This window comes from Streptomyces sp. bgisy130 (assembly GCF_057708345.1).
Genome location: NZ_JBYISA010000001.1, coordinates 452,603 through 507,925, shown reverse-complemented (window position 1 = coordinate 507,925; position 55,323 = coordinate 452,603). Strand labels below are relative to the sequence as shown.

The 55,323-nt window shown below is 71.6% G+C and carries 55 protein-coding genes, 1 tRNA gene and 1 pseudogene (2 of these 57 only partly in view); 16 read left to right on the top strand and 41 right to left on the bottom strand.

From position 1 onward, the window contains the following. A protein-coding gene (locus AC3EUV_RS02410) for a L,D-transpeptidase family protein (RefSeq protein ID WP_435602006.1) crosses the window boundary here: on the top strand, positions 1-200 show its end. 496 nt of this gene lie to the left of the window's left edge; the window shows 200 of its 696 coding nt (coding positions 497-696); its start codon lies off the left edge, out of view; the stop codon is at positions 198-200. Positions 201-270: 70 nt separating this feature from the next. Here AC3EUV_RS02410 and AC3EUV_RS02405 read toward each other — a convergent pair whose 3' ends face one another. The 3 genes from AC3EUV_RS02405 to AC3EUV_RS02395 all read right to left on the bottom strand — a co-directional run bounded on the left by AC3EUV_RS02405 (position 271) and on the right by AC3EUV_RS02395 (position 5,206). Next, entirely contained in the window at positions 271-1,560 is a 1,290-nt protein-coding gene (locus AC3EUV_RS02405) for an MFS transporter (RefSeq protein WP_435602004.1), read from the bottom strand. Positions 1,561-1,645: 85 nt separating this feature from the next. Continuing rightward, a complete protein-coding gene (locus AC3EUV_RS02400; RefSeq protein WP_435602003.1) occupies positions 1,646-3,046 on the bottom strand; it encodes a glutamine synthetase family protein in 1,401 nt (466 codons plus the stop codon). 96 nt (positions 3,047-3,142) lie between these two features. Next, positions 3,143-5,206, bottom strand: a complete 2,064-nt coding sequence (locus AC3EUV_RS02395) for a SpoIIE family protein phosphatase (RefSeq protein ID WP_432140666.1) — start codon at positions 5,204-5,206, stop codon at positions 3,143-3,145. A 205-nt stretch (positions 5,207-5,411) separates the two neighbouring features. Here AC3EUV_RS02395 and AC3EUV_RS02390 point away from each other — a divergent pair, with 205 nt between their 5' ends. From AC3EUV_RS02390 to AC3EUV_RS02365, 6 genes and pseudogenes are all read left to right on the top strand, one after another. Next, complete coding sequence (locus AC3EUV_RS02390) at positions 5,412-6,281, top strand: TetR/AcrR family transcriptional regulator (protein ID WP_432140665.1); 870 nt, start codon at positions 5,412-5,414, stop codon at positions 6,279-6,281. Positions 6,282-6,350: 69 nt separating this feature from the next. After that, the gene (locus AC3EUV_RS02385) at positions 6,351-7,238 is read left to right on the top strand and encodes a beta-keto acid cleavage family enzyme (protein ID WP_042160919.1); all 888 of its coding nucleotides are present in this window, start codon (positions 6,351-6,353) and stop codon (positions 7,236-7,238) included. Between the two features lie 58 nt (positions 7,239-7,296). Then, positions 7,297-8,268, top strand: coding sequence for a 3-hydroxyacyl-CoA dehydrogenase NAD-binding domain-containing protein (locus tag AC3EUV_RS02380; RefSeq protein ID WP_432140663.1), 972 nt, complete (start codon positions 7,297-7,299; stop codon positions 8,266-8,268). Then, complete coding sequence (locus AC3EUV_RS02375; RefSeq protein WP_435602002.1) at positions 8,265-8,735, top strand: thioesterase family protein; 471 nt, start codon at positions 8,265-8,267, stop codon at positions 8,733-8,735. The genes AC3EUV_RS02380 and AC3EUV_RS02375 overlap by 4 nt, the downstream gene beginning before the upstream one ends. Before the next feature lie 168 nt (positions 8,736-8,903). Then, positions 8,904-9,236, top strand: a complete 333-nt coding sequence (locus AC3EUV_RS02370; protein WP_432140661.1) for a DUF427 domain-containing protein — start codon at positions 8,904-8,906, stop codon at positions 9,234-9,236. A gap of 421 nt (positions 9,237-9,657) precedes the next feature. Further along, positions 9,658-10,134: pseudogene (locus AC3EUV_RS02365) on the top strand (DUF309 domain-containing protein); the annotation flags it as partial. A gap of 60 nt (positions 10,135-10,194) precedes the next feature. Here AC3EUV_RS02365 and AC3EUV_RS02360 read toward each other — a convergent pair. The 5 genes from AC3EUV_RS02360 to AC3EUV_RS02340 all read right to left on the bottom strand — a co-directional run bounded on the left by AC3EUV_RS02360 (position 10,195) and on the right by AC3EUV_RS02340 (position 15,332). Continuing rightward, positions 10,195-11,355, bottom strand: coding sequence for a D-alanyl-D-alanine carboxypeptidase family protein (locus tag AC3EUV_RS02360; RefSeq protein ID WP_432140660.1), 1,161 nt, complete (start codon positions 11,353-11,355; stop codon positions 10,195-10,197). A 209-nt stretch (positions 11,356-11,564) separates the two neighbouring features. After that, entirely contained in the window at positions 11,565-12,788 is a 1,224-nt protein-coding gene (locus AC3EUV_RS02355) for a cytochrome P450 family protein (protein WP_435602001.1), read from the bottom strand. Positions 12,789-12,942: 154 nt separating this feature from the next. Next, the gene (locus AC3EUV_RS02350) at positions 12,943-14,163 is read right to left on the bottom strand and encodes an MAB_1171c family putative transporter (protein WP_432140658.1); all 1,221 of its coding nucleotides are present in this window, start codon (positions 14,161-14,163) and stop codon (positions 12,943-12,945) included. Then, positions 14,156-14,764 (bottom strand): hypothetical protein, encoded by a 609-nt coding sequence (locus AC3EUV_RS02345; protein ID WP_435602055.1) that lies wholly within the window; start codon positions 14,762-14,764, stop codon positions 14,156-14,158. Before AC3EUV_RS02345 ends, AC3EUV_RS02350 begins: the two co-directional genes overlap by 8 nt. Before the next feature lie 79 nt (positions 14,765-14,843). Next, positions 14,844-15,332 (bottom strand): helix-turn-helix domain-containing protein, encoded by a 489-nt coding sequence (locus AC3EUV_RS02340; RefSeq protein ID WP_432140657.1) that lies wholly within the window; start codon positions 15,330-15,332, stop codon positions 14,844-14,846. A 208-nt stretch (positions 15,333-15,540) separates the two neighbouring features. Between AC3EUV_RS02340 and AC3EUV_RS02335 the strand changes: the two genes are divergently transcribed. Next, positions 15,541-15,774: a hypothetical protein gene (locus tag AC3EUV_RS02335; protein ID WP_432140656.1), complete on the top strand. Its 234-nt coding sequence runs from the start codon at positions 15,541-15,543 to the stop codon at positions 15,772-15,774. Positions 15,775-15,813: 39 nt separating this feature from the next. On the opposite strand, the gene AC3EUV_RS02330 is transcribed toward AC3EUV_RS02335, so the two are convergent. After that, a complete protein-coding gene (locus tag AC3EUV_RS02330) occupies positions 15,814-16,458 on the bottom strand; it encodes a LysE family translocator (protein WP_432140655.1) in 645 nt (214 codons plus the stop codon). 302 nt (positions 16,459-16,760) lie between these two features. After that, positions 16,761-16,834 (bottom strand) — tRNA-Pro (locus AC3EUV_RS02325). A gap of 161 nt (positions 16,835-16,995) precedes the next feature. On the opposite strand from AC3EUV_RS02325, the gene AC3EUV_RS02320 reads away from it, so the two are divergent. The 3 genes from AC3EUV_RS02320 to AC3EUV_RS02310 all read left to right on the top strand — a co-directional run bounded on the left by AC3EUV_RS02320 (position 16,996) and on the right by AC3EUV_RS02310 (position 19,072). Further along, positions 16,996-17,289, top strand: a complete 294-nt coding sequence (locus tag AC3EUV_RS02320; protein WP_085922519.1) for a YiaA/YiaB family inner membrane protein — start codon at positions 16,996-16,998, stop codon at positions 17,287-17,289. 84 nt (positions 17,290-17,373) lie between these two features. Next, a complete protein-coding gene (locus tag AC3EUV_RS02315) occupies positions 17,374-18,117 on the top strand; it encodes a thiamine pyrophosphate-dependent enzyme (protein ID WP_435602000.1) in 744 nt (247 codons plus the stop codon). A 52-nt stretch (positions 18,118-18,169) separates the two neighbouring features. Continuing rightward, on the top strand, positions 18,170-19,072 hold the full coding sequence (locus tag AC3EUV_RS02310) for a transketolase family protein (protein ID WP_435601999.1): 903 nt from the start codon (positions 18,170-18,172) through the stop codon (positions 19,070-19,072). Between the two features lie 37 nt (positions 19,073-19,109). Here AC3EUV_RS02310 and AC3EUV_RS02305 read toward each other — a convergent pair whose 3' ends face one another. After that, entirely contained in the window at positions 19,110-20,033 is a 924-nt protein-coding gene (locus AC3EUV_RS02305; protein ID WP_435601998.1) for an alpha/beta fold hydrolase, read from the bottom strand. 218 nt (positions 20,034-20,251) lie between these two features. Continuing rightward, positions 20,252-20,479 (bottom strand): hypothetical protein, encoded by a 228-nt coding sequence (locus AC3EUV_RS02300; RefSeq protein ID WP_432140651.1) that lies wholly within the window; start codon positions 20,477-20,479, stop codon positions 20,252-20,254. A 383-nt stretch (positions 20,480-20,862) separates the two neighbouring features. On the opposite strand from AC3EUV_RS02300, the gene AC3EUV_RS02295 reads away from it, so the two are divergent. Continuing rightward, positions 20,863-22,197, top strand: coding sequence for an acyl-CoA dehydrogenase family protein (locus tag AC3EUV_RS02295; RefSeq protein ID WP_432140650.1), 1,335 nt, complete (start codon positions 20,863-20,865; stop codon positions 22,195-22,197). A 181-nt stretch (positions 22,198-22,378) separates the two neighbouring features. Here the strand turns inward: AC3EUV_RS02295 and AC3EUV_RS02290 are convergent, their stop codons facing one another. From AC3EUV_RS02290 to AC3EUV_RS02265, 6 genes are all read right to left on the bottom strand, one after another. Further along, a complete protein-coding gene (locus AC3EUV_RS02290) occupies positions 22,379-22,984 on the bottom strand; it encodes a GAF domain-containing protein (RefSeq protein WP_432140649.1) in 606 nt (201 codons plus the stop codon). Further along, complete coding sequence (locus tag AC3EUV_RS02285; RefSeq protein WP_432140648.1) at positions 22,981-23,601, bottom strand: GTP-binding protein; 621 nt, start codon at positions 23,599-23,601, stop codon at positions 22,981-22,983. The genes AC3EUV_RS02290 and AC3EUV_RS02285 overlap by 4 nt, the downstream gene beginning before the upstream one ends. Then, positions 23,579-23,977: a DUF742 domain-containing protein gene (locus AC3EUV_RS02280; RefSeq protein WP_042160962.1), complete on the bottom strand. Its 399-nt coding sequence runs from the start codon at positions 23,975-23,977 to the stop codon at positions 23,579-23,581. The genes AC3EUV_RS02285 and AC3EUV_RS02280 overlap by 23 nt, the downstream gene beginning before the upstream one ends. A 2-nt stretch (positions 23,978-23,979) precedes the next feature. Continuing rightward, entirely contained in the window at positions 23,980-24,429 is a 450-nt protein-coding gene (locus AC3EUV_RS02275; protein WP_018088399.1) for a roadblock/LC7 domain-containing protein, read from the bottom strand. Continuing rightward, entirely contained in the window at positions 24,419-26,524 is a 2,106-nt protein-coding gene (locus tag AC3EUV_RS02270) for a sensor histidine kinase (RefSeq protein ID WP_435601997.1), read from the bottom strand. Before AC3EUV_RS02270 ends, AC3EUV_RS02275 begins: the two co-directional genes overlap by 11 nt. Before the next feature lie 421 nt (positions 26,525-26,945). After that, positions 26,946-27,236, bottom strand: a complete 291-nt coding sequence (locus AC3EUV_RS02265; protein WP_435602054.1) for an FAD-dependent oxidoreductase — start codon at positions 27,234-27,236, stop codon at positions 26,946-26,948. A 50-nt stretch (positions 27,237-27,286) separates the two neighbouring features. On the opposite strand from AC3EUV_RS02265, the gene AC3EUV_RS02260 reads away from it, so the two are divergent. Continuing rightward, the gene (locus AC3EUV_RS02260; RefSeq protein WP_435601996.1) at positions 27,287-27,556 is read left to right on the top strand and encodes a hypothetical protein; all 270 of its coding nucleotides are present in this window, start codon (positions 27,287-27,289) and stop codon (positions 27,554-27,556) included. Between the two features lie 3 nt (positions 27,557-27,559). On the opposite strand, the gene AC3EUV_RS02255 is transcribed toward AC3EUV_RS02260, so the two are convergent. The 3 genes from AC3EUV_RS02255 to AC3EUV_RS02245 form a co-directional block, all read right to left on the bottom strand. Then, on the bottom strand, positions 27,560-28,423 hold the full coding sequence (locus AC3EUV_RS02255; RefSeq protein ID WP_432140646.1) for an alpha/beta fold hydrolase: 864 nt from the start codon (positions 28,421-28,423) through the stop codon (positions 27,560-27,562). Positions 28,424-28,541: 118 nt separating this feature from the next. Then, entirely contained in the window at positions 28,542-29,717 is a 1,176-nt protein-coding gene (locus AC3EUV_RS02250) for an MBL fold metallo-hydrolase (protein ID WP_435601995.1), read from the bottom strand. 374 nt (positions 29,718-30,091) lie between these two features. Further along, on the bottom strand, positions 30,092-31,492 hold the full coding sequence (locus AC3EUV_RS02245; RefSeq protein WP_435601994.1) for an NAD(P)/FAD-dependent oxidoreductase: 1,401 nt from the start codon (positions 31,490-31,492) through the stop codon (positions 30,092-30,094). 200 nt (positions 31,493-31,692) lie between these two features. On the opposite strand from AC3EUV_RS02245, the gene AC3EUV_RS02240 reads away from it, so the two are divergent. After that, positions 31,693-32,709: a carbohydrate kinase family protein gene (locus tag AC3EUV_RS02240; RefSeq protein WP_432140643.1), complete on the top strand. Its 1,017-nt coding sequence runs from the start codon at positions 31,693-31,695 to the stop codon at positions 32,707-32,709. A 41-nt stretch (positions 32,710-32,750) separates the two neighbouring features. Here the strand turns inward: AC3EUV_RS02240 and AC3EUV_RS02235 are convergent, their stop codons facing one another. Genes AC3EUV_RS02235 through AC3EUV_RS02225 form a run of 3 tightly spaced genes read right to left on the bottom strand, consistent with a single transcriptional unit; the run spans position 32,751 to position 34,801 of the window. Next, complete coding sequence (locus tag AC3EUV_RS02235) at positions 32,751-33,656, bottom strand: SAM-dependent methyltransferase (protein ID WP_435601993.1); 906 nt, start codon at positions 33,654-33,656, stop codon at positions 32,751-32,753. Continuing rightward, a complete protein-coding gene (locus tag AC3EUV_RS02230; RefSeq protein ID WP_432140641.1) occupies positions 33,653-33,931 on the bottom strand; it encodes a DUF397 domain-containing protein in 279 nt (92 codons plus the stop codon). The genes AC3EUV_RS02235 and AC3EUV_RS02230 overlap by 4 nt, the downstream gene beginning before the upstream one ends. Positions 33,932-33,934: 3 nt before the next feature. Beyond that, positions 33,935-34,801: a helix-turn-helix domain-containing protein gene (locus tag AC3EUV_RS02225; protein WP_435601992.1), complete on the bottom strand. Its 867-nt coding sequence runs from the start codon at positions 34,799-34,801 to the stop codon at positions 33,935-33,937. Positions 34,802-34,938: 137 nt separating this feature from the next. Here AC3EUV_RS02225 and AC3EUV_RS02220 point away from each other — a divergent pair, with 137 nt between their 5' ends. Then, positions 34,939-35,400 carry an ATP-binding protein gene (locus AC3EUV_RS02220; RefSeq protein WP_432140639.1) on the top strand — a complete coding sequence of 154 codons (462 nt, stop codon included), beginning with the start codon at positions 34,939-34,941 and terminating at the stop codon, positions 35,398-35,400. A 69-nt stretch (positions 35,401-35,469) separates the two neighbouring features. Here AC3EUV_RS02220 and AC3EUV_RS02215 read toward each other — a convergent pair whose 3' ends face one another. After that, positions 35,470-36,270, bottom strand: a complete 801-nt coding sequence (locus tag AC3EUV_RS02215) for an SGNH/GDSL hydrolase family protein (protein ID WP_085922538.1) — start codon at positions 36,268-36,270, stop codon at positions 35,470-35,472. Positions 36,271-36,525: 255 nt separating this feature from the next. Between AC3EUV_RS02215 and AC3EUV_RS02210 the strand changes: the two genes are divergently transcribed. After that, positions 36,526-37,335, top strand: a complete 810-nt coding sequence (locus AC3EUV_RS02210) for a tyrosine-protein phosphatase (protein WP_435601991.1) — start codon at positions 36,526-36,528, stop codon at positions 37,333-37,335. A gap of 15 nt (positions 37,336-37,350) precedes the next feature. Here the strand turns inward: AC3EUV_RS02210 and AC3EUV_RS02205 are convergent, their stop codons facing one another. The 16 genes from AC3EUV_RS02205 to AC3EUV_RS02130 all read right to left on the bottom strand — a co-directional run. Continuing rightward, a complete protein-coding gene (locus AC3EUV_RS02205; protein WP_435601989.1) occupies positions 37,351-38,517 on the bottom strand; it encodes a serpin family protein in 1,167 nt (388 codons plus the stop codon). A gap of 22 nt (positions 38,518-38,539) precedes the next feature. Beyond that, positions 38,540-39,922 (bottom strand): aspartate aminotransferase family protein, encoded by a 1,383-nt coding sequence (locus AC3EUV_RS02200; RefSeq protein WP_435601988.1) that lies wholly within the window; start codon positions 39,920-39,922, stop codon positions 38,540-38,542. A gap of 115 nt (positions 39,923-40,037) precedes the next feature. Next, positions 40,038-41,063, bottom strand: coding sequence for an adenosyl-hopene transferase HpnH (gene hpnH, locus AC3EUV_RS02195; protein ID WP_432140635.1), 1,026 nt, complete (start codon positions 41,061-41,063; stop codon positions 40,038-40,040). A gap of 5 nt (positions 41,064-41,068) precedes the next feature. Further along, positions 41,069-41,737, bottom strand: a complete 669-nt coding sequence (locus AC3EUV_RS02190; protein ID WP_435601987.1) for a phosphorylase family protein — start codon at positions 41,735-41,737, stop codon at positions 41,069-41,071. Beyond that, positions 41,737-43,788, bottom strand: coding sequence for a squalene--hopene cyclase (shc, locus tag AC3EUV_RS02185; protein ID WP_435601986.1), 2,052 nt, complete (start codon positions 43,786-43,788; stop codon positions 41,737-41,739). The genes AC3EUV_RS02190 and shc overlap by 1 nt, the downstream gene beginning before the upstream one ends. A 139-nt stretch (positions 43,789-43,927) precedes the next feature. Further along, complete coding sequence (locus AC3EUV_RS02180; RefSeq protein WP_432140632.1) at positions 43,928-44,992, bottom strand: polyprenyl synthetase family protein; 1,065 nt, start codon at positions 44,990-44,992, stop codon at positions 43,928-43,930. 53 nt (positions 44,993-45,045) lie between these two features. Next, positions 45,046-46,503 carry a hydroxysqualene dehydroxylase HpnE gene (gene hpnE, locus AC3EUV_RS02175; RefSeq protein WP_435601985.1) on the bottom strand — a complete coding sequence of 486 codons (1,458 nt, stop codon included), beginning with the start codon at positions 46,501-46,503 and terminating at the stop codon, positions 45,046-45,048. A gap of 100 nt (positions 46,504-46,603) precedes the next feature. After that, the gene (hpnD, locus tag AC3EUV_RS02170) at positions 46,604-47,557 is read right to left on the bottom strand and encodes a presqualene diphosphate synthase HpnD (RefSeq protein ID WP_435601984.1); all 954 of its coding nucleotides are present in this window, start codon (positions 47,555-47,557) and stop codon (positions 46,604-46,606) included. Continuing rightward, on the bottom strand, positions 47,554-48,423 hold the full coding sequence (gene hpnC / locus AC3EUV_RS02165; protein ID WP_435602053.1) for a squalene synthase HpnC: 870 nt from the start codon (positions 48,421-48,423) through the stop codon (positions 47,554-47,556). Before hpnC ends, hpnD begins: the two co-directional genes overlap by 4 nt. Positions 48,424-48,872: 449 nt before the next feature. Then, positions 48,873-49,676, bottom strand: coding sequence for an ABC transporter ATP-binding protein (locus AC3EUV_RS02160; protein ID WP_432140629.1), 804 nt, complete (start codon positions 49,674-49,676; stop codon positions 48,873-48,875). Next, positions 49,669-50,598 (bottom strand): ABC transporter permease, encoded by a 930-nt coding sequence (locus AC3EUV_RS02155; RefSeq protein ID WP_432140628.1) that lies wholly within the window; start codon positions 50,596-50,598, stop codon positions 49,669-49,671. Before AC3EUV_RS02155 ends, AC3EUV_RS02160 begins: the two co-directional genes overlap by 8 nt. 78 nt (positions 50,599-50,676) lie before the next feature. Next, positions 50,677-51,549, bottom strand: a complete 873-nt coding sequence (locus tag AC3EUV_RS02150; protein WP_432140627.1) for a glycosyltransferase family 2 protein — start codon at positions 51,547-51,549, stop codon at positions 50,677-50,679. Between the two features lie 14 nt (positions 51,550-51,563). Beyond that, positions 51,564-52,343, bottom strand: a complete 780-nt coding sequence (locus AC3EUV_RS02145) for a CDP-alcohol phosphatidyltransferase family protein (protein ID WP_435601983.1) — start codon at positions 52,341-52,343, stop codon at positions 51,564-51,566. Beyond that, positions 52,321-53,382: an iron-containing alcohol dehydrogenase family protein gene (locus AC3EUV_RS02140; RefSeq protein ID WP_432140625.1), complete on the bottom strand. Its 1,062-nt coding sequence runs from the start codon at positions 53,380-53,382 to the stop codon at positions 52,321-52,323. Before AC3EUV_RS02140 ends, AC3EUV_RS02145 begins: the two co-directional genes overlap by 23 nt. After that, positions 53,370-54,107, bottom strand: a complete 738-nt coding sequence (locus tag AC3EUV_RS02135; RefSeq protein WP_085922553.1) for a phosphocholine cytidylyltransferase family protein — start codon at positions 54,105-54,107, stop codon at positions 53,370-53,372. The genes AC3EUV_RS02140 and AC3EUV_RS02135 overlap by 13 nt, the downstream gene beginning before the upstream one ends. Next, positions 54,104-55,323, bottom strand: the 3' portion of a protein-coding gene (locus AC3EUV_RS02130) for a DUF5941 domain-containing protein (RefSeq protein WP_435602052.1). It continues 592 nt past the right edge of the window; only the last 1,220 of its 1,812 coding nucleotides appear in the window; its start codon lies beyond the right edge, outside the window — the gene reads right to left on this strand; the stop codon is at positions 54,104-54,106. Before AC3EUV_RS02130 ends, AC3EUV_RS02135 begins: the two co-directional genes overlap by 4 nt.

Sequence of the window (55,323 nt, the reverse complement as noted above, 5' to 3'; positions counted from 1 at the left end):
TCAGCTTCAACTACCACCACTCGGTGCGCGGCCGCGGAGCCGGAATCTTCCTCCATGTCCACGGGAAGGGCGCCACGGCCGGCTGTGTGTCCGTACCGGCCGGGGCGATGGCGCGCATCCTGTCCTGGGTCCGGCCGTCCGCGCATCCGCATATGGCCATCGGGACGGCGTCCGGGGCGACGGCACTGACTCGCTACTGACCGGGGCGGCGGGGCGAAGGGCGCGGCGTACGGCGGGGAATTTGGCGTCCTGTCCCGCCGGCGGCCCCCCTCACGGTTGTGGGTCGTGGGCGTCGTAGCGGGCGAAGGCGCGGCGGCCCAGGCCGAGGGCCGTGACGGTCAGGATGCAGGCCAGGCCGCCGCCGATGATCGCGGTGGCCGGGGAGGTCAGGTCGGCCGCCGAGCCGGTGAGGAAGTCGCCGAGGCGGGGGCCGCCGGCGACCACGACGATGAAGACGCCCTGGAGCCGGCCGCGCATCGCGTCCGGCGTCGCCGCCTGGAGCATGGTGCTGCGGAAGACCATCGAGACGGTGTCCGCGCAGCCGGCCACGGCCAGGAAGAACAGCCCCAGCCACAAGTTCCGGGAGAGCCCGAAGCAGGCGATGGCCGCACCCCAGGCGGCCACCGCGATCAGGATGGCCAGGCCGTGCCGGCGGATCCCGCCGAGCCAGCCGGAGAACAGCCCGCCCAATACGGCGCCCACCGCGGGCGCGGCGACCAGCAGGCCGACGGTCTTGGCGTCCCCGCCGAACCAGAGCACCGCGACCGCCGGGAACAGTGCGCGCGGCTGGGCGAGCACCATCGCCGCCAGGTCGGAGAAGAAGGTCATCCGCAGATTCGGGCGGGTGGCGAGAAAGCGCAGGCCGTCCAGTACGGAGGCCCGGCGCCGCGGCCCCTCCCCCTGGTCGGGTCGCATGGACGGCAGTCGCCACATCGCGTACAGCGAGCCGCTGAAGGCCACCACATCGATCAGATACGCGGTCTGATAGCCCCACAGCCCGACGATGACGCCGCCCAGCATCGGCCCGCCCATCAGACCGAGGTTGCCGGTCAGGGAGTTGAGGGCGTTGGCGGCCGGCAGCTGCTCGGCGGGCAGCAGCCGCGGGATCATCGAGGTGCGGGCCGGTGAGTTCATCGCGAAGCAGACGGCCTGGCAGGCGACAACGGTGTAGAGCAGCCAGACCCGGTGGTATCCGGCCAGCGCGGCGGCGGCCAGCGCCAGGGACAGCACGGTCGCGCCCAGGGCGCTGTAGAGGCCCAGTTTGCGGCGGTCGACGGTGTCGGCGATGGCGCCGCCGTACAGCCCGAAGATGACCAGCGGCACCAGGGAGCACAGACCCACCAAGCCGACGGCGAAGGTGGAGTGGGTGAGGGCATAGACCTGGAGGGAGACCGCGAGCGCGGTCATCTGCTGGCCCATCCAGGAGACGGTGTTGCCACACCAGAGACGGCGGTAGTCCGGGGAGGTACGCAGCGGGGTCAGATCGGCGAAGATCCGGGAGCGCAGCGGTATTTCGCTCTTGTCGGAGGTCGTTGTAGGGGGCACGCGGCAGTAAAGCATGTGACGGGGGCGCGGTGGGCCCCGGGGCGGGAAGAGGCGCTCCGGACGCTTGCCCCTTACGGCCGGAGCGTACGGCCGGTCCGCCTCACCACCGCCACCGGGTAGCCGCGGCGATCTCCTCCGGCTCGCAGCCGGCGAAGTGGGCCTCCTCGGCGCGCCGGACCGCGAGCACCGCGCCGTGCAGGACCTCGCCCATCGCCTCGTACAGCGGGGCGGACTTCTCCAGCCGGTCGGCCGCCTCGGTGAGGGTGGCGGGGAGCCGTACGATGCCGCGCCGGGCGCGTTCGCGGACGCCGAGGGTGCCGGGGTCGCCGGCGTGCGGTGCCGGCAGCTGAGCCGCGGTCTCGATGCCGTGCAGCCCGGCGGCGAGGACCGCGCCGACCGCGAGATACGGATTGGCGGCGGCGTCGAAGGTCTTGACCTCGGCATGGCCGCCGTCCGGGTCGTCGGGGGCGCCGGTGATCAGGCGCAGCGCCGCCTCCCGGTTCTCCACGCCCCAGCACTGGTAGACGCCGGCCCAGTGGGAGGGCTGAAGCCGCAGATAGCTGGCGGGCGAGGGGCAGCCGATGGCGAGCAGGGCGGGCAGCGCGTTCAGGACGCCGCCGAGGAAGGCCACCGCGTCCGGTGCCAGGCCCCATGAGGCGTCCGGCGTGCGGTGCTGGCTGTCGCCGTCGCGGTACAGACCGAGGTGGAGGTGGCAGCCGTTGCCGACCTGGCCGGCGACGAACGACGGGGCGAAGGAGGCGCGCAGGCCGTGCCGGACGGAGACGGCGCGGACGGTCTCGCGGACCAGCACCACGTCGTCGGCGGCGCGGACGGGGTCGGCCGGGGCGGTGGTGACCTCGAACTGGCCGGGCGCGTACTCGGGGTGGAGCTGGAGGACGTCGATGCCCTGGACGGTCAGCGCCTCGGTGACATCGCGGAGGTAGTCGGAGAGTTCCACGACCCGGGTCATGCCGTACGCGGGGCCCGCGCAGGGGTAGTCGAAGGTCTCGTCCGGGCCGGTGGCGGCCTGCTGGGGCCCGTCCGGGGCGCGGGTGACCACCCACTCCGTTTCGAAGCCCATCCGCAGCTCCAGCCCGGCCGCGCCGGCCCGCTCCACCATCCGCCGGGCGAACTGCCTCTGGCAGGCGGGGTGCGGCCGGCCGAGCTGGTCAAAGCGGTCCACCGGCGCCCAGGCCCAGCCGGGCTGTGCGGCGAGTACGGTGACGCGGTCCAGGTCGGGGAAGAGCCGCAGGTCACCGTCGGGCCCGCCGAGGTGCTCGGATTCGGTGATGGTGTCGTCGGAGGTGAAGACGTCGAAGACGGGCGACATCCCGACGCCGCGCTCCGCGGCGGCCGCGAGCCGTTGCACCGGGATGGTCTTGACGCGGGTGACGCCTGCGTTGTCCACCCAGGTCAGCGCCACGTTCCGGACGCCTTCCGCCTCCAGCCGTGCCGCCAACTGGCGGGCTTCCTGGCGCTGTTCCGCAGCCCGCGTTCCCATAGAGCCGTCCTCACTCGACCGTGCCGAAGCCCCGGCACCCGTACCCGTACTCGTGCCCGCTGACCGCCCGTGCCGGTCCGGCTCGGCGCCGGCCGGTCAGGAGCAGTCGAACTCGCACCATACGCACTTTCCGCTGCCGCGCGGTTCCACACCCCAGACATCGGCCAGCCGGTCCACGAGGAGCAGACCGCGGCCGGAGACGCCGGCCTCGCCCGGTTCCCGGCGTCGCGGCAGGCTGCTGGAGTGGTCCTCGACCTCCAGCCGCAGCAGCCGCCCGACGCTGTGCGGCATACGGATGTTGACGACGGCCTCGCCATCGGTGTGCAGCAGCGCATTGGTGATCAGCTCGTCGGCGACCAGTTCGATCTCCTCGGCGCGGTCCGCCGCGCCCCAGGCGCGCACGGCGGCCCGGATCATGTGCCGGGCGGCGGAGAGCCCATCGGGGTCGGCGGGCGCGATGTGCTGGCGGAACCGTCCGACGATGTCGTGCTCCGGGGCGCCCAGCCGGCGCAGCAGAAGCAGCGCCATATCGTCCTCGCCGGTCCGGCCGCCCGCCGATTCGCAGAGCCGGTCGGCGAGTTGCTGGACGTCCTGGGGGCCGTCGCGGACCTCGCGGGCCAGCTCCCGCATCCCGATGTCGAGGTCGGTGCCGGGCTGTTCCACGATGCCGTCGGTGCACAGCAGCAGGGTGTCGCCGGGGGCGAGCTGGACCGTGGTGACCGGGTAGTCGAGCCGCCGGAATTCGGACGCGATACCGAGCGGCAGCCCGCCGGCCACCGGAAGCCGGCGGCAGATGCCCTCGGCGTGCCGCAGCAGCGGGTCGATATGGCCGGCCCGGACGATCCGGGCCGAGCCGGTGCTCAGGTCGGCGTCGACGTAGGTGCAGGTGGCGAAGCGGTCGGTGTCCAGTTCGTTGAGGAAGGCGGAGGCGCGGCCCATGACGGTGGCGGGGGCGTGCCCCTCGGCGGCGTAGGCGCGCAGCACGATCCGCAGCTGGCCCATCAGCGCCGCGGCCTGGGTGTCATGGCCCTGGACGTCGCCGATGACGGCGGCGACCCGGCCGTCGGGCAGCGGGATCACGTCGTACCAGTCGCCGCCGATGTCCCGGCCCATCCGGGCGGAGCGATAGCGGACGGCGATCTGGGCGCCGGGGATACCGGGGATCCGGCGCGGCAGCATGGCCTGCTGGAGGCCGGCGGCGAGATCGTGCTCCTGGTCGTAGAGCATGGCGCGGGCCAAGCTCTGCGCGATGCTGCTGCCGAGCGCCACCAGGACGTTGCGCTCCTGGTCGCGGAAGTCGCTCTCCCGCTCGAAGAACAGGCCGATCACCCCGATGGGGCGGCCCTGCGCGATCAGCGGCAGATAGGCGGCGGAGTTGACGTTCAGCGGCTCGATGGCCGGCCACAGCCGGGGCCACTTGTGCCGGAATTCCGCGCGGCTGCCCACATAGCGCGGGGTGAGGGTGCGGACGACTTCGCTCATCGGGAATTCGTCGCCCACCCGCGTGTATTCGAGGTCGGGCACAAAGCTGCCCGCCTTGCCCTCGGAGATCAGCCGGATGCGGCCCGCCTCTACCAGGCCCAGGATCACGTTCTCCGCCCCCAGCCGGCTCAGCCCCTGCTCATCGGCGAGCACCGCGATCACTTCACCGACCGTCCTGGCGTGGGCCAGAGCGGCGGTGGTGCGCTCGACGACGCTGGTGTGCCGCCGGCGCTCCTCGTCTCCGGCCAGCCGCTCCGCCGCGTGGGTGTATTCGTGGCTGGCGTCGCGGACCACCCCGATGATCCGGCGCGGCCGGCCGGTGCTGTCCCGGCGGATGCTGCCCTGGCTGTGCGTCCAGCGCAGCTCACCATCGCGCAGCCGGACCCGGAAGTAGGCGCCGTAGGAGTCGCTGCCGTCCTTGAGCGCCCGGGCGACCAGGGCATCCAGACGGGCCGCCTCATGGGCCGGGACGCGTCTGTTGAGGGTGGCCGGACGGTCGTCGTACTCCGCCGGAAGCATGTCGAAGACCTCGAGGGCGGGCGGGTCCATATGCATCAGCCCGCTGTCGAGGTCCCAGTCGAAGCCGCCCATGCCGTTGAGGGCCAGGGTCAGGTCCGGGTGGGCGGGCCAGTCGTCCGGCACCGACACGGTGGGCCGCTTCGCTCCCCGGTCAGCCATGACGTCACTTTGCCACATTCACCCGGATTGCGGCGTGCCCAGCCCATTTATCCGCGGCCACAGCGGCAGCGGCCGCCGCATCACTGACTCTCCTCTCAGGTTTCCCATGCCCTCGCACCCTGAACCCAGTCTTACCAAGCCCATACTCCTGCACCCTCCCCTTCACCGTTGCGATGTTCTCAACGCGCTGTTACGGTCCCGGACCATGGAGGACACCACCGGAGACCGGGTCACCGACGACGCCGGAGAGGTCACGGACCGTGTCCGGCAGGTGATCGGCCGGCTCGGATGCAGCCAGCGCGAGTTCGCCCGGCGGATCGTGATGGACCCCTCGAAGCTGTCCAGGTCGCTGGGTGGCACCCGGCGCTTCACGCTGGCCGAGATCGTGCGGATCGCCGATATCGGGGCGGTCGACACCGGCTGGCTGCTCGGCGCCCCGGAGCGGCCCGCGGCGCCGGCCGGCCGCGAACCGGCCGCCGTTCCCGAGGGCGGCCGGCCGCTCCAGCTCGTACGGGAGACCGTCCGGCTGATCGCCGAGCACGGCTTCCACGGCGTACGGGTCAGCGATATCGCCGCCGCCTGCGGCACCAGCCCGGCCGCCGTCCACTACCACTTCCCCGGCCGCGACGAGCTTCTGGAAGCGGCGGTGCGCTGGTGCATGGACGAGGACACCGCGCGCCGCGCCGCGGAGTCGGCCGCGGCCCCCGACGCCGGTGCCGAGCTGCTCCAGCTGATCGCGCTCCAGATCCCGCGCACCGAGCAGCAGCGCCGCCAGTGGCTGGTCTGGCTCGACCTGTGGGCCCAGGCGGCCCGCTCCACCGCCGTGGGGCGGCTGCATGAGCACTACTACCGGCAGTGGCGCACCACCGTCGCCGAGGTCGTACGCCGCGGCGTCGACCAGGGCGTCTTCCGCACCGTCGATCCGGAGTTCACCGCGCTCCGGCTGACCGCGCTGATCGACGGGCTGGCCACCCAGGTACTCGCCACCGCTCCGGACAGCACCGGCCCCGACACCATGCACACCGCGCTGCTCGCCTTCGTGGCAAGCGAACTCACCCCGGCCCCCACGGTCTGACGCCGCTTTCCGCCGAGCCCGAGGCACCCACCCGTAGACCGAGGCACCCGCCCCGTAGAAGGGACCCCCGTGAACCACGAGGTCATCATCACCTGCGCGCTCACCGGCGCCGGCGACACCGTCCGCCGCTCCCCGCACGTCCCCGTGACGCCCGAGCAGATTGCCGCCTCGGCCGTCGAGGCGGCGGCCGCGGGCGCCGCCGTGGTGCACATCCATGTCCGCGACCCCGGCACCGGCGAACCGTCGCGCGACCCGCGGCTCTACGCCGAGGTGGTCGAGCGGATCAAGGAGACCGGCACCGACGTCGTCATCAACCTCACCGCCGGCATGGGCGGCGACCTGGTGATCGACCCCGACCGGCCGCTCCGGCAGCTGCCCGGTACCGACCTGGTGAGCGGCCTGGAGCGACTGCCGCACGTCGAGGAACTGCTGCCCGACATCTGCACCCTGGACTGCGGCTCGCTCAACTTCGGCGACGGCTCCAACCTCTACGTCTCCACCCCCGACATGCTGCGGGCGGGCGCGAAGCGCATCCAGGAGCTCGGCGTACGGCCCGAGCTGGAGATCTTCGACACCGGTCAGCTGTGGTTCGCCAAGCAGCTGCTGGCCGAGGGGCTGCTGGATGACCCCACCGTCTTCCAGCTGTGCATGGGCATCCCGTGGGGCGCACCGGCCGACCCGGGGGTACTTCAGTCGATGGTCCACATGCTGCCCGAGGGCGCCCGGTGGGCGAGCTTCGCGCTCGGCCGGATGCAGATGCCGTGGGTCGCCCAGTCGATCCTGCTCGGGGGGCATGTGCGGGTGGGCCTGGAGGACAACCTGTACCTCAGCAAGGGCGTCAAGGCCACGAACGGACAGCTCGTCGAACGCGCCGTCCAGATCACCGAGTTGCTCGGCGCCACGGTCGCCACCCCTGACCGGGCCCGCGCCCTCCTGGGCCTGAAGCCCCGCACCTGACCCGCGGCCGCACCGCCCCGTCCCCCCTCCCTCTCCCGCCACCTGGAGCCGCTCCCTCATGCCGGAAACCACCCCTGCCCCCTGCGCCCCCGAGGACGTACGCCGCGTCGCCTGTATCGGCGCCGGAGTGATCGGCGGCGGCTGGGTCGCCCACTTCCTCGCCCGCGGCTACGACGTCACCGCCTGGGACCCGGCCGCGGACGCCGGGGACCGGCTGCGCCGCCTGGTGGCCGCCGCCTGGCCCGCGCTGGAACAGATAGGACTGGCCGACGGCGCCTCGCAGGACCGGCTGACGCTCGCCGGCACCCTCGCCGAGGCGGTCACCGACGCCGACTTCGTCCAGGAAAGCGCCCCCGAGAAGCTGGAGTTGAAGCGCTCCCTGCTCGCCGAGCTGGCCGCCGCCACCCGGCCGGGCGTGGTCATCGCCTCCTCCACCTCGGGCTACCCGATGACCGATATGCAGACGGCGGACGGGAACGCGGGCCGCCTCGTCGTCGGCCACCCCTTCAACCCGCCGTACCTCATCCCGCTGGTGGAGGTCGTCGGCGGCGAGCGGACGGACCCCGAGGCCGTCGCCTGGGCCGCCCGCTTCTACGGCGTGGCCGGCAAGTCCGTGATCACCATGGACCGCGAACTGCCCGGCTTCATCGCCAACCGCCTCCAGGAGGCGCTCTGGCGCGAGGCGCTCCACATGGTCGCCAACGGCGAGGCCACGGTCGAGGACATCGATGCCTCGATCACCGAAGGGCCGGGCCTGCGCTGGGCATTCATGGGCCCGTGCCTGACCTTCGCGCTGGCCGGCGGCGAGGGCGGGATGGCCCATATGCTCGACCACTTCGGCCCGTCCCTGAAGTCACCGTGGACCCGTCTGGAGGCGCCCGAACTGGACCGCGCGCTGCGCGACGCCATGGTCGACGGCTGCCGGGAGGCCGCGGGCGACCGTACGTACGCGGATCTGGTCGCCGCGCGCGACCAGGGCGTCATCGACGTCCTCCGCGCCACGGGCCGGCTGGGGAGCACCCGCCGATGAGCGCCGCCACCACGGGCGGCCTGCCCCTCTTCCGCCAAACGGTCCGGGACGAGTGGATCGACTACAACGGCCATCTCAGCGAGGCCTACTACGTCCTGATCTTCGGCTTCGCGACCGACGCCCTGATGGACGCGGCCGGCCTCGACGCCGCCTACCGGGAGCGCACCGGCTGCTCCCTGTACACGGTCGAGGCCCATGTCCGCTATCTCCGCGAGGTCGCCCGCGACAGCCAACTCACCGTCCGTACGACCGTGTTGGGCGTGGACGGCAAGAAGCTCCGGCTGGTCCATGAGATGTTCGCCGGGGAGCCCTCCGGCGAACCGGTGGCCACCGAGGAACTGTTCACCCTGCACATCGACCAGGCCACCGGCCGCTCGGCCGCGCTGCCCCCGACGGCCCGCGAGCGCCTCGCCGGCCTCATCGGGCCTGCGCCGGAGTGGGCGGGGCGCGGTATCCGCGAGGTGTGAGGCGGCGGCGCGCGGAGGGCCGGGCGGGTGGCCGGGCGGGTGGCCGGGCGGGTGCGACGACGCGGCGCCGGGCCCGTGGCCCGCTGGTGGCCCGCCCGCCCCGCGCCCTCCCGGTGCGATGCTGGACCGGGAGGGATCACCTCCCCCGCCCACCGAAGGGAAGTGACCATGAGCACCACCCGAGGCCACCGCATCGACGTCGAAGAAGGCACCGACCACGTCCGCGTCGAGATCGGCGGACAGCTGATCGCCGAGAGCCGCCGCCCGCTGCTCCTCTCCGAGACCGGCTATCCGGTGCGCTACTACCTCCCTCCCGAGGACGTACGCACCGAGCTGCTCACCCCGTCCGGGACGCATACCGTCTGCCCCTTCAAGGGCACCGCCTCCTACTGGTCGCTCGCCGACGGCCCGGAGGACTTCGTGTGGGCCTACCCCGAGCCGCACCCCGAGGTCGCCCGGATCAAGGACCACTTCTGCTTCTACGAGGTGGAGTTGGTCTGAGTCGTGGCAGCCCGGCGCCCCACCCGAGAGGAACAGGAAAGAAACCTGACAATGGCCGGACGCTCGCCCGTATGGCAGCGCGCCCGCCCCCCTGGCGACACCGGCCGGCCGCACGGCGCACAATCGAAGCGTGAACGACGCGGACAGCCCCCACGACCGGCCCCTCCCGTCCCGCCCGGCCGCCCCGCACCGGGCGGTCGACGAAGGCGGCGATCCGGCCTGCTGGCTGGACCAGGTGTGTGACGCCTGCGGCCGGATCAGAGAACGGCCCGGCAGTGCGGTCTGCGAGCACTGTGGGGCCGGGGCGGAAACAGGCGGCGAAGGCGCGGGCGGGGGCCGGTCCGGGCCCCCGAGCGCGCCCCCGACCCCGACCCCGACGTCGCCCGGGAATCCTGGCGCGCCCGACCCCGCCGGGCCGCGCCGCCGGGACCGTGACGAGGAGGGGCGGGCCCGTAACGCCCGCCCGCGTGACGGGCTCGGCCGGCCGCTGCCGTACGGCTCCCCCGGCGTGGCCCGACAGCCCGAGGGCGTGCCCCGGACGCCCGCGCAGTCGCTGGCCGAGGCGCAGCGGCTGCTCGACGGCGGAATGCCGTTCCATGCCCATGAGGTCCTGGAGGACGCCTGGAAGGCGGCGCCCGAGGCGGAGCGCGAGCTGTGGCGGGGACTCGCCCAGCTCGCGGTGGGACTCACCCATGCGGCACGTGGCAACACCGCGGGCGGCACGGCGCTGCTCGACCGGGGCGCGACGGCCATCGCGCCGTACGAGGAGACCGCCCCCTACGGGATCGACATCACCGGACTCCTGGCCTGGGCCCAGGAGTTGACCGGGCGTCTGACCGCCTCCGGGTCCGTGCCGGCCGCGGAGACCGCGCCCCGGCTGCGGCGACAGGAGACATGACCGAAAAACGCCCCACCGGGGATCAGGCGCGGGCCGACCCGCCGGACACCCCCGAGGGGCCTACGCTGCCCCTCCCCTCCGTCCACTGCGGAAGCGGGCCTGCCGCCATCGAGCGAGCAAGGGGCCCAGCCCCAGTGCCGCGACACCGGCGCCGCCCGCCCCGAGGACGAGGGTGGTGCGCCAGGGCAAGCCGCCACGGGGCGCGGCTTCGGTGACCTCGGCAGCCATCGGGCGCATCGGACCGGCGCCGTCGGCGGCGGCGCGCGCGGCATGCAGGGTGCCCACCGGCTGGGCCGTGCCGGCGGTGCGGAAGCCCCAGTCCAGCAGGGCGGCGGCCTCCTTGTAGACGCCGTTGTACGCCTGCGACTGGGGGTTCAGGACGGTGACCAGGAGGGTGCGGCCGTTCCGGCGCGCGGCGGCGATCAGGGTGTTGCCGGCCTTGCTGGTGTAGCCGTTCTTGACGCCGATGATGCCGGGGTAGCGGGACATTCCGTGCGAGCCGGCCAGCAGGCGGTTGGTGTTCTCGATCTGCGTGGCGCCGCCCGCGCCGGGGAACGTGGCGCGGGCGGTGGCGCAGTAGCGGGCGAAGTCCTCGTTGGCGAGCCCGGCGCGGGCGAAGACCGTCAGGTCGTGGGCGGAGGACACCTGACCGGGCGCGTCATAACCGTCCGGGGACTTGACGGTGGTGTCGCGTGCGCCGAGCTTCCGGGCGTTCTCCTGCATCTCCTCCGCCGTGGTCCGCCAGCCGCCGTTCATCGCGGCCAGCACATGCACCGCGTCGTTACCGGAGCGCAGGAAGACCCCGCGCCACAGGTCGCCGACGGTGTAGCGGCGGCCCTGCCGGACGCCGACGACGCTGCTGCCGGCCCCGACCCCCGCGAGGTCGGCGGAGCTGACCCGGCGTACCGAGCCCGCCGAGAACTTCGGCAGGACGGTGACCGCGAACAGCGTCTTGAGGGTGCTGGCCGGGGCGAGCTTGCGGTGCGGGCTCTTCGCGGCCAGCACGTTGCCGGTGTCCGCGTCGGCCACCATCCAGGACAGCGCGCTCAGGCCGCTGGGCAGCCTCGCGGTGCCGGGGTCGGTGGGCGCCTGTACCCCGGCGGCGGACTGACGGGCCGTCGCCCCGTTGGCTGCGGCCGGTATGGACGTCAGCGACATACCGGCGACGGCAATCAGCGCCACCACACCGGCCTTCCTGGACACACCTGCGTCAATTGCCATGGCGCCACGCTAAGAAGCGGTGCCGCGGACCGCAGCGCGGTTGAGCCAGACGGCTCAGGGCCGCGCCGAACCACCGGGCGTGTCGCAACTGCAACAGGTGCAAAGAAGGACCCGCCCGGTGCGACGGGGGATGCACACCGGGCGGGTCTCAGGAACCTTTCTACCGCATGAGCGAACGGTTATGCCTCAAAAACTTGTTCGTTTGCCGATTACCAGGTGACGGGCAGCGAAATCAGGCCACGCGCCCGCAGCGCCCGACGATGCTGCAAATCACCACGCGGGACGGCCAGTCGCAGCTCCGGGAAGCGGCCGAGGAGCGCCTCGAGCGCGGTGACGGCCTCCAGGCGGGCGAGCGGAGCACCGAGACAGTGATGGATGCCGTGCCCCATCCCGAGGTGCCCGGAGAGGCCCCGGCCGCGGTCCAGCGCGTCCGGCTCAGGGAAGCGCGCGGGGTCGCGGTTCGCGGAAGCGATCGACAGCAGCACGCTCTCCCCGGCCGGGATCCGTACGCCGCCGATCTCCATGTCCTCCGTGGGGAAGCGACGGATCGCCACCGGATACGGGTTGTCGAAGCGGAGGAACTCCTCCACGGCTGCCGGGAGTTCGGCCGGATTGCGGTGCAACTGCCGCAGTTGCTCCGGGTGGTCGAGCAGGGCGAGCGCCGCGTTGCCGATGAGATGGGCCGTGCTCTCGTATCCGGCGAAGAGAATGAGGAAGGCGAGCGAGGTCAGTTCGTCCTCGGTGAGCCGGTCGTCCTCCTCGCCGGGGGCCGCCTCGTCGCGCACCGCGATCAGATCCGAGAGCAAGTCGTCGCCCGGTTCCGCGCGCTTGGCCGCGATCAGTCCGGTGTAGAACGTCAGCATCGCCCCGATCGCCTCCTTCATCAGCTCCGGCCGGTCCGGGTCCGGGGTGATGAGGGCGTCCGACCAGGCCAGGAAATCGGGGCGGTCCCGGTGCGGGATACCCAGCAGATCGCAGATCACGGCGATCGACAGCGGCGCGGCGTAGTCGGCGATCAGGTCCCCGGAGCCGCGCTCCGCCATCGTGTCCAGCAGCTCGCCGGCGATCCGCCGTGTGGGCGCGCGCAGCGCCTCGACCCGGCCCGTGGTGAAGCCCTTGACCACCAGCCGGCGCACCCTGGTGTGATCCGGTGGGTCCATGTTCAGCAGATTGGCGTCCAGCGCGGGCGGCAGGGCGAAACCGCGGTAACCGCCCGGCGCGGCATGCCGCTTGTCCAGGGAGAGCCGGGGGTCGGCGAAGGCGCGGCGGACGTCGTCGTAGCGGGTCACCAGCCAGGCGGGGTGCCCGTCGGCTCCGGTGATCCGGTGCACCGGCCCGGCGTCCCGCAGCGCGGCGTAGGCGGCGTACGGATCGTCGAGGAGGGGCGTCATATCGATGGGCGCGTCGGGGCCGGTCTCGGCGGTGTTCTGCATGAGCCCGACCCTAGGGGGTGTCCGCAAAGTCCCGCCTTGCGCACGCCACCCGGCGACGGTCCCGAGGGCGGCACCGGTCGCATGGGCCGGTGCCGCCCGGGTGGTACGGGCGGCCCGGACCCCCGTGCCGGGCCACCCCGTCTGTGGTGCTTCCTCAGCCGTGCGCCACCGAGCTCCGCTGGCGCAGTTCGGTGAGCACGGTGTCGATCAGCGGCGAGTGGTAGACGTCCGCGACCAGTGCCAAGTGCTCGTATTCCGCGGTGAGTTCGGCCGGGTCCGTGCCGTTGGCGACCACCACGCTGTCGGCACCGTGCTCGGGGACATGGCCCACCGCGCGGTTCTCCAGGCCGCGGCGGAGCGCGGCGGCCTCCGCGACGGCGGCCAGCTGCCGGTCGTCGAGCGCGACCGCGCGGGCCCGCTCGCGGGCGATGTCGACGGCGTCGGACTCCACATGACGGCGGATACCGCGCTGTACGTCCCGGATCTCGGCCATCTGCCGGTTGGCCCGCCACTCCAGATCGGCGAACGGCCAGCGCACGGACCACACCGGGGTGCCCATCGTGACCTCGGGGGTCTGTGCGGTGACGGTCCGCCAGAGCGGGGAGAGCCGGCGCAGTCGGCGCCAGGCGGCGACCCGGGGGCCGGCCGCGGGCAGTGCGAATCCGGCGAGGACCATCAGCGCCGCGACCGAGGCGCTCAACGGGGCCACCCCGTTGGAGAGCCACAGTGCCGGGTGGCCCGTCCAGGACAGGACGAAGCCGATGACCTTGCAGGAGCAGTAGACGAGGCCGAGCCAGCAGCCCGCGGCCAGCACCCGCAGACCACGCGCCAGGTGGGTGCCGCCGAGCTGTGCGGCGTAGCGGGGGCAGAGGGTCCCCAGGGCCGCCGAGCTCAATCCGAAAATGGCCAAATACAGCACCAGGAACAGCATGACCCCCGGGGAGTCGGTGTAGGCGGTGCTGAAGTCGCGGGGGTGCTCGACGGCGTCCGGCCGGCCGACCGCGAAGCCGGTGATCGCCACCGCCCACAGCGCGGCCACAGTCCCGACGGCGACGCGCGCCCTGCGCCGGACACGGGCCCGCGCCTGCGCGCCCTCGCCCGCCGTCCAGCGCAGCAGCAACACCAGCGCACCGGCGGCGAACACCACGACGGAGGAGTAGAGAAACACCATGGCGAGGTTGGCCACGCCCATCAGCCGGTCGAAGGCGCGGTAGACGCTGGGCGCGGAGAAGAGGAAGACCGTCGCCACCCCGCCGGTCATCACACAGGCCAGTCCCAGGTCCGCGTTGCTGCGGTCCCGGAACCACGCGACGGACTTGTACCCGACGATCGCCCAGGCGGCGACGCCGAACGACAGATAGATGACGTCAAACACGCGGGCCCCCGTCCTGCGCCGCGCCCGCTCCCGCGCCGTCGGTCCGCTCGACCCCGGCCGGGGTCTCCTGCCGCCGGATGTGCTGGAGCGCGGGCCCGAGCGCCGCCGCCAGTTCGGCCGCCTGGCCCTCCAGTGGCAGGGCACGTTCGGCCGAGGACGGCGCCACCCGCTCCATCAGGAGCGTGCCGAGCACTTCGGTCTCCCGCTCGGCGAGGTTGTCATAGCCGTGATGCCGGGCGAAGCCCATGGTCAGGCCCATCCTGCGCATGGCGGTGGCGACATCGACGGACGGCGTCCACAGCTTCAGCGCGTCCTCGGTGACCGCCGGATCCTGGCCGTGTCCCAGCAGGAGGTGGCTCAGCTCGTGCAGCACGATGTGCGCCTGGTGCCACGGTGAGGTCTTGACCTCGTAGAAGACCCAGTAGGCGTCGTCCGTGACGGCCGTCATCCCCGAGACCACGCCGCCCAGGCTCATCGGCACCAGGTGGACGGGCCGCGCCACCCGCGCGGCGACGATGTCGCACATTCCGCGCAGATCCGTTGTGGCCGGCAGCGCCAGCTCCTTGATGAGCCGCTTGCACCGCCGGCGTATCTGCCCCACTCGCATGCTCGTCCCGTCCTCGTCTCCGACCCGCTGCCAGGAAGAGAAGATCTGGCCGCCCTCAGCGGTCCGCACCGGCTCACTCACCGCGTCGGTCACCGCCCTGCTCCGGCGGATCGGCCGGCAGGTTCATCTGCTGCCGGAACTGGGAGATGATCGTCGTCAGACTGTCCTGCACCTCCGGCGGCAACCCGACGGAGCGCAGCGCGATCGCGCGCACCCGCTGGTCCCGCATCGCGGCCAGGAAACGGACCTCTTCCTCCACCCGCGCGGCCTGCGGCTGCGAGAGGTCCCCCAGCAGATAACCGACCGGCACGGCAAAGAACTTGGCCAGCGCGCGCAGCAGCTCCGGGCTCGGGTTCGTACGCCTGCCGTTGCGCAGCATCGACAGATACTGCTCGGTGACCTTGACCCCGCCGTACTCCTCCGCGCCCCCGCTGATCTCCTCGGCCACAAAGGCGTTGGTATACGGAGCCCCCGGCGGATGCATGTTCGCGAAGAGGTGGTTGAGCCGTTCCGCGAGCACGCTGCCCGCCCCCTTGGACCGGCTGTCTCCCCCCACGTTCATCTCTACCGTCCCCCGTTGATTGAGCCCAACGAACAGTTAAGGCTCCGTCACCTCGCGCTCATCCTGACACGCCAGGAACGCGGTGCACCAGTCCACTTACGGACAGTAGGGATCGCCGGACTTAACCGGGAGTTGAGTGACTCCCAACCCCGCCCGCCCACTCCCCTGTTGGCCGCGGCTCACCACCCGCCCACTAGGCTGCCGGGCCATGACGGTCCCGAACATGCGCCAAGGAACCTGCCCCGCCTGCGGTTCGCAAGAGGTCTACTGCCTGAAGGCGATCAAAAGGCAGTTCATGGTGGAGCTCGGCTATTGGGGGGCGGAGGACATTCCGAGCAAGGTGCTGGTGTGCGTGGAGTGCGGCTACTGCGAGCGCTACCTCCAGCTCACGGAGAAGCACAAGAAGAAGATCAGGGACGAGGCCCCACGCGTACAGGGATGAAAGCCGGATCCGGCCTTCGCACAGCTCGCCGTCCGGCTCCTAGTCGGCGCGGCCCGTCGCCGCCACCGTGACGCCCAGCCCGATCATTGCGAAGCCGCCCGCGCCGCCCACCATCGACAGGCGCCGGTCCGAGCGGGCGAACCAGGAACGGGCCGCCGAGGCGCCCAGGCCCCACAGGGTGTCCGTGATCAGGCCGATGGCGGCCGGGACCAGGCCCAACACCATCATCTGGAGGGGGACGTGGCCCGCCGCGTGGTCCACGAACTGTGGCAGCACCGCGGCGAAGAAGACGATGCCCTTCGGGTTGGTGACGCCCACGAGAATCCCGTCCAGGATCGTGCGCAGATCGCCACGCCGCTCGGTCGCCGGGGCCTCCATGGCCGCCGCGCGCATCTCCTTGCGGTGCCGGAACGCCTGCACGCCCAGATAGACGAGGTACGCCGCTCCGGCCATCTTCACGGCCATGAACACTGCCGCCGAGCCCTCCACCAGCGCGCCGAGGCCCCATGCCACGGCAACCACCAGGGCGTACGAACCCACCAGGTTGCCGAGGACCGTCGCGAGCGCTGTGCGGCGGCCGTGTGCGAGGGCCCTGCCGATCACGAACAGCACACTCGGCCCCGGAATCACGATCACCAGCAGCGACATCGCCGCGAACGCGAGAATGCTCTCCGTGGACACCATGTGTCCCTCACCTCCTGAAATGCGTTCCAGGGGCTCATACAAACAGAGGGCGGGCCGTTCGCTCCAGGCTCATCCACATTCCGATATCGCCAGGCATCGGCAGGGGCCGCCCCGCCGCAGCAGATCTCGCGCGCGCGGCGGCCGCATGGGTCATGAGGCCCGTCGGGCTCCAACCCAGCAGGCACGCACGGCACTTGAGCGGGACAGGGCCGGTACCGGAGCGCTCCCGCGCTGCTCCCCCAAACACCCTCGAACGCACTGTAGGGGCCATCCGAAGATGACCCCTACCTGCGCTTGCACCGTCGGGACGACAGGATTTGAACCTGCGACCCCTTGACCCCCAGTCAAGTGCGCTACCAAGCTGCGCCACGTCCCGGTGCCCGATCCGGCCGGGATGTCCCGGCTGACCGCGCACGAGAACAATACCGCATGTCAGAGGGTGGGGGCTGCCACTTTCCCGTCCCCCGGCGGGGCGGCGGGTGCGAGATGAGTAGCTGTACTCATGCGCCGGTGTCACCGTGCCGCCACGCTACGCGCATGACTACTCCATCGATTCAGCGGCCGACGACCACGGCCTTCTTCGTGCAGGCCGCGATCTCCTTCGGGCTGTCGCTGGTGGCGCTGGTGATCGGGATCATCAAGCTGCCGGTGGGGCCGTGGGAGCGCGGTTTTCTCGCCCTCGGCCTGATTTTCGTGGTGTCCTCGGCATTCACGCTGGCGAAGTGCGTGCGCGACCGCCAGGAGGTCGAGGAGGTGACGAACCGGGTGGACAAGGCCCGGATCGACAAGCTCCTGATCGAGCAGGACGTCTTCAAGCCGGGGCAGGTCTGACCCCGGCGGCCGCGGGCCCTGGATCTCCCGGCCCGCGGCCCCACGCTTGACCTCAAGCGCACTTGAGGTTGCAGGCTCTGTCGTATGACGCCTCTGACGACAACCTCCGTGGCGGGCACCCCGGCGAGGCCCGCTCCGCACGGCGACCGCATCGGTTTCGCCGAACTGCCGGACCTGATGAGCCTGATGACGGGCGATGAGAAGCACGGACCGGCCGCCACCTCCACGCTCGACGCCCTCTGGGTCCTCTACGACCGGGTGCTGCGGGTCTCCCCCGGCACCGCCACGGACCCGGGCCGGGACCGTTTTCTGCTCTCCAAGGGCCATGGCCCGATGGCCTACTACGCGGTGCTGGCCGCCAAGGGCTTCTTCCCTACCGAGTGGCTGCCGGGCTTCGGCTCGTACGACTCGCCGCTCGGCCACCACCCCGACCGGATGCTGGTGCCCGGCGCCGAGATCGGCAGCGGTTCGCTGGGCCACGGGCTGCCGCTGGCCGTCGGCACCGCCCTGGGCCTGCGGGCGCAGGGCCGGCCCGGACCGGCCGTATGGGCACTGATCGGCGATGCCGAACTGGACGAGGGCAGCAATCACGAGGCCCTGGCCTACGCGGCCGCCGTGGGCCTGGACCGGCTGCACACCGTGGTCATCGACAACGCCTCCGCCACTCATGGGTGGCGCGGCGGGATCGCCTCCCGCTTCGAGGCCGCGGGGTGGTCCGTGGCCACCGTGGACGGCCGCGACCACGAGGCGCTGCACGCGGCCTTCAGCGCGCCGCACCCGGGCCGTCCGCATGCGGTGATCGCCCGTGTCGAGCCCAAGGACGCCTGAGCCGCCGCCCCATCTTCCCGTATACGACCAGGACTTCGAGAGGGTTTCAGTGATGGACACCATGCGTGAGCGCTTCGCCTCGGTCACCTCGCGGATGCTGGCGGAGGACCAGCGGCTGGCACTCGTCCTCGCCGACATCGGGGCGGCCGGCTTCACCGAAGCGCAACAGCGACATCCGGACCGGGTGGTGAACGTCGGCATCCGTGAGCAGTTGCTGATCGGTGTGGGCGGCGGAATGGCGCTCACCGGGCTCCGCCCGATCATGCACACCTTCGCCAGCTTTCTGGTGGAGCGCCCCTTCGAGCAGCTGAAGCTGGACCTCGGCCACCAGGGCGTGGGCGGCGTGCTGGTGAGCGCCGGGGCCTCCTACGACTGGCCGAGCGGCGGCTTCACCCATATGGCGCCCGGCGATGTCGCGCTGCTGGACACGCTCGACGGCTGGACCGTGCACGTTCCCGGGCACCCGGACGAGGCCGAGACGCTGCTGCGGCACGCCGCGGCGGCCGGTGACGACAAGGTCTATGTCCGGCTGTCCATGCAGACCAACGCCGCGCCCCGGACGGTGGACGGGGCGCGCTTCCGGACCGTGCGGGAGGGGCACGGCGGGGTGGTGATCGCCGTCGGCCCGATGCTGGACAGCGTGCTCGCCGCGACCGAGGGGCTGCCGCTGACCGTGCTCTACGCGACGACCGTGCGGCCCTTCGACGCCGCCACGCTGCGCGCCGCGGCCGCCGGCACCTCGGATGTGGTGATCGTGGAGCCCTGTCTCGCGGGGACCTCGACGCGGCCGGCGGCCGAGGCGCTGGAGGACCGGCCGCACCGGCTGCTGGGGCTCGGCGTCGGCCGCCAGGAGCTGCGCCGCTATGGGCAGCTCGACGAGCACCTGGCGGCACACGGCCTCGATCCGCGCGGCCTGCGCGAGCGGATCACCGGGTTCCTGTCGGGACGGGCCTGACCGGCCCGAAGGGTACGGGGCGCGGGGGCCCACCGGCTCAGATGTGCTTGTCGAGCCAGGCCAGCAGGTCGTCCTGGACCTCCTCGCGGTTGGTCTCGTTGAGGATCTCGTGGCGGGCGTCCGGATAGGCCGTCCACGTCAGATCGCGGGTGCCCACATAGCGGAAGTCCTCCAGGAGTTCATGGACCAGGGTCATCCCCTGGTGGCAGGGGTCGAGCTCCCCCACGGCGACATGGACGGGCAGGCCGCGCGGCATCCGGGCGAGGTTCGCCGGATCGTTGATCTTGCGGATGGCGCATACCCAGTCGACGGCGAGACCGGCGGAGAAGGGGAAGCCGCAGTCCTCGTCGGCGGCATAGGCATCCACCTCGGCGGCGTCACGGGAGAGCCATTCGTAGCCGGTGCGGGAGGTGAAGGCGTCATTGAAAGAGCTGAAGGTGCGCGGGATGAAGGCGGAGAGCGCGCCGCGGCCGCGCTCGGCGATCTCCTCCTCCAGCCCGGCCACGGCACCGTCGATGTCCAGTCCGGGCAGGGTACGGAAGGTGCCGGTGAGGATCAGCCCGGCGAGGTCGGCGCCGTACTCCTGGGCGTAGTCGCGGGCCAGCATCGCGCCCATGCTGTGGCCGAGCAGTACCAGCGGGAGGCCGGGGTGGGCGCCGGCCGCGTGATTGCCGATGCCCTTGAGGTCGCTGACGATCGCCCGCCAGGCGTCCTCGCCGACCACCCCGCGGCCGCCGGTGGAGGCGGCGGTGGCGCCGTGACCGCGGTGGTCGGAGGCGATGACGGCATAGCCGTGGCCGGCCAGAAAGCGCGCGAAGCGGTCGTAGCGCCGGCCGTGTTCCGCGGCGCCGTGCGCGATCTGGACGAGGGCACGCGGGTGGCCGGACTCCGGGAGCCAGGTGTAGGTGGCGATCCGGGCGCCGTCCGGGGCCTGGTGGAAGTCCTGCTGCATGGCCTGCATGCGTCGTCTCCTGACTGCCGGGGCGGTGGCTGACGAGTCCTCGCCGCCCACTCTTCCGCGCCGGGCGGCGGTACGCCATGGGGCGCGCGTGGCGTAGGTGGCCCGGTGTCCGCGCGGCGTGGCACCGATCGGGCGGTTCTTGCCCGGCACTGCCACATGCCGCCGAACCCGGTGGATATGACGTCAGTGCCATTGCAGTAAGGGCATTGCGCAGTTACTCAATCCACTGATGACTGTTGATTCGGATCCCCGGCGTCGACGCATTGCGGGTTGGCGCAGTGGCTGTTGAGAACGACCATCGCGGCGGCTTGTCCGGATGAAGGACGTTCCCGCCCGGTGAAACGAAGAGGCGTTTCACAGCGATCACACCGGACGGTCTTACCGTCGCGCCCCTTCGTCGCCGCCTTCAGAATTCGGCTGACGTGATCGCCATTGTGACTGGTCATGCGCTCACCGTAGCCAGCTTCCGGCGTTCGCGGGAGCCTGTCTCTCCTTCTTGCTGACGCCGTACTGCGGGGAGGCGGACCGACGGAGGAGCCCCGGTCACATGATCCCGGGGAGGCGTGGGGTGGCGCGGTTCCGGGGGCCTCGGTACCGCGCCACAGTCGTTGTGGCACAGGGGGTGGTGCGCGGGTGCTGCACGCATCAACTCCGCGTCCGAACACCTCCAGTTGATGTTTCATGTGCCCCGCAGTAGGTATGCCAACGGGTATTGCACGGGGTAAGTGAAAGATCACTTTCCGGAACGTTCGCTGGAGACGGCACCGCCCGTGCCGTCCCAAGGCGGGGTGCGACCAGCGCGGGGAAGATCGCGAAGGAGGGACTCGTCTTGCATCGCTATTTCACGGACCAGAGACATGAGGCACTCCGGCACCGGGTGCGGGACTTCGCCGAGCGCGAGGTCCGCCCCCGGATTGCCGAGATGGAGGCGAGCCGTTCCGTTTGCCATGAGCTGTCTCGTCTGATCGCCCGTCAGGGGTGGATAGGCGCGACCGTGCACCGCGCCTACGGCGGGATGGGTGCCGGGCACGTTGCCAAGACCCTGATCATCGAGGAGCTCTCGCGGGTGAGTGCCGCGATGGGCGCCATGGTGCAGGCGTCCCAGCTGGGCGTCGCGAAGATCGTCCACTTCGGCAGCGAGGAGCAGAAGAAGACCTGGCTGCCGGCCATAGCCTCCGGCGACTGCCTGCCGACCATCGCGGTCACCGAACCGCAGTCCGGCGGCCACGTGCTGGGCATGTCCTCCACCGCGGTCCGCGACGGCGACGACTATGTCCTCAACGGCCGGAAGATCTACGTCGGCAACAGCCATGTCGGCGATCTGCACGGCGTCGTGGCCCGCACCGGTGAGGGCTCCAAGGGCCTCTCGGCGTTCCTCGTGGAGTCCGACACCCCCGGCTTCCGGGTCGGGCCGCAGCAGCCCGCAATGGGCCTGCACGGCTTCAGCTTCGGTGAGCTGTTCTTCGACAACTGCCGGGTCCCGGCGGCGAATCTGCTGGGCCGGGAGGGCGACGGGCTGTCGGTCGCCTACTCCTCCAGCGTGCTGTACGGACGCCCTAATCTGACCGCCGTGTCGCTGGGCATCCATCAGGCGGTGCTGGACGAGACGACGAGGTTCTGCACGGAGCGGCAGCGCTACGGCAAACCCCTGGCCGACCTCGCCAACATCAAGCTGAAGCTCGGGCGCATCCAGTCACGGCTGCTGCTGGGCCGGCTGTCCGCGTACCACGCGGTCCATCTGCTGGACCAGGGCCTGCCGTGCGACGCGGAGCTGATGAACGCCAAGCTGGTCAATGTGGAATCGGCGCTGGAGTCGGCGCGCGACGCGATGGACATCCACGCCGCGTGCGGCCTGTTCACCGACCGGCCGGTGGAACGTTTCCTGCGCGACGCCCACCACATCTTCGCGCCGGCCGGCACCTCCGACATCCAGCTGCTGCGCCTGGGCGAACTCGCCCTGGGCCGGGCGCAGGGCGACTGGTCCAGCCGGCTCGCCGATCTGCTGCGGCTGGAGCCCTCGGAGTGGCCCGAGGAGGACGAGGCCACCGACCGGGCCCCCGCGGAGCCGCCGGTCACCGTGCGGCCCGAGGACCCCACGCCCACGGTGCCGGGCCAGCGCACCGGACCGACGCGCCCGCACTCCTGGTTCGCCCGGCCGAGGTGAGCGACCGGCTCTGACCCGGCGCCGCGGCGGCCCGGGTCAGAGCCGATGGCCCGTGTCAGGGCCAACACCGCGGCCCCGGGCCGGCCGTCCGGCACAAAGGCCGTCCGCCGGGCACCGGGGCCGGAGCTGGAGTTGGAGTTGGAGCTGGGAGTCTGAGCCGTGGCTGGGAGTCAGGACCGCATCAGGGCGCGTCGATCTGCTGCTTCTCCATCCGGTGGATCTGCTCGACGAGTTCGGCGGCCATCGCCTTGATGGTCTCCAGCCCCTCCCGCCCCCAGGGGCGCGGTTCGAGGTCCACGACACAGACGGTGCCCAGCGCCGTCCCCGTACGGTCGATGAGCGGCGCGCCGAGGTAGGAGCGGATGCCGATCTCATCGACGACGGGGTTGCCGGCGAACCGTGGATAGTCGCAGACGTCCTCCAGCACCAGGGCCTTGCGGCGGACGATGACATGCGGGCAGTAGCCGTGGTCCCGGTCCATCACCCGGCCCGGCTGGGCACTGGCGGGCGCCGGTCCCAGCTCGACGGCCTGGTCCTGGGAGGGCGTGTAGAGACCGGCGAAGTACTGCCGCCGCTCGTCGATGAAGTTGACCATCGAGTAGGGCGCCCGGGTGGTCCGGGCGAGCTTGCGCGCGAACTCGTCGAACGCGGGCAGCGGGGACTCGCCGATCCCCAGGGCGCGCAGTCGGGCGACGCGCGCCGGGGCTTCGTCGTCCTGCGGAGTCAGCAGCAGATGGCGCGTCGGGTCGTAGGAGATGTACGGGACGCGGGAGGCGGGGTGGTTCATGGCAGCTCCGGGGTCGCGGCGAGGGCGGGGGTGAGCAGATGCTGGACGAGCGAGACCAGGACGCGGGTGGCCGAGCCGCCTTGGCGGGCGTCGCAGAGCACGACGGGAATGTCCGGGGAGACATCCATGGCGCTGCGGACTTCGTCCGGGTCGTAGCGGTAGGAGCCCTCGAACTCGTTGACGGCGACGATGAACTGGATGCCGCGCCGCTCGAAGAAGTCGACGGCGGCGAAGCACTGGTCCAGGCGCCGGGTGTCGGCGAGGATGACCGCGCCGAGCGCACCGTTGGACAGCTCGTCCCACATGAACCAGAAGCGCTGCTGCCCGGGCGTCCCGAAGAGGTAGAGGACGTGCGCGGGGCTGAGCGTGATCCGGCCGAAGTCCATGGCGACGGTGGTGGTGCTCTTCTCCTCGACGCCGGCCAGATCGTCCGTCCCCACGCTGATCTGGGTGAGCAGTTCCTCCGTGCTGAGCGGCTCGATCTCGCTCACCGCACCGACGAAGGTCGTCTTGCCGACCCCGAACCCGCCCGCGACCAGGATCTTGAGCGCGGTGGGGAAGAGGTCTGCCGTGGGGTCCCCCTGGGTGCGGGGGTCACAGTCGTTTGCGAAGTCCATTCAGCACCGCCTCCAGCAGGGCTCGGTCGGTACGGGACGCGGGCCCTGCCGAAACGGCTGCGGGGGCCCGCGCGGTGATAGCCCCGCAGTCGACGAGGTCGGCGAGGAGCACTTTGGTGACCACGGCGGGCAACCGTATGTGGGCGGCGATCTCGGCGACCGAGACCGGCCCGCCGCACAGCCCCAGCACCTGGGCGTAGTCGGGCCCCTGGCAGGAGACGGGCCGCCGGCCGGTGGCCATCACCATGGTCAGCAGGTCGAAGTGCGCCGTCGGACGGGTCCGGCCGTTGCTGATGGTGTACGGACGGACCAGCCGGCCGGCCGCGTCGTCGTACCACGGCTCCCCGCCCTGCCGCCGAAGGCGACGCACGGTCATGGTCAACGACCACCCGCGGGCGCCTGCTGACGTGCGGGGGTGGACAGATACGGCCGGACGCTCTTGACCAGCATCGACATTTCGTAGCCCAGCACCGCCACATCGGCCTCGCGGCCGGCGAGCACGGCCAGACAGGCGCCCGAACCTGCGGTGGAGACGAACAGGAAGGTGGACTCCAGCTCGACGACGACCTGAAGGACGTCGTCACCCTCCCCGAAGCGCACACCGGCGCTGCGGGCGAGGGAGTAGAGGCCGGAGGACAGCGCGGCCATGTGGTCGGCGCTGTCCGGGTCGAACCCATGGGCGGCCTTGACCAGGCCGTCCGACGACAACAGGAGCGCGCTCCGGGCGTGCGGCACCCGCTGTACGAGCCCGGTCAGCAGCCAGGACAGATCGGTGTGCTGGCCGCCCTGCGGCTGCAAATGCGCCTGCGCACGCACATCACTCACCATGGTTACGGTCGTCTCCTCGGGGGCGGGCCATCGGGGCGTCGTGGTCACGGTCGTAGAGCAGGTCGTTGCCGGCCGGGCTGCTGGGGTCGCCGCCCTGGGCCGGGATGGTGCCGTTGCCGCCCGCGGTGTCCTGGGCGTAGCTGTCGTCGCCGAGACTGAAACCGCGTCGGAAGGCGGCCATCAGGCCGGGGTCGTGCTCGGGTTCCGGTCCCGTACGGGTCGTCGTGGACGGCAGGATCGGATCGCCGCGCAGCTCGGGAACGAGATGCGTCTGCTTGCGCCGCCGGGGCAGCCGCGGGCGGGCGGCGTTGTCCACGGCGGGCGGGGCGGGCGGCAGCACGACCGGGCCGGGCCGGTCGGCGGGCGCGGGGTCGGGGGCGGACGTCTCGTGGGTGTGCGCGTCGGGCAGGTGCGCGTCAGGCAGGCGGACGTCGGGGGTGTGGGCGCCGGACGCGCGGACCAGCCGGCGCCGGGTGGCGACGGATTCGGGATCGGGGTCCGCGGGGGCCGGGGCCGGTTCCGGGCGGCTCTCGTAGCCGCGCGGCGACAGGTCGAGCGCGTGGTCGGGAGCGGGCCCGGGGGCGGGAATGGCGAGGGTGCGGGGCACCGCGGGACCGGGGTCATGGCGGTCGTGCCGCTCCTGCCCGGCGTCGGCGGCGGGGGCCTGGTCGACGGGGTATCCGCTCTCGTACGTCCCCTCGTCCAGCAGGTCGTGCGCGGGTGCCGGGCCGGTGTCCGGCGATCCGGCTTGCGGTGATCCGGTGTCCGGCGATCCGGTGTGCGGCGCCGCCGCGTTCGCGTCTCCCCCGGCCGACTCCGCGCCGAGCAGCCCCTGGGGCACGATCAGCACGGCCTGCACACCGCCGTAGATATTGCTCTGGAGCCGGACCACGATGCCGTGCCGCCGGGCGAGCGAGGAGACCACGAAGAGCCCGATCCGGCCGTCGCTCAACAGCTCGGCGACATCGATGTGTTCGGGGTCGGCCAGCAGGCCGTTCATCCGCGACTGTTCCTCCGCGGACATCCCCAGCCCACGGTCCTCGACCTCGACCGCGAGTCCGGCGGTGACGAGTTGGGCGCGCAGCAGGACCGGGGTCTGCGGCGCGGAGTAGATCGTGGCGTTCTCGACGAGTTCGGCGAGCAGGTGGATCACGTCGGCGACGGCATGGCCGCGCAGGGTGCCCTCGATCGGCGGCACCAGCTTGATCCTCGGGTACTGCTCGACCTCGGCGATCGAGGAGCGCAGCACCTCGGTCAGGGACACCGGGCGGCTCCACTGGCGGCGCGAGATGGCGCCGCCGAGGACGGCGAGGTTCTCGGCGTGCCGGCGGATGCGGGTGGCCAGGTGGTCGACGTGGAACAGGCCCTTGAGCAGGTCCGGGTCCTCGACCTGGTTCTCCAGCTCGTCCAGCAGCTCGATCTCGCGGTGCACCAGGGACTGCAGCCGGCGGGCGAGGTTCACGAAGACCTCGACCTTCTGTTCACTGCCGCTGGCGTTGCTGCGGGCGATGGCGACCGCGTCGATGACGGCGGACTCGGCGGCCCGGCCCGCGGCGGCCACCTCATGGGCGAGCAGGTCGAGGGTGTCGCCGGTGGGCACCGGTCCCGGGTCGGGCTCGCGGCGCTGGATCCACTCGCCCTGCCGTACGCGGTCCAGGAGGTCGTACAGGTCGGACTGGCTGCGGGCGCAGACCTGGCGCAGCCGGGCGTAGCGGGCGACGGTGGCCCGGGCCTCGGAGTTGGCGGCGGCACCCGCGGTCAGCACGATGACGCAGACCAGGGCGAGCCCGCCGCACAGCACCACCCACTCGCGTCCGGTGATCCGGGCGCCCCCGGCCTGCACGACGAAGGCGGCGACGGCCGTGCAGAGGACGGCGACCAAGAGGCAGGGGATGGCGGCGAGCCTGACCAGACGGGACCGTATCGCCGAGTCGGCGGCCGACTCGGGGAACGCGGCACGGCCGTGTCGTCCGCCCTCACGCTCCCGCCGCCGGGCGGCGGCGGGTACGGGGGCGGCCCCCGGGGAACCCTGGGACCCTGGGGATCTCTGACCCTCCTGGGACAGCTGGGTCCCCTGGGGGAATGCGGTAGGCATCGGCGCCCTCCGGATCGGCCGTGGCAGTTCGCGGAGCACGCACGCTAGTTGTTGCCGGGGTGGTGTCCGGAGCCACTTCGGGGTTTCGCTACCCCACGCCACCTCCCTGAGTGGCCGCCACCCGCACATCAGTCCGAGGTGAACCGAACTTCCGTTCCTTCATGGCGAGTTGAGGTTTCCGACCGTGCCCCTTTCGATAGCTTGCGAACGGCGCTCGCAAGCACGATGCGCGCTGGGGACATTGGTTCGGACCCGGGGACGTCCGGGCGCCGAGGAGTCTTCCAACTGCCGCCCGCAGGGCGGGCGCTCCACGCCGTCCCCTCCTGGCGTCGGCGAGATCCACGCCCTGCGCCGGATCGGCTGCCCGGACGTGCCCGCCCGTCCGGCACCTCAGGACAGTGGCGTCCGACCGCACGCCCGGTCACCGGCTGCGATATGCGGCGGCGCCCTGCCGGTACCGCTCCTTGGCCTCGGCGTAGTCGGGGACGTCGGAGCGGTCGCGGTCCCCCGGCCCGAAGACGCGTGCCAGGGCCTCGGCGCCGTCACCGACCGCGGCAGCGCGCGCCATCATGGTCCGTTCATAGACGGTGACGGCCTCGTCGGGGGTGTCGTGGCGGGCCAGGGCCAGCGCGAGTTCGCAGCCGTCGAGCATGGCGAAGTTGGCGCCGTAGCCTCCCAGGGGAGCCATCAGGTGGGCGGCGTCTCCGAGCAGGGTGACGCCCGGGGTGTGGGGCCAGGTGTGCGGGGCCGAGACAGCTCGTCATGAGCACCCCGGCACTCCGCGACTACGGCCACCGCATGTGGATGCGGCACGAAACCGCCCTCGCGCAGGCCATCGCGGCCGACACCGGCGCCCGCGGGGACGACCCGGCCTGCGCCGCACTCGCGCACTTCGCCCTCGAAGCGCTCGCCCTCGCCCGCGGCCGGGACGACCCCCGCGCGGCCATCGACGCCGCCTTCGACCTGCTGGAACGCGGCTGGCAGCCACCCGCGCCGCGCGCCGCCCGGGCCTCGGAGCAGCGCCCCGGATGAGCGTCAGACGGCGCGCCCGGCAGGCTCCTGGCCGAGGAACGTCGCGAGGGTCCGGGTGAAGCGGCCGGGGTCGTCGAGCCAGGGGTAGTGGCCGGCGCCCGGCTGGACGACCAGTTCGGCCCGGGGCATCAACTGCGCGATGTCCGCGGCGATACGGGGAAGCGGGCCGCTGTCCAGTTCACCGGCGAGCAGCAGTACCGGCGCTTCCATGCCCGCGACGGCGGCACGGGCCTCGTCGGGGGCGAAGGCGTCACCGGACGCGTAGATCTCCGCGGCCTCGTCGTGTGCCTGTGCCACCTCGGACGCGGCATGCGCCTGCGCGGCCGCGTCCCAACGGCCGTAGAAGAAGGGGGCGATGGCGTCCCAGTCGGCGTCGGCCACGGAGCCGGCCCAGACCCGCTCATAGGCGTCGTACGCGGCTCGGAACCAGGGCTCGGCGCTGCGCAGGGCGGCCGCCTCCCGGCGGTGTGCCTCGGTGAAGTCGACACCGAGGGCGCGGGCGCGCGCGGTGATCAGGGTGAGGGTACGGACACGCTGCGGGTGGCGGGCCGCGTAGAGGAGCGCGAGATCGCCGGCCGCCGAGTGGGCGAGGAGGTCGACCCGGTCCAGTCCGAGGTGCAGACGGAGGGCTTCGACATCGGCGACCTGCCGGTCGCAGCGGTAGGTGGCCGGGTCGGCGGGGCGTCCGGAGTCGCCGGTACCGCGCAGATCGAGCTTGATCAGCTTTCGGTGCTCGGACAGTCCGCCGAGATCACCGAGGTAGCCGGAGGCCCGCATGGGTCCACCGGGCAGACAGAGCAGCGGCTCGCCCTCGCCCACGACGTGATAGGCGAGTTGGGTTCCGTCCGGAGCGGCGAAGGCAGGCATGGCGTCATCCTCATCGCCATGTGCCGGGCAGGGCAAGCGGATTGCCTCCGGGGCGGGGGACGGCGAGCGGATTGCCACTGGCGCGGGGCGCGGCGAGCGGCTTGCCTCCGGCGCGGGCTCAACGATCCGCGGCGAGGCCCACGTCGGTGGGGGACACCGCCGACGGCCAGGCGGGCCAGCCATTTACGGGCGGCACCGCGATCGCCCGCCACCACGGATAGACGGCCGCCGGAGCGGCGGGCTCGAAGGGCTCGCCGGGTCTGGGGTGGGCCGTGTCGACCCCGGATCCACGGCCGGCCGCCAGTGTGCGTTCGGCAGGCTCCGCCCAGGGGTGCGGTGCGAGGTTGAACGTGCCCCAATGGATCGGCAGCAGCACCCCGCGCGGCTCGCCGCCCTGGAGGTCGAGGTGGGACCGGATGCCCTCTTCGGGGGTCATGTGGATGTCCGGCCAGAAGTCGCTGTACGCGCCGATCTGGATCATCGTGGCGTCGAACGGGCCGTGCGCCGCGCCGATCTCCGCGAAGCCGGAGAAGTAGCCGGTGTCGCCGCTGTGGAAGATCCGGTGCTCGGGGCCCGCGACCACCCAGGACGCCCACAGGGTGTGCTGCGGTCCGCGCAGCCCGCGGCCGCAGAAGTGCTGGGCGGGGGTGGCCGTGAGGGTCAGGCCGCCGACGCGGGTGGACTCGTGCCAGTCGAGTTCGGTGATCCGCTCCGCGGGCACTCCCCAGAATTCCAGGTCGGCGCCGACGCCGAGGGGCACGACGAAGGCCGCGCCGGTGCCGGCCAGGACCTGGACCGTCGTCATGTCGAGATGGTCGTAGTGGTCGTGCGAGATCACCACGGCATCGACCGGGTCCAGCTCGTCGAGGGCGAGCGGCACCGGGTGCAGCCGCTGGGGGCCGGCCCAGGTGAACGGCGAACAGCGCTCGCCCCAGACCGGGTCGAAGAGCACCCGCTGCCCGTCTATCTCGGCCAGCACGCTCGAATGGCCCATCCAGGTGAGCCGCAGCCCGGAATCCGGTGGCCGGCCCCAGTCCGCGGCGGTCGGACGGTACACCGGGATCCGGCCGACCGGGGCCCGGCGCAGCCGGCCCTCCCGGCTCAGCTGGGTACGCGCCATCGGCAGCGCGGAGCCGTGCAGCAGCTGCCTGGTCGGCACGGGATTGCGGAACTGGCCGTCCACGAACTGGGGCGACCTGCGCATCCTGGCCAGCCGCTCCCCGGTGGGTGCGATTCCGAAGCTCGCGGGCCGCAGCGCGGAAAGTCGAGTGCGGCGGGGTCGGGAACCGGTCACGGCACCTCCATGGTCAGGGCAGTCGCGAAGTGAACGGGCCGCATGAGCGGTGGGTTCCGGCACACCGCGCCACTCGGCACCGTCGTACGGTTTCCGCACCACGACACCCGGACTCAACACCATCACCCGCAGACGCAAACCGCGCGACCGGCCGTCGCATTCCTGGCGTGCGGTGTGACCTTTCCCGCCCCTGCGCGGGGTGTCTTTCGCCGCGGCCAGCGGGAGGCATCCATTGCGGTGACGAGGGTCGGGGGGGACGGGCCACGGGGGTCGGCGGAAGGGCGGGAGCGCGTGTGGTCGCCCGCCCACTCCCCCGCCCCCTCCTACGGCCCGGCCGGCGTCCGCCCCCCGCCTTCCCCGGACCCCGCGGCGGATCAGCCCCCTTCGATCACCGCAGGCGGCCCGGGCAGCCCGGGCCGACGGGGCAGGAAGACGGTGCGCAGGAAGATCTGCGGGGCGACGAGACGGGTGGGGGGCGCGGTGAGGCAGAAGACGTCCCGGAAGGCCGCGCCGACGACCGGGTCGATGGCGGCGCGGGCGAACAGCCGGCCGAGGTACCAGGTGGACAGCCGCTCCCCGACGCCCGCCCTGGCGTCGTCGGTACTCGCGTACGGGCGGTCCGCGCCGACCGCGGCGATCCAGGCGGGCTCCACGGCGCGGGCCACCGCCCGCTGCGCCTCCGCGGTGCTGCCGGGGCGCGGACCGCCGCCGTCCGCGAGCGTGCGGCGTACGGCCAGCGCGCCGAGGGCGGCGACCGACATGCCCTGCCCGTACACGGGGTTGAAGGTGCAGGCGGCGTCCCCCAGGACGAGGAGCCCTTCGGGCAGCGCACCGGGCCGTTCGAAGTGCCGGCGGCGGTTGCAGGTGTCGCGGAAGCCGTGCACCGGCGACAGCGGCTCGGCCCGGGCGAGCAGTTCATGCACGTACGGGTCGCCGACGGTGGCACTGAAGGCGGTGAACTCCGCCGCGTCCGTGGGCGGGTGGTGCCCGCGCACACCGGACAGCGTCAGCAGCCATTTGCCGTCCTCGACGGGCACGTACGCCGCGCCCCGCGGGCACTCGGGCCAGCCCGGGACATTGACGCCCGCATCCGGCGCCGTGGCCGGGTCCTTGGGCCGGTACATCCGGGTGGCGTAGGCGAGCCCCGCGTCGACGGTCTCCTCGTGCGGCGCGGGCCGGCCCAGCTCGGCGAACCACTGCGGGGTACGGGAGCCACGGCCCGAGGCGTCCACGACGAGCCCGGTCGGCAGCTCCCGCCCGGACCGCGGCGCACCGTCCCGGGACCGCACCCGGACCCCGGTCACCCGGCTCGCGTCCCCGGTCAGCCCGGTGGCCTCGGTCGCCTCAAGGACCTCGACCCGGGTGGCCGAGCCGGCCGCCGCCCGCAGCACCCGCTCCCGTACGACCGAGTCCAGCACCGGCCGGGTGACGCTCAGGGCACGATGCCGGCGTTCGTCGAAGCGGCGCTGCCAGCCGGTGGCGGTACGGGTGAGCAGATCGCGTGACAGATACAGGCTGCGGGCGCCCGCTTCGCCGAGCGCGGCGATGGTGCCGGGCAGCAGCTCCTCCAGCGCGAGGATGCCGCCGCTGAGGAGGATGTGCAGATGGCGGGCCTGCGGAACGCCCTTACGGAAGCCGCGGCCCTCCGGATAGCGGTCCCGCTCGACGACCGTGACCGTCTCGACCTGTCCGAGCAGTGCGGTGACGGCCAGCATCCCGGCGAGCCCGCCGCCGATCACGATCGCGGTGCGCCCGCCATTGGAGTGCTCTGTCACCGTTTTTCCTCGCTCCCCCTTGGCCACTGATCACCGGCCCGGCTCCTTGTGCGTCCCGTCCTCCCTCGTGTCACCGGATTCCCTGACATCCCGTCATGGGACGAGCCTGCGTCTAGACTCCCGGCAGCGGATGCACCTCGTCCGCAAACGGTCTCACCAGCAAGGGATTCGTCTCACCAGCAAGGGATTCAGGGACGCTTGTGACATTCCAGCAGGTTTCTGAGCCGTATGACGCCTATGACGTCCTCGTCGTCGGCGGGTCGGGCGTGGACACCGTCGTGTCGGTCGGCGCGCTGCCGGTGCCACTCGCCGATTCGTACGCGGTCCCGCCGCTGTACGAAGGGGCGGGGCACACCGGTACCGGCGTCGCGCTCGGCTGCGCGGCGCTCGGGCTCACCACCGGGTTCGTGGACTTCATCGGCGACGACCATCCGGGCACTCTGGTCCGCGAGCGGCTGGCCGGCAGCGGTGTCGACTTCCGGCCGCTGATCTCTCCGCACGGCACCCGGCGTGCGGTCAACCTCGTCGCCCCCGACGGCCGCCGGATGTCGTTCTACGACGCCCGTGACCCGGCCGAGCTGCGGATGCCGCCGGAGCACTATCTGCCGCCGCTGCGCCGCGCCCGCCACGTCCATCTGTCGATCATGAACTTCGCCCGCTTCCTGTACGACGACATCGAGTCGCTGGGCCTCCCCGTCTCCACGGATCTCCAGGACTGGGACGGACTGACGGACCATCACCGGGAGTTCGCGCTCCGCTCCGACCTGGTGTTCCTCAGTACGGCGGGGGCGGGTGAACGGATCGCGGCCGTGATGCGGGAGATCCTGCACGAGGGGCGCGCCGAGGCGGTGATCGCCACGGCCGGTGCGGGCGGCGCCTACCTCCTCAGCGCCGACGACCGCACCCCCCGCCCGGTGCCGGCCGCGGTCCCGCCCGGCCCCGTCGTGGACAGCAATGGCGCGGGCGACGCCTTCACCAGCGGATTCCTCTACGGCCGGCTGGCGGGCCGGAGCCTTGCGGAGTGTGCGCGCCTGGGCGCCGTCGCGGGGGCGTATGCCTGTACCTCGCGCGGCACCCACACCGCACTCGTCGGGCCGGAGGAGCTGCACACGGCCCTCCGTGCCAAGGCGACGGCCCCGGTCACGGCGCCGCCGGGCGGTGACGGGCACCGGATCCCGGGCCCACCGGATGCCCAGGTCTCGCCCACGAGGGCGTAGCCCGGGCGACGGAGCGCGGACCGGCCGGGCGCCCCGGCCGGTCAGCTCTTGCGGCCCACTCCGCCGTAGAAAATGGTGTCGTTGAGCTCCTTCGCGCCGGGCACCGGGCCGTCCGGCCGCCACAGCGGCACCCGTACGACACCCGGCTCCAGCAGGGCGAACGGTCCGAAGAGCGGCTCGACCTCGGCCTTCGACCGCAGATTGAGGGTGGCGGTGGCGCTCTTGTAGACGTTCACCACGCCGTCGCGCGCCCGCTCATCGGTGCGGCCCGCCGCATAGTCCTCATAGGGCTCACCGGTCGCATGGGTCAGGACGAGATGGCTGCCCGCGGGGAGCGCCTCGGCGAGGGTGGCGATGAGCGCGGCGGGGTCCTCGTCGTCCCGGATGAAGTGCAGTACGGCCACCAGCAGCAGCGCCACCGGCCGGTCGAAGTCGATCAGCTCCCGGACGGTGGGGTGGTCGAGCAGCGCCTTGGGGTCACGGACATCGCCGAGCACGAAGCCGGTGCCTTCGGTGTTGGTCAGCCGGGCCCCGGCGTGGGTGGCGACGATCGGGTCGTTGTCGACGTACACCACGCGGGTGTCGGGAGCGGTCTCGCGGGCCACCTCATGGGTGTTGGGCGAGGTGGGGATGCCGGTGCCGATGTCGATGAGCTGGCGGATGCCGCCGGCGACCAGCTCGCGCACCGCCCGCCGCAGGAACGCGCGGTTGGCGCGGGCGCTGAGCCGGACCTGGGGGTGGACCTCGATGACCCGCTCCGCGGCCACCCGGTCGACCTCGTAGTTGTCCCAGCCGCCGAGGTAGTAGTCGTACATCCGGGCGGGGTGCGGGCGGCTGGTGTCGATCTCCGCGGCCGAGAAGCCCGAGTGCTCCGGCCCCTGGACGTACGGTCCCATCTCCGGGAGCTCGCCGTCCGGCTCCCCCTGGGATATGCCCGGCTCGCTCATGCCGTCCTCCGTTCGGTGCGCCGGCCCGGCGCCGCCGCGACAAGGAAGTCGGCGTGGCCGGCCTTCGCCCCCTCGATGAAGCTCACCATTTCGTGGTGGGTGTAGATGAGGGCCGGGCCGTCCGGGTCGGTCGACTGCCGCAGCGCTATCCGGCCGTCCCCCAGCCGCATGGCCTCGACGCACTCGCCCCCGTTTCCGCCGCTCCACGGCTTGTGCCAGCCCTCGGTGCCCAGTTCGTTGGCGGGCATGCCGTTGTAGATGCGTATGCGATCCATGGTTCAGATCTCCTTGCGAAAGCCACCCAGAATGGCCTTGGTGGTGTGTGCCGGCGCGGCCTGCGCACACATCCGGTCCAGGGCCTCCAGGAACTGCGAGACGTCGTTGCGCTGGTCGAAGTACACGGCTCCGACGAGGCTTTCCGCGTACGCGATGTCCGGGAGTTCCGGGATCGGGAAGCGGAAGATGTGGAACGGGCCGTACATGGCGGGGTGCGGGCCCGCGGCGAAGGGCATGATCTGGAGCCGGACGTTCGGCAGCGCGGTGGCTTCCATGAGCCGGGTGACCTGGTCGCGCATCACCTTCGGCCCGCCGATCGGGCGCCGCAGCACGGTCTCGTCCATGACCACCCACAGCATCGGGGCGTGGTCACGGGTCAGCAGGGACTGGCGCTCCATGCGCAGCGCGACGATACGGTCGATATCCATCGCGGAGGCATGCGGCATCCCGGCCTTCAGGACGGCGGCGGCATAGTCCTCGGTCTGCAACAGCCCGGGGACGTAGTGCGGTTGGTAGGCCCGGATGAGGTTGGCTTCGCTCTCCAGGCTGACGAACGCGCTGAACCACTCGGGCAGGACATCGCGGAACCGGTGCCACCAGCCGGGCTTGTTGGCCTCGCGGGCGAGGGTGACAAAGCCCTCGATCTCCTTCTCGTCGGTGACGCCGTAGGTCGCCAGCAGCTTCTCGACGTAGGGGAGCTTGAGTCCGACCTCGGCCTTTTCCATCCGCCGTATGGTGGCGTGGGTCACATCGAGGGCCGCGGCGGCCTGCTCGAAGGAGAGGCCCGCTTTCTCACGCAGGTCCTGTAGCCGCTTGCCGAGCACCACCCGCAGGACGGTGGGTGCCCCTGCCGACCGTGGGTCCGCCACGTTCGATCGCCTCCAACTGACTTCAACGGTCAGCAGTGTGTCATGCCGTCAGCATCAACGAACAGACTGCACTTCCGATTCTGCAAATTACAGACTGATCCTTGCCATTGGTGACCGACATCGCACATAGTTACGGCGTGGCTTCCTCCAACAACGCTCCTTCGTTAGGGCGCTGTGGCGGCTTTGTCGCCCAGTACCCGCAGGACGCGTTCCACTTGCCGGCGCGACGCACGTCCGTTCCCGAGGCGCGCAGACGCGTCAGTGCGCTGCTGTGCGAGTGGGGCGCGGATCAACAAGTCCGCGACGACGTGGAGTTGGTGGTTTCCGAGCTGTTCACCAACGCGGTCCGGCACACCGACAGCGAGAAGGTCGGCTGCGAGCTCGCGCTCTTCGGCGCGCACATACGCATAGAGATAACGGACCAGGGCGGCCCCGAGGACTCGGCGCCGCACATCCAGCCCGGCAGCGTGGACCAGGAGTGCGGACGAGGACTGTTCCTCGTCGGCGCACTGTCCGAGAGCTGGGGATCGCGGCCCACCGACAGCGGTCAGGGCCGGGTCGTCTGGGCCGACCTGCCGTATTCCTCCCTCACCCACTGAGGCCCCGCTCCGCATCCACGGAACCGGGGCCTCAGTCATGCCAAGGGCCCTTCCCGGCCCGCGGCCGCCCTACAGCGGCAGCAGATCGGGCCGCTTGGGCTCGACATGATCACCGGAGGACTCCCCGCGCAGCCGGCGTCCGATCCACGGCACGAGATGCTCCCGCGCCCAGTGAATGTTGTCCCGCCGCGCGTCGGCGGCCGAGCGCTCCGCCTCCGGGGGCCAGGGCTGGTCCGGATCGGCCGGCACCCGCAGCCCGAGCACCTGCGCCGCCCGCAGCGCCACCCGGGTGTGCCCATCGGCGGACAGATGCAGCCGGTCATCGCTCCACGCCCGCCGGTCCTGCACCGACTTGAGCGACCACAGGTCCAGGACGGGGCAGTCGTGCCGGTCCGCGATGGCCCGGACATGCGCCGTATACGTCGCGATCTTGCCGCGCAGATGCTTGAGGACGGGGATTCCGCGAGTGTCGAAACCGGTGCAGAGCAGGACCGCGCCGACCTCCTCCCGCAGATCGGCGACCGCCGCCTCATAGCGCTCGGCGACCGCGTCCGGGTCCGAGCCCGGCCGCAGGATGTCATTGCCGCCGGCGCAGAACGTCACCAGTGCGGGGGCGAGGGCTTTCGCCCGTGGCACCTGCTCCTCCACGATCTGGTCCAGGAGCCGGCCCCTGACCGCGAGATTCGCATAGCGGAAATCCCCCTCCGCCTGTTGGTCCGAGAGCAGGACCGCGAGCCGGTCCGCCCAACCGATGTACGCCCCGTCAGGGCCGGGATCCCCGACCCCCTCTGTGAAGCTGTCCCCGACGGCTGCGTACGACCCGATGGCGCCCAGGGCGCCGTTGCTGAAGTACTTCGAATCGTCTGCCACGTCAGGACATACTTCACCTCAAGAAGTGACTTACGCCACCGTAACCAGGGGTTGACGAGGGGTGATTAATGCCACCAGGTCAAATTCTGCTCAAGTTGGAATAATGATCGATCGCACCCTGCTCCCCGGGTGCTCCATGGCGCGTCAGAACGTCACCGCAATGACCTGATTGCCTATTGCATCAATGTCGTATCGTCGGAGGTGCCCCGCCTCGTCGACGAGCAGCGTCGGCGGCCGAACCCGAGGAGCGCGCCCGTGACGCAGCAGACGCCGCAGGTCCCACAGGCCCAGCCCGAGCTCACGGAGGTCCGCAACTTCCGCGATGTGGGCGGACTGCCGACCGTGGACGGGCGTCACGTACGGGAGGGCAGGCTGTTCCGCAGTGGCCACCTCGCCCATGCGACCGAGACCGACGCCGCTTTTCTGGCCGGTCTCGGGCTGCACACCATCTTCGATTTCCGCAATTCCTCGGACATCAAGCTGGAAGGCCCCGATGTCGCGCTGCCCGGCGTGCGCAATGTGAACATTCCGCTCACCGATCCGGCCGACGGCGCGGAATTCTGGGCGATGGTGCGCGACGGTGAACTGGAGCAGCTGCGCTCCACACTCGGCGACGGCAAGGCGGCGGCCCGTATGGCCGAGACCTACCGCCACATCATCACCACCCGCACCGAAGACCACAGCAAGGTGCTGCATGCGCTCGCCGAGGACAGTGTTCCGGCGCTGATGCACTGCGCGGCCGGCAAGGACCGGGCGGGGCTGTCCGTCGCGGTGACCCTGCTCGCGGTCGGGGTGGAGCGGGACGCGATCGAGGCGGACTACCTCAAGTCCAACGACCCCCACCGCCGCTACAAGATCCGCCGCTCCGACAACTCCGCGGTCGGGATGTCGCAGGAGGTCATGGAGCTGCTCTCGCCGCTGTTCGGCGCGCACACCGACTACCTCACGGCCGCCTACGACGCGATCCACCGGACCTGGGGCTCGACGGAGAAGTACCTCACCGATGGCCTGAAGCTGACGCCCGCCGTCCGCGAGCGGCTGCAGGACCGGCTGCTGACGGACTGACGGGGCGGCGCCCGCTCACGGCGTGGCCACCCACCCCGCGACCAGCACCAGACCCGAGGCCCGGTGCACCGCGAGGAAGCCGAACGGCCGGTCGTAGCGGGCCGAGATCCGCTGGGCCCGGTACGGCGGAGGCGGTGGCACGGACCCCGCGGCGGCCGGCATGACGGTGACCGCGGCCGCCCGGAAGCCCAGCGGACCGAAGGTCGCGGTCGCCGACTGCCGGGCGGCCGACACCGCGAGCGGCTGGTCGCTGATGCCGGGGAAGTGTCCGCGCGAGGTGTCGGTGGCGGAGGTGAGCCCGAAGAGGTCCGCCTGCTCCAGCAGATCGTGGTCGGCGCCGACGGTGAACGCGGTGGTGGTGAGGCGGAGGCTCGGAACGCCGTCGTAGCTCGGGACCAGGGTCACCCCCAGTCCCGGGCCGGCGCCGTCGGTCAGCGCCGTCCCGGACACCGTCGGACAGCCGCCGCCCAGCGCCGCGACACCGTGGTGCAGCACCTCACCGCCCGGCAGCTTGGGCCCGCCGAGCAGCAGATGGACATCGAGTCCGTTGTCGCCCGCGACCCGTACGTCCGTCAGCGGACCGGCCGGTGTGCCGTGCACCCGCACCTGCTCCACCTCCGGCCCGGAACGGCTCAGCGCCCGCAACTCCCGCCCCGCCCACGGCCCTTCGGACGGCCGGACCGGGAACTCGTCGAACGGCTCGGTCCAGGTCGTGCGCACCAGCAGCGCACTGGCCAGCAGGAACAGGGTGTCCCGGGCGAGCCGGGCCGGCATCCGCTCGATCAGGCCATCGGTGTGCCGCCGCGCCCAGGCGTCCAGCGCGCCCTGGTCCGCGGCGAGGTCGCCGGTGAGCTCCCCGTGCCCGGTGGGCGGCAGGCTGCCCAGCCACTCCGGGTGCAGGGTCAGCGTGCGGCGGGCCCACAGGCCCACCGCGGCATCGACGCCGTCCGCCGCCGTCAGTGCGGCGAGCAGCTCCCGGCCTTCGCGTACGGCGTGCTCCGCATCGGTGCCGAGGGCTTCGGCCAGCTCCTTGCGGGCGGGGCCGGTGGCCGGTCCGGCGAGCAGGGCCAGCAGCGGCCAGACGCCGGCCGCAGTCAGGACGGCGTCCCGCTCCCCCACTGCCGCGCGCGCCCAGCGCGCCGTCATGTCGTTGACGGCCCGTGCCGTCGCCTCGGCCACCATGTGCGGTCCCCCAGCAGCGTGGTCAGCGGTTGGCGACCGCCTGTTTGACCAGCGTCCGCCCGAAGTCCCACATCAGGCCGCCGCCCCCGTGGGCGTCGTCCATGACGGCCGTGAACGCCTCGACGAAACGGTCCACTTCCCGCTCTCCGATGACCAGCGGCGGAATCAGCTTAATGACCTCCAGACGGTCACCGGAGACCTGGGTCAAAATGCGGTGCCGCTGGAGCAGCGGCACCACGACCATCTGCGCGAACAGCCCCTTGCGGGCCGTCTGGAGCATCGTCCAGCGGCTCCGCAGACCGAGGGACTTGGGGCGGCCGAACTCGATGCCGATCATCAGGCCGCGGCCCCGCACCTCGTGCAGCAGCTCATAGCGGGGGATCAGCTTCGCCAGCCGGGAGCGCAGCAGTTCGCCGGTGCGCCGGGCGCCGGCCACCAGCTGCTCGTCCTCCAGCACCGTGAGCACCGCCAGACCGGCGGCCATCGCCTGGGCATTGGCTCCGAAGCTGGCGGAGTGCACCAGCACCCGGTCCATGGACGAGTAGACCTTCTTGAAGATCCAGTCCTTGCCGAGCGTCGCCCCGACCGGCACATATCCGCCGGACAGCGCCTTGGCCACACACACCAGATCCGGCTCGACACCGTCCTCGTGCTGGTAGGCGAAGAAGTCACCGGTGCGGCCCAGGCCGGTCTGCACCTCATCGGCGATCAGCAGGGCCTTGTGCCGGTGCAGCAGTTCCTGGGCGGCGCGCAGGAATCCCGGCGGGGTCGGGTGGACGCCCTTGCCCTGGATGGGCTCGATCACGAATGCCGCCACGTCGCCGCGTTTCAACTCCCGTTCCAGCGCGGCCAGATCACCCAGTTCGATGGCGGTGTCCGGCAGCAGCGGGGCGAAGCCGTCCCGGAAGCCGTCCTCGCCGTTGACGGAGAGCGAGCCGGTGGTCAGGCCGTGGAAGGCATGGGTGCAGTAGAGGACGCGGGGGCGGCCGGTGGCGTAGCGGGCGAACTTCAGCGCGGTCTCGACGGCCTCGGTGCCGCTGTTGCCGAAGAAGACCCGGTCGAGATGGGGCGCGTGGGTCAGCAGCTTCTCGGCGAGCAGGCCGGGCAGCGGCTGGCAGTCGAAGCGGGTGAGATCGGCCAGTTGGGCGTCCAGGACGTCGTGCAGCGCCTGCCGGACGACGGGGTGGTGCCGGCCGAGGCCCATCACCCCGAAGCCCGCGAGCATGTCCAGGTAGTCCTGGCCGTCGGCGTCCCAGAAGTAGGCGCCCTCGGCCCGCTCGTAGACCTTGTCGAAGCCGATGGTGTGCAGCATCCGCGGCAGTTGGTGGTTGAGATGGCGGGTGTGCAGGTCGTAGCGCTCGTCGCCGCGCTCGGCGAGCAGCTTGGTCAGGTCGAATCCGGTCACGACTGCTTCTCCTCACGGGTCCGGCCCGGCCCGGCTCACCCGTCGTGCGGCGGATGAGCCGGGCCGGACCGGTGGGCCGGGGAGCCGTGGCGAGGGGCTCCCCTTGCTCGACGGGTCAGCTGCGGTTTCCCGCGACGGCGTCCCTGGCCGCCCGGAGGGACTCCTTCAGCGAGCCCATGGTGGCGAGGACGGCGGTCGGCTCGTAGCCGCAGTGCGCCATGCAGTTGGCGCAGCGCGGGTCCTTGCCGCGGCCGTACTTGTCCCAGTCGGTCTCGTCGATGAGCTCCCGGTACGTCGGGACGTAGCCGTCGCTCATCAGGTAGCAGGGGCGCTGCCAGCCGAACAGCGAGTAGTTGGGGATCGCCCAGGCCGTGCACGGGAAGTCCGCCTTGCCCTCCAGGAAGTCCAGGAAGAGCGGACTGTGGTTGAGCCGCCAGCGGCGCCGGTTGCCGCCGGCGAAGGCCTTCTTGAACAGCTCCCGGGTCTGGTCGACGCCGAGGAAGTGCTCCTGGTCGGGGGCCTTCTCGTAGGCGTAGGCGGGCGACAGCATCATTTCGTCGACCTGGAGGTCGTCATTGAGGAAATTCAGGACCTCGATGATGGTCTGCGGGGTGTCGGTGTTGAAGAAGGTGGAGTTGGTGGTGACCCGGAAGCCGTGCTGCTTGGCCTCCTTGATCGCTGCCACCGCCTCGTCGAAAACACCTTCCTTGGCGACGGATTCATCGTGGCGTTCCCGCATGCCGTCGATGTGCACCGCGAACGCGAAATACGGCGAGGGGGTGAACTTCTCCAGCTTCTTGCGCAACAGCATCGCGTTGGTGCACAGGAACACGTATTTCCGCTTCGCCACCAACTGCCGTACGATCTCGTCGATCTGCGGGTGCATCAAGGGCTCACCACCGGCGATGGAGACCATCGGAGCGCCCGATTCCAGCACCGCCCCGACCGCCTGCGCCACCGGCATCCGCTGCTTGAGCACCCCCGCCGGATGCTGGATCTTTCCGCAGCCCTCGCATTTGAGATTGCAGGCGAAGAGCGGTTCCAGCTCGACAATGAGCGGGAACTTCTCCCGCCGCCGGATCACCTTCTGTTCAAAGAGATAGGTACCGACCCGGATGGACTGACGGAGCGGCATGGCCATCTGGCTCACCTCCAGGGGAGCAGCAAAGAACGGTGCCATTCGTGGAAAACGGGAAGTACGGAGCGCAGCACTCGGAAGGCCGATATTCCACCGCGCACGGTGCCGATGCGTACGAGTTCATGTTCTGGAGCGTCCACGACCACCCGGACGGCCGCAACCGGACGGCGGCCGGCGGCCCGGGCGGCACGGAGGGTCGCGGCGGATTCCATGTCCACCGCGACCGCGCCGGCGGCATGCAGCTCGGCCCGCTCCGCGCCCCGTACGACATGGTCGGAGCCGCACAGCAGCCCGCTGTGCACGGTCAGACCGCGCTCCCGCAGGGCCCGGAACAGCGGGCCGTTGTCATGGCAGGGCGTCTCCGGCGCGGCGGCGTGGTGCCCGCGGGTGGCCTCGGCGACGACCACGTCCCCGGGGCGCATCCCGGGGGCGAGGCCGGCGCAGAAGCCGCTGGCGACCACGGGGGAACGTTCGGTGACCGACCCCGTACGCAGCGCTTCGGTGAGGGCGCGTTCGGCCGCCTGGGGGCCCATGCCGGTGCGGAGCGTGATCACCCGCGGGCCGGCTTCCCCCGCCGCTCCCCCGCGACCCCCGCGGCGCAGCGCGAACCGCTCGATGCCGAGGGCACAGGCGATCAGCAGCGGCGGTTCCGCGTCCGCCGGGGGCCGGCCCGTCATCAGGACTCCACCGGCGCGCCGGCCGGTCCCCCGCCGAGGTAGCGGCCCAGGGCCGTCAGCGGGAAGACCTGGCGGTACAGGTGATAGTTGATGGAGAAGTCCCAGGGGAAGCCCGTGCCGGTGAAGTACGGCTCGTCCCAGGACCCGTCCGCACGCTGCGTCGCGGTCAGCCAGTCCACCCCGCGCCGTACCGTCTCGCTGTCCCGCTCCCCGGCCGCGAGCAGCGCCATCAGCGCCCAGGCGGTCTGCGAGGCGGTCGAGGCACCGCGCCCCGCCCACCGCTCCCTGTCCTGGTAGGAGCGCTGGTCCTCGCCCCAGCCGCCGTCGTCGTTCTGTACCCGCTCCAGCCAGCGCACGGCCCGGCGGACCGCGGGGTGCGAGGCGGGGAGGCCGGCGGCGGCCAGCGCGGGAAGCACCGATCCGGTGCCGTAGAGGTAGTTGGTGCCCCAGCGGCCGAACCACGAGCCGTCGGGCTCCTGCTCGGCCAGCAGCCAGGCGATGCCGCGGCGGGTGCGCGGGTCGTGGGTACGGCCGACGTCGGCGAGCATCTCGACGACATGGGCGGTGACATCGGCCGACGGCGGGTCGATGACCTCCCCGAAGTCACAGAACGGCAGCCGGTTGGGGAACGGGCTGGTGTTGTCGACGTCGAAGGCGGCCCAGGCCCCGTTCCTGGACTGCATACCGAGGTTCCAGCGCACCGCGCGCCGGACCGCGGCCTCGACCCGCGGCGGATCGGGGTGCCGGACCCGGCGCAGCGCGAGCACCACCTCCGCGGTGTCGTCGACGTCCGGGTAGTTGTCGTTCTCGAACTCGAAACCCCAGCCCCCGGACGGGAGTTGGGGCCGTTTGACGCTCCAGTCACCGGGCCGGTCGATCTGCTCGGCGAGCATCCACTCGGCGGCCTTGACCAGCTGCGGGTGGTCGGCGGGCACTCCGGCGTCGGCCAGCGCGATGGTGGCCAGACAGGTGTCCCAGACCGGGGACTGGCAGGCCTCGATCATGCGGGTGGGACCCCCACCCGTGCCGTCGGGCCCTGGGGGACCGTCCTCGCGCCATACGGCGAACCGGTCGAGGGAGTCCAGACCGGCGCGCAGCACGGGGTGGTCGAGGTCGTAGCCGCAGAGGTGCAGGGCGATGACGGAGTAGACGGCGGGGGGCTGGATGCCGCCCCAGCAGCCGTCGTTCTCCTGCCGCTCGATGATCCAGCGGGCGGCGGAGCGCATCGCGGCCCGGCGCAGACCGGGCAGGGCGACCTTGTGGTAGACGTGCAGCGCCTTGTCGAGGCGCTGGAACACCCCGTCCCAGCTGGTGGCGGGGGCGAGCGGCCGCGGCGGGTTGGGACGGCGAGGATCGGTGTGCAGCTCGTCGAGGGCGAACGGCGCCGGGCGGACCGGGCGCTTGGCCGAGACGATGGTCAGCGGCACGATGGTCTGGCGCGCCCAGCACCCGAAGTCATAGATGTTGAGCGGGAACCACTTGGGGAAGTAGAGGAGTTCCGGGGGGAGTTCGGGCAGGTCGTCCCACTTCCACCAGCCGAAGAGCGCCAGCCAGATGCGGGTGAAGACCCGGGCCGCGGCGATCCCGCCCTCCGCGCGGATCCAGGCGGCGGCCCGTGCCATGTGCGGTGCGTCCGGGGCGTCCCCGGCGAGCCGCAGGGCGACATAGGCCTCGATGGTGGTGGAGAGTTCACCGGGCCCGCCGTAGAAGGTGGCCCAGGTGCCGTCCGCGCCCTGCTCCCCACGGATGTGGCGGGCGGCGGCTTCGGTGAGCTTCGGGTCCTGAATTCCGAGGAACTGACGGAGCAGCAGATCTTCCGCGTCCATCGTGACGTTGGTCTCGAGGACGCCCTTCCACCATCCGGCGGGGTCCTGGACGGACAGCAGATAGTCGGTGGCGCGTGCGGTCGCGCGCCGGGCGGCGTCCACCGTGTCCTGCCGTACGGCGGTGCGCGCGGGCGCTTGTGTGGCGGTCTTCTCAGCGGTGGTATCGCTGGCCGAGGGGGCCCGGGGCGGCAGTGCCCCGGTGCTTCCGTCGGTCGTCGCTGTCATGGCTTCCCCTTCGGCAGTGAACTGTGAAAAGCGTGCTCAGGGATTCCGTCGGCCGGCGCCCGTCCCCCACTGCCCTAAAGGCGTGGGAGGTGCCCCCAGCACCGGCCGGCGACTGCGAACTATTCGGTGTCGATACTGCTCATCTCTGTCGTACGACGACGAAGTCCGCGAGCGCGACGAGCTGGGCGCGGACCTGCTCCGGCATGGCGATCTCGTCCAGTGCGGCGATGGCGGTGGCGTGCTGGCGGCGGGCCTCCTGGGAGGTCCACTCGCGGCCGCCGGCCTCCTCGATGAGGGCCGCGCGGGAGGCGAACTCTTCCTCGGTGAAGTCGGCAATCTCGGTCTCGCTCTTCTTCGCGTCGGCCGCCAGGATCTGGGCGAGACGCTCGGAGGCCGGGCCACCGGCCGCCAGCGCGGCGACGACCGGCAGCGACTTCTTGCGCTGACGCAGATCGCTCCAGGTCTTCTTGCCGGTGGCGTCCGGGTCGCCCCAGATACCGAGCAGGTCGTCGACGGCCTGGAAGGCGAGGCCGAGGTGGTAGCCGTACTTCTCCAGGGTGTCGGCGGTGCGGTCGTCGGCGCCGCCCAGGACCGCGCCGATGGAGACGGCACAGGCCAGCAGCGCGCCGGTCTTGTTGCCCTCCATCTCCAGGCACTCCTCGACGGTGACCCGCTCGCGGTGCTCGTAGGAGATGTCCTGGGCCTGACCGTCGATCAGCTTACGGGTGGCCAGGGTGAGCCGGCGGGTGGCGCGGCCGGCGTCGACCGTGCCGAGCTCCAGCAGTATTTCGTTGGCGAGCGCGAACAGCGCGTCACCGACGAGGATGGCCTGCGCGGGGCCGTGCACCTTCCAGACCGTGTCGCGGTGCCGGCGCTGCTCGTCGCCGTCCATGAGGTCGTCGTGCAGCAGCGAGAAGTTGTGCACCAGCTCGACGGCGACCGCCCCGGGGACACCGACCTCGGGGGCCGCCCCGGCGGCCTCGGCCGACAGCAGCGCGAGCGCGGGCCGCACCGCCTTGCCGCTGTCACCCGCGGTGGGGTGGCCCTCCGCGTCGATCCAGCCGAAGTGGTAGGCGGCGACGGTGTCCATGGGAGGAGCGAGCCGGTCCACGGCCGCACGCAGCACGGGGGTGGCGAGTGTCCGACCGCGCTCCAGCAGCGCGGTGACGCTCTCGGTGTCGATAGCTGGGGAAGCCGGGTTCACGGTTTCTCCTCTGTTTCCTACGCTCGTGCTCGTGCGAGCGCTCGTACTCGTAGTCATGCCGCCTCCTGAGGCAACTGGCCCTGGGGGAAGCCGAGTTCGTTGAGTGCCTCGCGAGCGGCGGCAGTGCCGCTGCGAACAGCGCTTTCCATGGTCGCGGGCCACCCGGTGGCGGTCCACGCACCGGCCAGGAACAGGCCGGGAGCTTGAGTGCGGGCGGCGGGGCGGAGCCTGCCGACGCCCGGGGCGGGCGCGAAGGTCGCGGTGCGCTCGCGGGTGACGAAGAAGTCGCGGATCCTGGCGCCCCGGGCGGCGGGCAGCAGCCGCTCCAGCTCGGGCAGATAGCGGGCGCGGAGCTTGGCGACCGGCTGGTCGATCTCCTCCTGCGCGGCGGACTGCGAGACCGCCAGATACTGGCAGCGCTCGTTCCCGGCGATCCGCGTCAGCCCCGAGGCGTCGGTGCGGTCGAAGACCCACTGGACCGGCGAGCCGACCGCCGCGAAGAAGGGGCGGCGCAGCACCTTGCGGTCGTAGACGACATGGAGGTTGAGGATCGGGGCGGTGCCGATGTCCAGCAGCCGGTCCTTGCCGTCCAGCGCCCCGTCGGGCAGCAGGCCGTGCGCCTCGCGCTGGGGTACGGCGAGGACGACGGTGTCCGCGGTGAGCTGCTCGGTGCCGTGCGGGCCGTTCTCCACCGACACCTGCCAGCCGCCGTCCCGCCGCGCGAGCGCCCCGGCGCGGGTGCGCAGGGCGATGCGGACCCCGGCCTTCTCCAAGGCCGTACGGGCGAGGGTGTCGTGGACGTCGCCGAGCGGGACGCGGGACCAGCCGATGTCGGCGGCGCCGGGGGCGGACAGCAGCCCGGTCTTGAAGACCTTGGCGGCCAGGCCCAGCGAGGCGTCTCCGGCCCGGGCGTTGAGGGTCGCGATGCCGACCAGGTCCCACAGCGCCTCGATCGCCCGGGCCGACTGGCCGTACCGGCGCAGCCAGCTGCCGAAGTCCAGACCGTCCAGCGCGGGGTCGGCCGGGTCGAGGCCCTTGAGCGCGAGGGTGGCCCGCACGACCCCGGCCCGCTCGGCGGGGGACAGATGCGGGTAGCCGGCGAGGCTCTGGGCGAGGTGCAGCGGGACGGGCAGCGCGGTGCGGCGCAGCCGGCCGAGCCGCATCCGGTCGGCGTCCAGGACCGGGACGTCCATCCGCTCCTGGAGGGGCACCAGATGCGCGGCGCCGGTCCGCTCCAGCAGCCGGCCGTAGGCGGTGCAGCAGCGCAGATAGACATGCTGGCCGTTGTCGACGGACAGTGCGCCGGCGGCGGAGTCGCGGCGGAAGGAGAAGACCAGTCCGCCGAGGCGGGGCCGGCCCTCGACCAGGGTGACCCGCAGCCCGGCGTCGGCCAGCGCGAGCGCCGCCGTCGTGCCGGCCAGACCGCCCCCGATGACCACCGCAGCCGCCCCTTCGGGACGGCCGGGCGGCAGCTCACGGTGCCGGTCGGTTCGGGTCGCTCCCGATGTCATGTGATCTCCCCCTGTACTGCTGTCTCGGACGCAGCCGGACCGGGGAGGGTTGCCCGCCGCGCTGACGCGGGGTCACCGCTGTCGTTCGCCGACCGGCACCTCATCCGCGCCTCCGGACGGCCTGCCGCCGGCCGATCGCCCGCGCGTCGAGCCCGGACAGCCCGCGCACCGCGACGAACGCCTTCTCCCGGCCGGGCAGCGAGACCCGGCCGCGCAGCACCGCCTCGGGGTCGGCGGCGATCCGCGTCAGCAGACGGTGGTAGATACCGGCCATCGCGGCCACACAGGCGCCGCTGCGCCGGTCGAGCATCGGCAGCAGCTGGAAGCCCTCGGCGAACAGCGCACGGGCCCGCTTCACCTCGTAGTGCACCAGACCGGTGAAGTCGGAGCCGGGCGGCGGCACGGAACGCTCGAAGCCGGCCGCGCAGCCGAACTTGGCGAGGTCCTCGGCGGGCAGGTAGGTGCGCCCGTTGCCGGCGTCCTCGCGAACGTCCCTGAGAATGTTGGTCAGTTGGAGGGCCAGGCCGAGGGTGTCGGCGTACTCGGCGGCACGCTCGGCGTCCGGCGCGCCCGGGACCGTGCCGAACACGCCCAGCGAGAGCCGGCCGATGGCGCCGGCGACGCAGCGGCAGTAGAGCTTCAGCTCGTCCCAGGTCTCATAGGTCGCGCCGCGCACATCCATCAGCACGCCGTCGATCAGCTCGTCGAGCCCCTCCAGCGGCAGCGGGAAGCGGCGGGCGGCGTCGGACAGCGCGACGGCCACCGGATCGGTGTCGTCCTCGTCGATCCGGCCGTCCTTGATACGGGCCAGCAGCGCCCGGGTGTCCTCCAGGCGCAGCTGCTTGGCGGCGGGCTCCAGGGTGCCGTCGCCGATGTCGTCGATCCGGCGGGAGAAGGCGTAGAGCGCCGACATGGCCTGCCGCTTGTCGGTCGGCAGCAGCCGGATGCCATAGGCGAAGTTGCGTGCCTGCTGCCCGGTGATGGCCTCGCAGTAGCGGTACGCAGCGAGCACCGGCGCGGACGCGTGTGCAGATGCCTCCACGGTCCGACTCACCCCTCTTCTTTTCGCAATGTCGCCCGTACCTCGCGCAGCAGGCTGAGCTTGGTCGGCTTGGGCGGTCCAGGGAGTACGTCGTGATCGGCGGCCGCGACCGCCTGGAGTGCAGCGCGTCCGCCGGCCACGAATCCGGCCAGCAGCAGCTTGAGTCTGCCGTGGACGCTACCCACCAGCGGGGTGCCTTCACGCAGCAGGTCACGGGCGCGTTCCGCCTCGTAGGCGATCAGCGCGCGCACCGATGCGCCCCCGCTCGGCGCGGCCAGATCCGCCTCGCTGACACCAAAGCGTTTCATGTCCTCGGCGGGCAGGTAGATACGGTCGCGCCCGAGGTCCTCGGCCACGTCCTGGACGTGTTCGACGATCTGGAGGGCGGTGCAGACCGCGTCCGAGCGGCGGATGCGTTCGGGGCTCGCGGTGCCGGTGATGCCGAGGACGAGGCGGCCGACGGGGTTGGCGGACAGCTCGCAGTAGGCGGCGAGGTCGTCATAGGTGCCGTAGCGGCTCACCCGCTGGTCCTGCCGGTTGGCCTCGATCAGCCGGAGGAACGGCTCGGGGGTCAGCGCGCAGCGGCGGACGGTCGGGCCGAGCCGGCGCAGCAGCGGATGCCGGGGGCCGGGGGCCCGGTCGCTGAAGACGCGGTGGAGATCGGCTTCGAGGGCGTCCAGCAGCGCGGGCCTGTCGTCGTGCTGTGCGCGCTCCAGCCCGAGGAGTACGGCGTCGCCGCCGCCGGGTGCGAGGTCGCCGTCGCCGATGTCGTCGACGAGCCGGGCGAAGCCGTAGACGGCCATCAGATCGGTCCGCCACGCGCGGGGCAGGAAGAACGGTGCGACCGGGAAATTCTCGTGTGCGGCCTGATCGAGCACGGTGCGCGTCTGCTCCCGCTCGTCACCCGCCGCCCCCCTTCGGAGGAAGGCGCGACGCGCCTGCTCGTTGTCTCGGCTCACCGGGGGCTGCCCGGCGCATTTCGGTGCCGGAGCGAACCAGTAGCCATTGCCGTCACGTCTCCCGTTCTACACCGCCAAGCTAAAACATCCTATTTCGGACACGCCGCAGCAGGCGACGCGCCTCGATCGAGCCCACATCGCCCGCTCGGGTGAGGATTGCCCGACATATACCACTTGTGCTGGTCGGTACCCGTACAGCTTACGTCGTACGTCTCACCCACGTCCGAGCGGGTCCCGAAGCGTGAGACGACGATCAATCCGGCGCCCCATACGTCCGAACTGCTCCCGGGACCGCCGGAGTTGAGCCGTCTGCACGCTGGAAGGCCCCCACGAGGCGGACTCGCGGAGGCCTTCGAGTGCGGAACGGGCTACTTGCCCGTCTCCTTTTCGTACGCCTTGATGACCTCGTCCGTCGGGCCGTCCATCAGCAGCTCACCGCGCTCCAGCCACAGCACGCGGTCGCAGGTGTCGCGGATCGACTTGTTGTTGTGGCTGACCAGGAAGACCGTGCCGGCCTCCTTGCGCAGCTCGCGGATGCGGGCCTCGGAGCGCTTCTGGAAGCTGCGGTCACCGGTGGCCAGCGCCTCGTCGATCATCAGCACATCGTGGTCCTTGGCCGCGGCGATGGAGAACCGCAGCCGGGCCGCCATACCGGACGAGTAGGTGCGCATCGGCAGCGAGATGAAGTCGCCCTTCTCGTTGATCCCGGAGAAGTCGACGATGCCCTCGTAGCGCTCACGGACCTGCTCACGCGTCATGCCCATCGCCAGCCCGCCGAGAAGGACGTTCTTCTCGCCGGTCAGGTCGTTCATCAGGGCCGCGTTGACGCCCAGCAGCGAGGGCTGGCCGTGCGTGTAGACCTTGCCGCGCTCCGCGGGCAGCAGCCCGGCCACCGCCTTGAGCAGCGTCGACTTGCCCGAGCCGTTGGAGCCGATCAGCCCGATCGACTCACCCCGGTAGGCGGTGAAGGAGACACCCTTGACCGCGTGCACCTCACGCACGCCCGAGGACGGCTTGCGGCGCACGATGCGGTTGAGGGCCGCGGTGGCACTGCCCTTGCCCGCGCCGGTGCCGTAGACGCGGTAGACGATGTGCAGATCGTCCGCGATCACCGTCGGAATCCGCTCCGCGGCCGCCTCGGTCGGCTGGACGCCGTTCTTCTGCTCAGCCACGTCCGTACCGCTCCTCAGCCTTCCAGAAATACACAAAGCCCACGACGCCCATCACCAGCGCCCAGCCCCCGGCGAATGCCCACACATGCGGCGGCAGCTGACTCGCGGTGAAGCTGTCGATCAGCGCGAACCGCATCAGGTCGATGTAGATCGCGGCTGGGTTGGCGTTGAGCAGCACCTCCACGAACGCGGGGACGTGCTTGCCCTTGAGGATCAGGTCGATGCTGAACATCACGCCGGAGGCATACATCCACGTCCGCATGATGAACGGCATCAGCTGCGCCAGGTCCGGGGTCTTGGAGCCCAGCCGCGCCATCACCATCGCCAGCCCGGTGTTGAACACGAACTGGAGCATCAGCGCCGGCACGACCAGCAGCCACGACCAGGTCGGCAACTGCCCGAAGCCGAGCAGAATGAGGACCAGCACACCCATGGAGAAGAACAGCTGCTGGAGCTGCATCAGGCAGAACGAGATCGGCAGACAGGCCCGCGGGAAGTGCAGCGCCCGCACCAGACCGAGGTTGCCGGAGATCGCCCGCGTACCGGCCATCACCGAGCTCTGCGTGAAGGTGAAGATGAAGACACCGGTCACCAGGAACGGGACGAAGTCGGGGACGCCCTTCCTCGTGCCGATCAGCAGGCCGAAGATCAAGTAGTACACGAGCGCGTTCAGCAGCGGCGTCGCCACCTGCCAGACCTGTCCCAGCTTGGCCTGGCTGTACTGCGCCGTCAGCTTGGCACTGGCGAAGGCGGAGATGAAATGCCGCCGGTCCCAGAGCTGCCGGACGTACTCCGGAAGACCGGGACGGGCCCCGCTCTGCGAGAGCCCGTACTTCTGGGCCCGCTGGGCAGCCGTGAGGCCCTCGTCGGAAGATGGCGGGGCACTCATGGCGACCGCACTGTCGTGCGTGGTCTCGCTCACAGTTGACACTTTCGTCCTCAAGGTGCGCTGCCGGGGCCACGCCCCGGCTCGCGCCTGATGCTCTCAGATACGAGCTTGTCAGATGACGGGAGGGCGGCCCAGTCGGGTCAATCGCCAAACGGTAGCCCACTTCATGGGGCGCCTGGGACCGCACGGCGTGACGCAGCCCTCCTTGAAGCCGCCCAGCCACGCCCGCAGCGCCGGTCGCGACGGCCGCCGGGCGAGGGTGAGCAGGAACCAGACACCGAGATAGACCGGGACCAGCAGCGCGGGGAGATTGCGGCGGGCCAGCCACACACGGTTACGGGCCACCATCCGGTGGTAGACCGCGTGCCGGGCCGGTGCCGTCGTCGGGTGGAAGAGGACCATGTCCGACCGGTAGTCGATCTGCCAGCCCGCGTCCAGCGCCCGCCAGGCCAGATCGGTCTCCTCGTGCGCGTAGAAGAAGTCGTCGGGCAACCCCCCGACCTCCTCAAAGACGTGCGTCCGGACCGCGTTCGCGCCACCGAGGAAGGTGGTCACCCGCGACGACCGCATCGGGTCCGAGGCGCGCAGTCGCGGCACGTGCCGGCGCTGGGTCTCACCGGTGTCCGGGTCGGCGATCCGGAAGCTGATGATGCCGAGCTCCGGGTCGGCGGCGAATGCCTCGCGGCACAGTTCGGCGGTGTCCTCCCTGGCCAGGAGCCCGTCGTCGTCGAGGAAGAGCAGCAGATCCACGTCGCTGCCGCCGGGGCCGAAGGCCTCGATGCCGACATTGCGGCCGGCCGGGATACCGACGTTCTCCGGCAGCTCGACGGTCCGTACGCCCTCGGGGAGCTCGGGCAACGGCGAACCGTTGCCCACGACGACGGTCTCGATCGGGTCGCCGTGCTGCTTGGCGACCGAGTCCAGCAGCGCGCGCAGCTCCTCGGGGCGGTTGCCCATCGTCAGGACAACCGCACCGATCCGCATTCGGGACGCCCCCGTCACTTGAGCCTGCTGGAGGCGAGGATGGACACGAGGTGAAGCAGCGTCTGGAGCAGCGCGATGCCGGCGAGCACGGCGACGCCGAGGCGGGAGAAGAACAGGTCGCCCCGGATCTGATCCAGGACCGCCAGGACCAGGATCAGCAGCGACGCCTCGATACCGAGGATGAGCCGGTGGAACTTCAGCGCCCCGGCCGCCTTACGGGCCAGCGCCATGCCGGAGGACCGCGGCTCGGACGCCGACTCCTTGACCGGCGGCAGCCCGCCCTGGTGCCGGGCGACGCCGACCAGGTCGGTCTCGGCCTTGATCAGGATCGCGCCGAGGGCGGCGAGCGTGCCGAGGAAGGCCCACAGCCAGTCGATCCGGCCGGAGCCCCACAGGTCGGCGGCGCGCAGGCCGAAGCCGACCAGGACCGCGGCATCGCACAGGTAGGCGCCGACCCGGTCCAGGTACACCCCGCCCAGCGAGAACTGCTTCTTCCAGCGGGCGACCTCGCCGTCGACACAGTCGAGCAGCAGGTACAGCTGGACCATCAGCACACCGAGCACGGCGCCCGCGATCCCCGGCACCAGCAGTGCCGGGGCGGCGAGGACGCCGAAAACGGTCATCAGGTAGGTCAGCTGGTTGGGCGTGACCTTCGTGTTCACCAGGTGACGGTCGATGCGCAAGGAGATCTCGCGCATATAGAGGCGACCGCCCCAGTGCTCACCGCTGCGCCGGTCCTTGACACCCTCGGGGTGCACGACCGGGCGGAGTTCAGCTACTGACGGCTTCTGCATAGTCGGCGTATGCGTCCCTGATCTGGTCGGCGGACAGGTCGAGGTGCTCAAGGATGGTGTAGCGCCCGGGGCGGGTCTTGGGCGCGTACGCGACGGCCTGGACGAACTCCTCGTCGGTGAAGCCGATCTCGCCGGGTGTGACCGGCAGACCGTGCCGGCGCAGCACCTCGACCATCAGGTCCCGGGTCTCCTTGTCCCCGCGCAGATGCGTGGCGAAGGCGGCGCCGAGGCCGCACTGCTCGCCATGGCTCGCCGCGCGCTTGGGGTAGAGGATGTCCAGGGCGTGGTTGATCTCGTGGCAGGCGCCGGACGCCGGGCGGCTGTCGCCGGCCACCGACATCGAGATACCGGTGAGGACCAGGCCCTCGGCCAGCACCTGGAGGAAGTTGTCGTCGCCGACGCCACCGGGGTGGCGCAGCACGGCCTCGCCGGCCTGGCGCGCCATGGCGGCCGCCAGTCCGTCGATGTTCTCACCGGTCTCGCGGTGCGAGAGCTCCCAGTCCGCGACCGCGGAGATGTTGGAGATCGCGTCGCCGATGCCGGAGCGGACGAACCGGACCGGGGCCTCGCGGATGATGTCGAGGTCGATCACGACGGCGATCGGGTTCGGCACACCGTAGGAGCCGCGGCCCGCGTCGTTGTCCAGCGTGGCGACCGGGGAGCACAGACCGTCGTGCGACAGGTTCGTCGCGACGGCGACCAGCGGCAGACCGATGCGCGCCGCGGCGAACTTGGCACAGTCGATGATCTTGCCGCCGCCCAGGCCCACGACCGCGTCGTAGTGCCCCTTCTTCATGGCGTCGGCAAGCTTGATCGCGTCGTCCAGGGTGCCGCCGCCGACCTCGTACCACTCGGCGCCCGGCAGCGCGGGGGACAGCCGCTCGCGCAGCCGTGCCCCCGAGCCGCCGCTGATCGCGATGGCGAGCTTGCCGGACGCGGAGATGCGCTGATCGGCCAGCAGGCCCGCCAGGTCGTCCAGGGCGCCGGCGTTGATGTCAACGACGACCGGGGACGGGATGAGGCGGGTCAGTACTGGCATGCGATGTCACGGCCCTTCGCCAGGTCGTCGTGGTTGTCGATCTCGACCCACTTGACGTCGCCGATCGGGGCCACGTCCACCTTGAAGCCGCGGTTGACGAGCTCCTGGTAGCCGTCCTCGTAGTAGAGGTCGGGGTCCCGCTCGAAGGTGGTCTTCAGGGCGTCGGCCAGCTCCTCGGCGGCCTCGCCCTCGATGAGGGTGACACCGATGTACTCGCCGGTCGCCTCAGCCGGGTCCATCAGCTTGGTGATCTTCTGGACGCCCTTGGCGGGGTCCACGATGACCTTCATCTCCTCGTCGGCCAGCTGCTTGACCGTGTCGAGGGCGAGGATGATCTTCTGGCCGTTGCCGCGGGCGGCGAGCAGGGTCTTCTCGACGGAGACCGGGTGCACGGTGTCGCCGTTGGCGAGGATCACCGTGTGCTTGATGGAGTCACGGCCGCACCACAGGGAGTAGGCGTTGTTCCACTCCTCGGCCTTGTCGTTGTCGATGAGGGTGAGCTTGAGGCCGTACTTCTGCTCCAGGGCCTCCTTGCGCTCGTAGACGGCTTCCTTGCGGTAGCCGACGATGATCGCGACCTCGGTCAGGCCGATCTCGGCGAAGTTGCCGAGGGTCAGGTCGAGGATGGTCGTGTCCCCGTCGACCGGCACCAGAGCCTTGGGCAGGGTGTCGGTGTAGGGGCGCAGACGCCGTCCGGCGCCGGCAGCCAGCACGAGGCCGATCATGCGGGTTCTCCTTCATCGTGTACGGCGGGTGCTTGGGAGGACACCCAGAAGCGGATGCTCTCGATGAGCACCAGCAGCGCCAGGGCCACAGCAAGGGCCGTCAGCGCGATTGTGAAACCTGAGGGGGACAGCGCGGCGGCGAGGACGGTGATCACGAGGATCCGTCCCTCATGTCCGCCGGTCGCCCGGACCAGCCACCGCGGCGGGGCTCCGGTGCCACCACGGATGCGGTAGACCGTGTCGTAGTGATGGTAGGCGACCGCCGCGACCAGCCCGAACGCCGCGGGCAGCGCTCCGGGGACGTCCGCGCGGGCGGCCAGCACCAAGATCGCGACGTACTCACCGGCCCGGAAGAAGGGCGGCACGAGCCAGTCGAGAGCGCCCTTGAGCGGCCGGGACACCGCCGCACCGGCCAGCAGCGCGGAGCAGGCGGCGACGCCGACGGTGAGCCAGGAAGCGGGGTCGTCCTGGAAGATCACCCAGACCAGCAGCACGGCGGCTGAGAGAAATGCCATGACGGGGGCCAGGAAGGAACCGGTCCGGCCGCGGCCCCGGGAACTGCGGGCGATCAGCTCGGCGACCGGCCCGGAGTCGGCGAGGTCGGCGAGCGCCTGGGCGGCGCGGTCGGTGCGCCGGGCCCGGCGGGTCAGCGAGCGCAGCACCCGGCCGGCCGTGGTGTAGCAGGCGGCCAGCGCACAGCCGATGAGCAGGGCGTAGAAGACGATGCGCGGGGTGGTCAGCGCGGTGAGCACGGCGATCATGGCCCAGCGTTCGCCGATCGGCAGCACGATCATCCGGCGCACCCAGACCGTCCAGCCGACGCTGTCGAGCTTGCCGGAGAGGGCGGCGGTGGGGCTGGTGTTGGCCGTGGCGTCGTGGTTCGCCTCGTTGAAGGAGAAGTCGACGACATGGCGGCAGGTCATCAGGACCATCGCGCCGAGCGCCAGCGCCCATACATCGTCATGGCCCCCGCCCCGGGCCGCCCCGAGGGCGAGACCCGCGTAGTACGCGTACTCCTTGGCCCGGTCGAAGGTGGCGTCCAGCCAGGCGCCCATCGTCGAGTACTGGAGGGAGTAGCGGGCGAGCTGCCCGTCGGTGCAGTCCAGGACGAAGGAGAACAGCAGCAGGAAGCCGGCGGCGACGAAGCCGCCGCGGGTTCCGGTGGCCGCGCAGCCGGCCGCGATCAGCGCGGTGAGCAGCGAGGCGGTGGTGACCT

What these genes read in the sequence shown, in the direction of transcription:
- AC3EUV_RS02405 (WP_435602004.1), bottom strand. Translation starts at nt 1,560, where the DNA reads ATGCTTTACTGCCGCGTGCCCCCTACAACGACCTCCGACAAGAGCGAA.
- AC3EUV_RS02400 (WP_435602003.1), bottom strand. Translation starts at nt 3,046, where the DNA reads ATGGGAACGCGGGCTGCGGAACAGCGCCAGGAAGCCCGCCAGTTGGCG.
- AC3EUV_RS02395 (WP_432140666.1), bottom strand. Translation starts at nt 5,206, where the DNA reads ATGGCTGACCGGGGAGCGAAGCGGCCCACCGTGTCGGTGCCGGACGAC.
- AC3EUV_RS02390 (WP_432140665.1), top strand. Translation starts at nt 5,412, where the DNA reads ATGGAGGACACCACCGGAGACCGGGTCACCGACGACGCCGGAGAGGTC.
- AC3EUV_RS02380 (WP_432140663.1), top strand. Translation starts at nt 7,297, where the DNA reads ATGCCGGAAACCACCCCTGCCCCCTGCGCCCCCGAGGACGTACGCCGC.
- AC3EUV_RS02375 (WP_435602002.1), top strand. Translation starts at nt 8,265, where the DNA reads ATGAGCGCCGCCACCACGGGCGGCCTGCCCCTCTTCCGCCAAACGGTC.
- AC3EUV_RS02370 (WP_432140661.1), top strand. Translation starts at nt 8,904, where the DNA reads ATGAGCACCACCCGAGGCCACCGCATCGACGTCGAAGAAGGCACCGAC.
- AC3EUV_RS02360 (WP_432140660.1), bottom strand. Translation starts at nt 11,355, where the DNA reads ATGGCAATTGACGCAGGTGTGTCCAGGAAGGCCGGTGTGGTGGCGCTG.
- AC3EUV_RS02355 (WP_435602001.1), bottom strand. Translation starts at nt 12,788, where the DNA reads ATGCAGAACACCGCCGAGACCGGCCCCGACGCGCCCATCGATATGACG.
- AC3EUV_RS02340 (WP_432140657.1), bottom strand. Translation starts at nt 15,332, where the DNA reads ATGAACGTGGGGGGAGACAGCCGGTCCAAGGGGGCGGGCAGCGTGCTC.
- AC3EUV_RS02335 (WP_432140656.1), top strand. Translation starts at nt 15,541, where the DNA reads ATGACGGTCCCGAACATGCGCCAAGGAACCTGCCCCGCCTGCGGTTCG.
- AC3EUV_RS02330 (WP_432140655.1), bottom strand. Translation starts at nt 16,458, where the DNA reads ATGGTGTCCACGGAGAGCATTCTCGCGTTCGCGGCGATGTCGCTGCTG.
- AC3EUV_RS02320 (WP_085922519.1), top strand. Translation starts at nt 16,996, where the DNA reads ATGACTACTCCATCGATTCAGCGGCCGACGACCACGGCCTTCTTCGTG.
- AC3EUV_RS02315 (WP_435602000.1), top strand. Translation starts at nt 17,374, where the DNA reads ATGACGCCTCTGACGACAACCTCCGTGGCGGGCACCCCGGCGAGGCCC.
- AC3EUV_RS02310 (WP_435601999.1), top strand. Translation starts at nt 18,170, where the DNA reads ATGGACACCATGCGTGAGCGCTTCGCCTCGGTCACCTCGCGGATGCTG.
- AC3EUV_RS02305 (WP_435601998.1), bottom strand. Translation starts at nt 20,033, where the DNA reads ATGCAGGCCATGCAGCAGGACTTCCACCAGGCCCCGGACGGCGCCCGG.
- AC3EUV_RS02300 (WP_432140651.1), bottom strand. Translation starts at nt 20,479, where the DNA reads ATGACCAGTCACAATGGCGATCACGTCAGCCGAATTCTGAAGGCGGCG.
- AC3EUV_RS02290 (WP_432140649.1), bottom strand. Translation starts at nt 22,984, where the DNA reads ATGAACCACCCCGCCTCCCGCGTCCCGTACATCTCCTACGACCCGACG.
- AC3EUV_RS02285 (WP_432140648.1), bottom strand. Translation starts at nt 23,601, where the DNA reads ATGGACTTCGCAAACGACTGTGACCCCCGCACCCAGGGGGACCCCACG.
- AC3EUV_RS02280 (WP_042160962.1), bottom strand. Translation starts at nt 23,977, where the DNA reads ATGACCGTGCGTCGCCTTCGGCGGCAGGGCGGGGAGCCGTGGTACGAC.
- AC3EUV_RS02275 (WP_018088399.1), bottom strand. Translation starts at nt 24,429, where the DNA reads ATGGTGAGTGATGTGCGTGCGCAGGCGCATTTGCAGCCGCAGGGCGGC.
- AC3EUV_RS02270 (WP_435601997.1), bottom strand. Translation starts at nt 26,524, where the DNA reads ATGCCTACCGCATTCCCCCAGGGGACCCAGCTGTCCCAGGAGGGTCAG.
- AC3EUV_RS02260 (WP_435601996.1), top strand. Translation starts at nt 27,287, where the DNA reads ATGAGCACCCCGGCACTCCGCGACTACGGCCACCGCATGTGGATGCGG.
- AC3EUV_RS02255 (WP_432140646.1), bottom strand. Translation starts at nt 28,423, where the DNA reads ATGCCTGCCTTCGCCGCTCCGGACGGAACCCAACTCGCCTATCACGTC.
- AC3EUV_RS02235 (WP_435601993.1), bottom strand. Translation starts at nt 33,656, where the DNA reads ATGAGCGAGCCGGGCATATCCCAGGGGGAGCCGGACGGCGAGCTCCCG.
- AC3EUV_RS02230 (WP_432140641.1), bottom strand. Translation starts at nt 33,931, where the DNA reads ATGGATCGCATACGCATCTACAACGGCATGCCCGCCAACGAACTGGGC.
- AC3EUV_RS02205 (WP_435601989.1), bottom strand. Translation starts at nt 38,517, where the DNA reads ATGGTGGCCGAGGCGACGGCACGGGCCGTCAACGACATGACGGCGCGC.
- hpnH (WP_432140635.1), bottom strand. Translation starts at nt 41,063, where the DNA reads ATGGCCATGCCGCTCCGTCAGTCCATCCGGGTCGGTACCTATCTCTTT.
- AC3EUV_RS02190 (WP_435601987.1), bottom strand. Translation starts at nt 41,737, where the DNA reads ATGACGGGCCGGCCCCCGGCGGACGCGGAACCGCCGCTGCTGATCGCC.
- shc (WP_435601986.1), bottom strand. Translation starts at nt 43,788, where the DNA reads ATGACAGCGACGACCGACGGAAGCACCGGGGCACTGCCGCCCCGGGCC.
- hpnE (WP_435601985.1), bottom strand. Translation starts at nt 46,503, where the DNA reads ATGACATCGGGAGCGACCCGAACCGACCGGCACCGTGAGCTGCCGCCC.
- AC3EUV_RS02150 (WP_432140627.1), bottom strand. Translation starts at nt 51,549, where the DNA reads ATGCGGATCGGTGCGGTTGTCCTGACGATGGGCAACCGCCCCGAGGAG.
- AC3EUV_RS02145 (WP_435601983.1), bottom strand. Translation starts at nt 52,343, where the DNA reads ATGCAGAAGCCGTCAGTAGCTGAACTCCGCCCGGTCGTGCACCCCGAG.
- AC3EUV_RS02140 (WP_432140625.1), bottom strand. Translation starts at nt 53,382, where the DNA reads ATGCCAGTACTGACCCGCCTCATCCCGTCCCCGGTCGTCGTTGACATC.
- AC3EUV_RS02135 (WP_085922553.1), bottom strand. Translation starts at nt 54,107, where the DNA reads ATGATCGGCCTCGTGCTGGCTGCCGGCGCCGGACGGCGTCTGCGCCCC.